Source organism: Nocardiopsis endophytica, from assembly GCF_027706725.1.
In the GTDB taxonomy this organism is placed as follows: Bacteria; Actinomycetota; Actinomycetes; order Streptosporangiales; family Streptosporangiaceae; genus Nocardiopsis_A; species Nocardiopsis_A endophytica.
Genome location: NZ_JAQFWQ010000031.1, coordinates 1 through 55,563 on the forward strand (window position 1 = coordinate 1; position 55,563 = coordinate 55,563).

General features: G+C 74.2%; 52 protein-coding genes and 2 pseudogenes (1 of these 54 only partly in view). 25 read left to right on the top strand and 29 right to left on the bottom strand.

The features are described 5' to 3' along the window. Positions 1 to 4: 4 nt before the first annotated feature. The gene (locus tag O4J56_RS12760; protein ID WP_270685960.1) at positions 5 to 1,444 is read right to left on the bottom strand and encodes a hypothetical protein; all 1,440 of its coding nucleotides are present in this window, start codon (positions 1,442 to 1,444) and stop codon (positions 5 to 7) included. 339 nt (positions 1,445 to 1,783) lie between these two features. On the opposite strand from O4J56_RS12760, the gene O4J56_RS12765 reads away from it, so the two are divergent. After that, the gene (locus tag O4J56_RS12765) at positions 1,784 to 3,097 is read left to right on the top strand and encodes a phosphoribosyltransferase family protein (RefSeq protein WP_270685961.1); all 1,314 of its coding nucleotides are present in this window, start codon (positions 1,784 to 1,786) and stop codon (positions 3,095 to 3,097) included. Positions 3,098 to 3,137: 40 nt separating this feature from the next. Here the strand turns inward: O4J56_RS12765 and O4J56_RS12770 are convergent, their stop codons facing one another. Next, positions 3,138 to 3,716 carry a dihydrofolate reductase family protein gene (locus tag O4J56_RS12770; protein WP_270685962.1) on the bottom strand — a complete coding sequence of 193 codons (579 nt, stop codon included), beginning with the start codon at positions 3,714 to 3,716 and terminating at the stop codon, positions 3,138 to 3,140. Positions 3,717 to 4,112: 396 nt separating this feature from the next. On the opposite strand from O4J56_RS12770, the gene O4J56_RS12775 reads away from it, so the two are divergent. Beyond that, the gene (locus O4J56_RS12775) at positions 4,113 to 4,502 is read left to right on the top strand and encodes a hypothetical protein (RefSeq protein ID WP_270685963.1); all 390 of its coding nucleotides are present in this window, start codon (positions 4,113 to 4,115) and stop codon (positions 4,500 to 4,502) included. On the opposite strand, the gene O4J56_RS12780 is transcribed toward O4J56_RS12775, so the two are convergent. The 4 genes from O4J56_RS12780 to O4J56_RS12795 form a co-directional block, all read right to left on the bottom strand. Next, entirely contained in the window at positions 4,473 to 5,069 is a 597-nt protein-coding gene (locus tag O4J56_RS12780; protein WP_270685964.1) for a DinB family protein, read from the bottom strand. The genes O4J56_RS12775 and O4J56_RS12780 overlap by 30 nt on opposite strands. After that, the gene (locus O4J56_RS12785; RefSeq protein WP_270685965.1) at positions 5,066 to 6,601 is read right to left on the bottom strand and encodes an FAD-dependent monooxygenase; all 1,536 of its coding nucleotides are present in this window, start codon (positions 6,599 to 6,601) and stop codon (positions 5,066 to 5,068) included. The genes O4J56_RS12780 and O4J56_RS12785 overlap by 4 nt, the downstream gene beginning before the upstream one ends. Next, a complete protein-coding gene (locus tag O4J56_RS12790) occupies positions 6,598 to 7,185 on the bottom strand; it encodes a PadR family transcriptional regulator (RefSeq protein ID WP_270685966.1) in 588 nt (195 codons plus the stop codon). Before O4J56_RS12790 ends, O4J56_RS12785 begins: the two co-directional genes overlap by 4 nt. Before the next feature lie 104 nt (positions 7,186 to 7,289). Beyond that, a complete protein-coding gene (locus O4J56_RS12795) occupies positions 7,290 to 8,222 on the bottom strand; it encodes an MFS transporter (protein ID WP_333563796.1) in 933 nt (310 codons plus the stop codon). Between O4J56_RS12795 and O4J56_RS12800 the strand changes: the two are divergent. Next, positions 8,194 to 9,306: pseudogene (locus O4J56_RS12800) on the top strand (RNA-guided endonuclease InsQ/TnpB family protein); the annotation flags it as partial. The gene O4J56_RS12795 and the pseudogene O4J56_RS12800 overlap by 29 nt on opposite strands. Before the next feature lie 158 nt (positions 9,307 to 9,464). Here the strand turns inward: O4J56_RS12800 and O4J56_RS12805 are convergent. The 3 genes and pseudogenes from O4J56_RS12805 to O4J56_RS12815 form a co-directional block, all read right to left on the bottom strand. Further along, a pseudogene (locus tag O4J56_RS12805) lies at positions 9,465 to 9,746 on the bottom strand (galactonate dehydratase); the annotation flags it as partial. Positions 9,747 to 9,794: 48 nt separating this feature from the next. After that, positions 9,795 to 10,409 (bottom strand): 2-dehydro-3-deoxy-6-phosphogalactonate aldolase, encoded by a 615-nt coding sequence (locus tag O4J56_RS12810; RefSeq protein WP_270685968.1) that lies wholly within the window; start codon positions 10,407 to 10,409, stop codon positions 9,795 to 9,797. Further along, the gene (locus O4J56_RS12815) at positions 10,406 to 11,440 is read right to left on the bottom strand and encodes a 2-dehydro-3-deoxygalactonokinase (protein WP_270685969.1); all 1,035 of its coding nucleotides are present in this window, start codon (positions 11,438 to 11,440) and stop codon (positions 10,406 to 10,408) included. The genes O4J56_RS12810 and O4J56_RS12815 overlap by 4 nt, the downstream gene beginning before the upstream one ends. Before the next feature lie 59 nt (positions 11,441 to 11,499). Between O4J56_RS12815 and O4J56_RS12820 the strand changes: the two genes are divergently transcribed. From O4J56_RS12820 to O4J56_RS12830, 3 genes are all read left to right on the top strand, one after another. Further along, positions 11,500 to 12,294 carry an IclR family transcriptional regulator gene (locus O4J56_RS12820; RefSeq protein WP_270685970.1) on the top strand — a complete coding sequence of 265 codons (795 nt, stop codon included), beginning with the start codon at positions 11,500 to 11,502 and terminating at the stop codon, positions 12,292 to 12,294. 71 nt (positions 12,295 to 12,365) lie between these two features. Beyond that, the gene (locus tag O4J56_RS12825) at positions 12,366 to 13,091 is read left to right on the top strand and encodes a MerR family transcriptional regulator (protein ID WP_270685971.1); all 726 of its coding nucleotides are present in this window, start codon (positions 12,366 to 12,368) and stop codon (positions 13,089 to 13,091) included. A 35-nt stretch (positions 13,092 to 13,126) separates the two neighbouring features. After that, on the top strand, positions 13,127 to 14,230 hold the full coding sequence (locus tag O4J56_RS12830; RefSeq protein WP_270685972.1) for a serine hydrolase domain-containing protein: 1,104 nt from the start codon (positions 13,127 to 13,129) through the stop codon (positions 14,228 to 14,230). 31 nt (positions 14,231 to 14,261) lie between these two features. On the opposite strand, the gene O4J56_RS12835 is transcribed toward O4J56_RS12830, so the two are convergent. From O4J56_RS12835 to O4J56_RS12845, 3 genes are read right to left on the bottom strand one after another with little or no spacing between them, the layout of a single operon-like run. Next, positions 14,262 to 14,462, bottom strand: coding sequence for a hypothetical protein (locus O4J56_RS12835; protein ID WP_270685973.1), 201 nt, complete (start codon positions 14,460 to 14,462; stop codon positions 14,262 to 14,264). A gap of 52 nt (positions 14,463 to 14,514) precedes the next feature. Beyond that, positions 14,515 to 15,279, bottom strand: a complete 765-nt coding sequence (locus O4J56_RS12840; RefSeq protein ID WP_270685974.1) for an SDR family NAD(P)-dependent oxidoreductase — start codon at positions 15,277 to 15,279, stop codon at positions 14,515 to 14,517. Further along, positions 15,276 to 16,079, bottom strand: coding sequence for an alpha/beta fold hydrolase (locus O4J56_RS12845; protein WP_270685975.1), 804 nt, complete (start codon positions 16,077 to 16,079; stop codon positions 15,276 to 15,278). Before O4J56_RS12845 ends, O4J56_RS12840 begins: the two co-directional genes overlap by 4 nt. Before the next feature lie 318 nt (positions 16,080 to 16,397). On the opposite strand from O4J56_RS12845, the gene O4J56_RS12850 reads away from it, so the two are divergent. Then, positions 16,398 to 17,747 carry an aminotransferase-like domain-containing protein gene (locus O4J56_RS12850; RefSeq protein WP_270685976.1) on the top strand — a complete coding sequence of 450 codons (1,350 nt, stop codon included), beginning with the start codon at positions 16,398 to 16,400 and terminating at the stop codon, positions 17,745 to 17,747. Here O4J56_RS12850 and O4J56_RS12855 read toward each other — a convergent pair. Continuing rightward, complete coding sequence (locus O4J56_RS12855; protein ID WP_270685977.1) at positions 17,737 to 18,084, bottom strand: hypothetical protein; 348 nt, start codon at positions 18,082 to 18,084, stop codon at positions 17,737 to 17,739. The two genes, O4J56_RS12850 and O4J56_RS12855, sit on opposite strands and share 11 nt — an antisense overlap. On the opposite strand from O4J56_RS12855, the gene O4J56_RS12860 reads away from it, so the two are divergent. The 5 genes from O4J56_RS12860 (at position 18,064) to O4J56_RS12880 (ending at position 21,715) form a co-directional block, all read left to right on the top strand. Beyond that, positions 18,064 to 18,996, top strand: coding sequence for a helix-turn-helix domain-containing protein (locus O4J56_RS12860; RefSeq protein WP_270685978.1), 933 nt, complete (start codon positions 18,064 to 18,066; stop codon positions 18,994 to 18,996). The two genes, O4J56_RS12855 and O4J56_RS12860, sit on opposite strands and share 21 nt — an antisense overlap. Next, a complete protein-coding gene (locus tag O4J56_RS12865; RefSeq protein ID WP_270685979.1) occupies positions 18,993 to 19,181 on the top strand; it encodes a DUF397 domain-containing protein in 189 nt (62 codons plus the stop codon). Before O4J56_RS12860 ends, O4J56_RS12865 begins: the two co-directional genes overlap by 4 nt. Then, positions 19,178 to 19,378 (top strand): DUF397 domain-containing protein, encoded by a 201-nt coding sequence (locus O4J56_RS12870; RefSeq protein ID WP_270685980.1) that lies wholly within the window; start codon positions 19,178 to 19,180, stop codon positions 19,376 to 19,378. The genes O4J56_RS12865 and O4J56_RS12870 overlap by 4 nt, the downstream gene beginning before the upstream one ends. A gap of 31 nt (positions 19,379 to 19,409) precedes the next feature. Continuing rightward, complete coding sequence (locus O4J56_RS12875; protein WP_270685981.1) at positions 19,410 to 20,393, top strand: ABC transporter substrate-binding protein; 984 nt, start codon at positions 19,410 to 19,412, stop codon at positions 20,391 to 20,393. A 128-nt stretch (positions 20,394 to 20,521) separates the two neighbouring features. Then, a complete protein-coding gene (locus tag O4J56_RS12880) occupies positions 20,522 to 21,715 on the top strand; it encodes an FAD-dependent monooxygenase (RefSeq protein WP_270685982.1) in 1,194 nt (397 codons plus the stop codon). A 136-nt stretch (positions 21,716 to 21,851) separates the two neighbouring features. Here the strand turns inward: O4J56_RS12880 and O4J56_RS12885 are convergent, their stop codons facing one another. Next, positions 21,852 to 22,226: a winged helix-turn-helix transcriptional regulator gene (locus O4J56_RS12885; RefSeq protein WP_270685983.1), complete on the bottom strand. Its 375-nt coding sequence runs from the start codon at positions 22,224 to 22,226 to the stop codon at positions 21,852 to 21,854. 133 nt (positions 22,227 to 22,359) lie between these two features. On the opposite strand from O4J56_RS12885, the gene O4J56_RS12890 reads away from it, so the two are divergent. Then, a complete protein-coding gene (locus O4J56_RS12890) occupies positions 22,360 to 23,010 on the top strand; it encodes an NAD(P)-dependent oxidoreductase (RefSeq protein WP_270685984.1) in 651 nt (216 codons plus the stop codon). A gap of 7 nt (positions 23,011 to 23,017) precedes the next feature. On the opposite strand, the gene O4J56_RS12895 is transcribed toward O4J56_RS12890, so the two are convergent. After that, a complete protein-coding gene (locus O4J56_RS12895) occupies positions 23,018 to 23,800 on the bottom strand; it encodes an SDR family NAD(P)-dependent oxidoreductase (protein WP_270685985.1) in 783 nt (260 codons plus the stop codon). Positions 23,801 to 23,912: 112 nt separating this feature from the next. Here O4J56_RS12895 and O4J56_RS12900 point away from each other — a divergent pair, with 112 nt between their 5' ends. From O4J56_RS12900 to O4J56_RS12915, 4 genes are all read left to right on the top strand, one after another. Further along, positions 23,913 to 24,317 carry a MerR family transcriptional regulator gene (locus O4J56_RS12900; RefSeq protein ID WP_270685986.1) on the top strand — a complete coding sequence of 135 codons (405 nt, stop codon included), beginning with the start codon at positions 23,913 to 23,915 and terminating at the stop codon, positions 24,315 to 24,317. 35 nt (positions 24,318 to 24,352) lie between these two features. Next, positions 24,353 to 25,369, top strand: coding sequence for an NADPH:quinone oxidoreductase family protein (locus tag O4J56_RS12905; protein ID WP_270685987.1), 1,017 nt, complete (start codon positions 24,353 to 24,355; stop codon positions 25,367 to 25,369). A gap of 398 nt (positions 25,370 to 25,767) precedes the next feature. Further along, positions 25,768 to 26,766, top strand: coding sequence for an AraC family transcriptional regulator (locus tag O4J56_RS12910; protein WP_270685988.1), 999 nt, complete (start codon positions 25,768 to 25,770; stop codon positions 26,764 to 26,766). A gap of 155 nt (positions 26,767 to 26,921) precedes the next feature. Then, positions 26,922 to 27,518, top strand: coding sequence for a dioxygenase family protein (locus tag O4J56_RS12915; RefSeq protein ID WP_270686020.1), 597 nt, complete (start codon positions 26,922 to 26,924; stop codon positions 27,516 to 27,518). Between the two features lie 260 nt (positions 27,519 to 27,778). On the opposite strand, the gene O4J56_RS12920 is transcribed toward O4J56_RS12915, so the two are convergent. Both O4J56_RS12920 and O4J56_RS12925 read right to left on the bottom strand, forming a co-directional pair. Continuing rightward, the gene (locus O4J56_RS12920) at positions 27,779 to 29,047 is read right to left on the bottom strand and encodes an AGE family epimerase/isomerase (RefSeq protein ID WP_270685989.1); all 1,269 of its coding nucleotides are present in this window, start codon (positions 29,045 to 29,047) and stop codon (positions 27,779 to 27,781) included. Continuing rightward, positions 29,047 to 30,072 (bottom strand): LacI family DNA-binding transcriptional regulator, encoded by a 1,026-nt coding sequence (locus O4J56_RS12925; protein ID WP_270685990.1) that lies wholly within the window; start codon positions 30,070 to 30,072, stop codon positions 29,047 to 29,049. Before O4J56_RS12925 ends, O4J56_RS12920 begins: the two co-directional genes overlap by 1 nt. Before the next feature lie 183 nt (positions 30,073 to 30,255). Between O4J56_RS12925 and O4J56_RS12930 the strand changes: the two genes are divergently transcribed. Genes O4J56_RS12930 through O4J56_RS12960 form a run of 7 tightly spaced genes read left to right on the top strand, consistent with a single transcriptional unit; the run spans position 30,256 to position 40,227 of the window. Beyond that, positions 30,256 to 31,554 carry an ABC transporter substrate-binding protein gene (locus tag O4J56_RS12930; RefSeq protein WP_270685991.1) on the top strand — a complete coding sequence of 433 codons (1,299 nt, stop codon included), beginning with the start codon at positions 30,256 to 30,258 and terminating at the stop codon, positions 31,552 to 31,554. Then, a complete protein-coding gene (locus O4J56_RS12935) occupies positions 31,551 to 32,498 on the top strand; it encodes a carbohydrate ABC transporter permease (protein WP_270685992.1) in 948 nt (315 codons plus the stop codon). The genes O4J56_RS12930 and O4J56_RS12935 overlap by 4 nt, the downstream gene beginning before the upstream one ends. Then, on the top strand, positions 32,495 to 33,319 hold the full coding sequence (locus O4J56_RS12940; protein ID WP_270685993.1) for a carbohydrate ABC transporter permease: 825 nt from the start codon (positions 32,495 to 32,497) through the stop codon (positions 33,317 to 33,319). Before O4J56_RS12935 ends, O4J56_RS12940 begins: the two co-directional genes overlap by 4 nt. After that, positions 33,316 to 34,578 (top strand): glycoside hydrolase 5 family protein, encoded by a 1,263-nt coding sequence (locus tag O4J56_RS12945; protein WP_270685994.1) that lies wholly within the window; start codon positions 33,316 to 33,318, stop codon positions 34,576 to 34,578. Before O4J56_RS12940 ends, O4J56_RS12945 begins: the two co-directional genes overlap by 4 nt. Continuing rightward, a complete protein-coding gene (locus O4J56_RS12950; protein ID WP_270685995.1) occupies positions 34,575 to 36,581 on the top strand; it encodes an endo-beta-N-acetylglucosaminidase in 2,007 nt (668 codons plus the stop codon). The genes O4J56_RS12945 and O4J56_RS12950 overlap by 4 nt, the downstream gene beginning before the upstream one ends. A gap of 55 nt (positions 36,582 to 36,636) precedes the next feature. Beyond that, the gene (locus tag O4J56_RS12955) at positions 36,637 to 39,705 is read left to right on the top strand and encodes an alpha-mannosidase (RefSeq protein WP_270685996.1); all 3,069 of its coding nucleotides are present in this window, start codon (positions 36,637 to 36,639) and stop codon (positions 39,703 to 39,705) included. A 48-nt stretch (positions 39,706 to 39,753) separates the two neighbouring features. Then, positions 39,754 to 40,227 (top strand): hypothetical protein, encoded by a 474-nt coding sequence (locus O4J56_RS12960; protein ID WP_270685997.1) that lies wholly within the window; start codon positions 39,754 to 39,756, stop codon positions 40,225 to 40,227. A 66-nt stretch (positions 40,228 to 40,293) separates the two neighbouring features. Here O4J56_RS12960 and O4J56_RS12965 read toward each other — a convergent pair whose 3' ends face one another. Next, complete coding sequence (locus tag O4J56_RS12965; RefSeq protein ID WP_270685998.1) at positions 40,294 to 40,755, bottom strand: MarR family winged helix-turn-helix transcriptional regulator; 462 nt, start codon at positions 40,753 to 40,755, stop codon at positions 40,294 to 40,296. Positions 40,756 to 40,811: 56 nt separating this feature from the next. Between O4J56_RS12965 and O4J56_RS12970 the strand changes: the two genes are divergently transcribed. After that, positions 40,812 to 41,291, top strand: coding sequence for a nuclear transport factor 2 family protein (locus O4J56_RS12970; RefSeq protein WP_270685999.1), 480 nt, complete (start codon positions 40,812 to 40,814; stop codon positions 41,289 to 41,291). Positions 41,292 to 41,534: 243 nt separating this feature from the next. Here the strand turns inward: O4J56_RS12970 and O4J56_RS12975 are convergent, their stop codons facing one another. The 11 genes from O4J56_RS12975 to pucD form a co-directional block, all read right to left on the bottom strand. After that, positions 41,535 to 43,685 carry a peptidase domain-containing ABC transporter gene (locus O4J56_RS12975; RefSeq protein ID WP_270686000.1) on the bottom strand — a complete coding sequence of 717 codons (2,151 nt, stop codon included), beginning with the start codon at positions 43,683 to 43,685 and terminating at the stop codon, positions 41,535 to 41,537. Next, entirely contained in the window at positions 43,685 to 46,492 is a 2,808-nt protein-coding gene (gene lanM / locus O4J56_RS12980) for a type 2 lanthipeptide synthetase LanM (protein WP_270686001.1), read from the bottom strand. The genes O4J56_RS12975 and lanM overlap by 1 nt, the downstream gene beginning before the upstream one ends. 136 nt (positions 46,493 to 46,628) lie before the next feature. Then, a complete protein-coding gene (locus O4J56_RS12985) occupies positions 46,629 to 46,847 on the bottom strand; it encodes a class II lanthipeptide, LchA2/BrtA2 family (protein WP_270686002.1) in 219 nt (72 codons plus the stop codon). Positions 46,848 to 46,971: 124 nt separating this feature from the next. After that, the gene (locus O4J56_RS12990) at positions 46,972 to 49,962 is read right to left on the bottom strand and encodes a type 2 lanthipeptide synthetase LanM family protein (protein WP_270686003.1); all 2,991 of its coding nucleotides are present in this window, start codon (positions 49,960 to 49,962) and stop codon (positions 46,972 to 46,974) included. A 109-nt stretch (positions 49,963 to 50,071) separates the two neighbouring features. Next, the gene (locus O4J56_RS12995) at positions 50,072 to 50,239 is read right to left on the bottom strand and encodes a hypothetical protein (RefSeq protein WP_270686004.1); all 168 of its coding nucleotides are present in this window, start codon (positions 50,237 to 50,239) and stop codon (positions 50,072 to 50,074) included. Between the two features lie 39 nt (positions 50,240 to 50,278). Continuing rightward, a complete protein-coding gene (locus O4J56_RS13000; RefSeq protein ID WP_270686021.1) occupies positions 50,279 to 50,587 on the bottom strand; it encodes a plantaricin C family lantibiotic in 309 nt (102 codons plus the stop codon). Then, on the bottom strand, positions 50,502 to 50,684 hold the full coding sequence (locus tag O4J56_RS13005) for a plantaricin C family lantibiotic (RefSeq protein ID WP_270686005.1): 183 nt from the start codon (positions 50,682 to 50,684) through the stop codon (positions 50,502 to 50,504). Before O4J56_RS13005 ends, O4J56_RS13000 begins: the two co-directional genes overlap by 86 nt. Positions 50,685 to 50,962: 278 nt before the next feature. Further along, positions 50,963 to 51,883, bottom strand: a complete 921-nt coding sequence (locus O4J56_RS13010; RefSeq protein ID WP_270686006.1) for an LLM class flavin-dependent oxidoreductase — start codon at positions 51,881 to 51,883, stop codon at positions 50,963 to 50,965. A 6-nt stretch (positions 51,884 to 51,889) separates the two neighbouring features. After that, positions 51,890 to 52,195, bottom strand: a complete 306-nt coding sequence (locus O4J56_RS13015; protein ID WP_270686007.1) for a response regulator transcription factor — start codon at positions 52,193 to 52,195, stop codon at positions 51,890 to 51,892. A gap of 660 nt (positions 52,196 to 52,855) precedes the next feature. Continuing rightward, positions 52,856 to 54,304 (bottom strand): NCS2 family permease, encoded by a 1,449-nt coding sequence (locus O4J56_RS13020; protein ID WP_270686008.1) that lies wholly within the window; start codon positions 54,302 to 54,304, stop codon positions 52,856 to 52,858. 270 nt (positions 54,305 to 54,574) lie between these two features. Further along, positions 54,575 to 55,563: the end of a xanthine dehydrogenase subunit D gene (pucD, locus tag O4J56_RS13025; protein ID WP_270686009.1), read on the bottom strand. It continues 1,408 nt past the right edge of the window; only the last 989 of its 2,397 coding nucleotides appear in the window; its start codon lies beyond the right edge, outside the window — the gene reads right to left on this strand; the stop codon is at positions 54,575 to 54,577.

Here is a 55,563-nt window from a genome sequence, read left to right on the forward strand (position 1 = left end):
CCGGTCAGGTGGGCGGGGTGGGTGGGAGGGCCGTGAGGAGGCCGACGATCGTCTCCCGGACCTTCTCGTTCGGTTCCTGTTGTTCTGCGGTGTGCAACCACTCGGCCGCGTCGGCGGGAAGGGCGGCCGGGTCGTGTTCCGACCATGCGGTCAGGGTGCGCAGGGCCATGTTGCGGTTCCAGGGCATGTCGCCGACCAGGGCCGCGCGGACCAGCGCCGTGCCCGCACCGGGGAAGCGGCCCAGCTCCTGCACGATGACACCGAGAATGTCGTCGATGTCGACCTCCCGACCGCCGGAGCCCGTGCCCTCCTCGGGCCCGCCGCCGAGGGGGTTGAGCAGCAGCAGATGCTCGGCGCATGCCACCAGCTCACCGACGTCCTCGGCACTCGCCCACAGCATGGCCCACTGCCAGACGAAGCGGTTGCCGGGATTGTCCTCCAGGTGGTCCAGGACGTGCCCGCGCACCTCTAGGCCCAGCTCGAAGGCGCAGGACAAGGCCTTGTTGAAGGTGTAGTCGTCCTCGGGCTCGGCCAGGTGCGCCAGCGCGATACGGCTCCACACGGGTCGCTCCAACAGCCGGTCGATCCGGGCCACCACCTGCTCACGCGCGCCCTCCGGCCAATCCAGACCCTTCCGGTCGCCGCGGAGCAGCCGGGTGATCTGCGCGAGGTCGCAGAGGCGGCGGAGTGTCGGCTCGGCCTCGCCCACGAGGTCGATGTAGCGGTGCAGGGCGGCGAGCGCGTCGTCGTAGTGCCGGATGTCCTCGGCCGGGCCGCCGACCGCCAGGGAGTGCAGGATTCCCCCGGCCCCGTCCAGCAGTTCGTCGTCGACCGACGGCGCCTGCAGGGCGCCGAGCAGGTCCCCGGTGGTCGCCGCGATCCAGGACAGGTACTCGTCGAGCACGCCGTTGCGGTACCCGCCGCGCAGCAGCCACGCCTTGACCTGCGGGTCGTCGCAGCCCTTGAGGCGTTCGACGGCGTGGATGCGCCCCCACCCCTCGACCCTCCGGGCCAGCCGGTACACCCCGGGGGCGGCCCAGTTCTTCTTCACCGCCACGACCGCGAACAGGGTGAGTTCTTCCAGCGCTCCGAGCCGGAGCAGCAGCTCCAGGTCGGGCTCCTGCGCCGTCTCGCCGAGCAGGGCGATGCCGATCTTGACCGCCTCCCGGCGGGTGCCGTGCTCGCACAGCCACAGGGCCGTGGTCCGCAGGCCCTCCGAGGAGAGGCCTTCGGGTCCGCGGCGGGTGCGGATCATCCGCAGGAGGTCGTCGGCGATCGCGAGGGCCCGCTGCTCGGCGAGCAGGTCGTGCAGCTCGGCCGCGCCCGCCGCGTCGAAGTCGGCGGCGAGGGCGGCGACGCGGTCGGCGATCCGTTCGGCGGCGGCGGGTGTGTCGGGCGCCCGGAAGTGGTGGGTCTGGATCCCGTCCATCACGACGCTCGGCATGGACGGGCCGCCGCGCCCGCGGCGCGGGGGTTCATCGGGGAGCGGGGCGCCGCCGGCGGGCCAGGGGCCGTCGCCGTGCAGCGCGGACAGTGATCGTGCGTGTGCCAGGAGCGTGATCGGCCGTTCGGCGGGGGCCGGCCCCCGCGCGGCGCTCACCGGCAGGGGCGCAGGGCGCCCTTTCCACTGGTTCCGTTCATCATGCGGCCGAGTATGGCAAGCCCTTCCCCGCCCCGCAAGCCGCGTTCCGTCCCTCAACCCGAATCTTCATCGTAAAGGTGGTGAAACCGGGCATTCGCCCCGCGGTGCCGGGCAGGAGTCCAGGTGAAGGGGGATGCGGCCATGGCATTCACGCAGCGCGCCTTCGACGACCGTGACGACGCGGGGCGCCGCCTGGGACGGCGGCTCGCGCGCGGCGGCGAGGCGGACAAGGAGCCCATCGTGCTGGCGCTGCCGCGCGGCGGCGTCCCCGTCGGGCACAGGGTCGCCGAGGAGCTCGGCGCCCCCCTGGACATCATCGCCGTCCGCAAGCTCGGCCTGCCCGGCCACGAGGAACTGGCCATGGGCGCCATCGGCGAGGGCGGCGTGCGCATCCTCAACGACGAGGTGGTGCGCGGGCACGCCGTCGGCGAGGAGGCGCTGCAGGCGGTCGAACGGAGCGAGCGCGCCGAGCTCGAACGGCGGGCGGCGCTGTTCCGCGAAGGGCGTCCGCGCACCTCCCCGGCCGGGCGCACGGCGGTGGTGGTCGACGACGGAGTGGCCACCGGATCCACCGCCCGTGCCGCCTGCCGGGTGGCCCGCGCCCAGGGCGCCGTGCGGGTGGTGCTGGCGGTGCCGGTCGGCGCGCCCACCGCGCTGCGGTCCCTGGCCCGGGACGCGGACGAGGTGGTGTGCCTGACGGCGCCCGAGTGGTTCCAGGCGGTGGGCGAGTGGTACGCCGACTTCGCCCAGACCACCGACGAGGAGGTCATCGGGCTGCTGCGGGAGCACAGCGGCCCCGCCGGGCCGGGCGCGGACGCCGAGGTGGAGGTGGAGGCGGCCGGGGTGCGGCTGGAGGGGCACCTGACCGTGCCCGAGGGGGCGCTCGGAACGGTCGTCTTCGCGCACGGGAGCGGCAGCGGCCGGCACAGCCCGCGCAACGTGCGCGTGGCCGGGGCGCTGAACGGCGCCGGGCTGGGAACGCTCCTGTTCGACCTGCTCACCGAGGAGGAGGGCGATGACCGGGGGCTGGTGTTCGACATCCGCCTGCTGGCCGAGCGGCTGCGCGGCGCCGCCGAGTGGCTGCGCGCCCGCCCCGAGGCGGCGCACCTGCCGACCGGGTACTTCGGCGCGAGCACCGGAGCGGCGGCGGCACTGGTGGCGGCGGCGGACGCGCCGTCGGGGACCGCAGCCGTGGTGTCCCGCGGAGGCCGCCCCGACCTGGCCGGCGCACGGCTGGCGGAGGTGCGGGCGCCGACCCTGCTCATCGTCGGCGGGGCGGACACGGCGGTGCTGGACCTGAACCGGAGGGCGCAGGAGGAGATCGCCTGCGAGTCCGCCCTGGAGGTCGTTCCCGGGTCGGGCCACCTGTTCGAGGAGCCCGGGGCCCTGGACCGGGTGGCGGAGCTCGCGGCGGACTGGTTCGTGCGCCACCTGCGGCCGGGGGCCGAGGCCTGAGGGGAGGGGCACGGCGGGGAGGGCTCCCCCCGCAGGTCCTTCAGCGCACCACGCGGTGGTGGAGGAAGACGACCCCCGAGTCGAAGGTGCGGGTCTCGACGAGTTCGAGGTCCACATGGCGCGCCTGATGGGCGAAGTACGGGATGCCCCCTCCGACGAGGACCGGGCAGACCCGCACGCGGTACTCGTCGATCAGGTCCGCCGCGGCGGCCTCATGGGCGAGGGTCGCGCCGCCGATCGCGATGTCGCCCTCGCCCGGCTCGGCACGCAGCCGCTCGATCTCCTCCGCCACGCTCCCGGAGGCCAGCCGGGCGCTGCCCCGCACCTGTGACAGCGTGGTGGAGAAGACCACCTTCGGCAGGGGGTTCCACACCCCGGCGAATTCGAGCATCGCCGTGTCCCGCGAGCGGTCGCGGTCGGGGGTCCGCCACTCGGCGTCCTCCCAGAACAGCATCGTCTCGTAGAGCCGCCGCCCCAGCAGGTGGACATCGTGTGCGCGCACCTCGTCGGTGGCGAAGCGGAAGAGCTCATCGTCGGGCGGCGCGAAGTCGAAACCGCCCTCCGGGTCGACGATGTAGCCGTCGAGCGAGGCCGTCAGCGAATAGGTCACCTTGCGCATCGAGGGTCCTCCTCGGAGTCGGGGCGTGGCGCACCACCGGAGTCCCGCACGTTACTGGAGCCCTATGACCTTCGAGAGGCCGCCATGCGCACTGGGGGCCACCGACTTTGGAGACGGGGTCCCCGATGCCGCCGTCGACGCGCAGCACCGTTCCGACGGTGGGGTCCAAGGCCCTCTCGCTCGTGTCCGGGGCCGGTTCCGGCACGGAGGAGGCCCAGAACGCGGTCGACGCCCTGACCGACGGCCCGCGGGCGTGGCCCGTCGCTCGGGCCTCCTCTCCGGTGTCGGAGCGCGGCGCAATACTGTGGGACCCCAGACCCACGGGAGGCCGCCATGTGTGGTGAACCGCCGAAGAACACGCCCGCGCCCCGAACGCCCCTTCCCCGGCGGTTCGCGGTGCGGTTCCCCGTGCTCGGGTTCGCCGCGGGGCTGGCGGCGACCGCGGTCGTCGCGGTCGCGGGGACGGCCGCCGTCGCCTCGCTCCCGCTCCTCCTCTTCTTCCGGGCGCCCGTCGAGCGGGCCGTCGGACTGGGGGCCTGGGACCTGTGGGCGGTCCTGGTGGCCGCCGTCGCCGCCACCGCGGCCGCCGCGTTCTGGGTGGTGCGCGCGCACGGGGACGAGGACGAGGACGAGAGCGGCGGGGAGGACGGGCCCGGCGGCCGGGTCGGGCGGTTCGACCGGGTGGTGCACCGCCTCTCCCGGGCCGTGGTCTACGTCCTCCTCCTGGCCGTCATGGTCTTCGACCTGCTCCTGCCCCTATGGGCGTTCTCCACCGGCGCCCTGTGAGGCCTCGGGGCGCTGCCCGGGCCGGTTCAGGTACAGGTGGCGCAGCAGGCCGATCTCGGACACGTTCTTCGTCAGCTCGACGGTGACCCAGCCGGCCGCGTCGCCGAGGGTCATCTCGACCGGCCACGGCAGGGCGGCGGTCCGGTCGGCCGAATCGAGGTCGGCGGCGGTGGCCCCCTCCAGCGCCGTGCGCCAGGCGGCGTGCAGTCCGCGCAGCTCCCCGGCGGCCGCCTGCGCGCTCCCGGGCCAGGTGATGGAGGTGCGCTCGGGCGCTCGGCCGCCGCCGAAGCAGACCTCGTGCACGGTCGACCACCAGTAGCTGATGTGCCACATGGTCCAGGCGATGGTGACGGGCGGCGCCGGGTCGGGTTCGGGGACCTGCCAGTCGGGCGTCCACGCCCCGCCGGGGCCGGGCCGCACGCTCCACGCGCCGGGGGCGGGCTCCCAGAGCGCGGCACGGTCGTCGATGCCCTCCAGGTGGTGCTCGAAGAGCGCCCAGGCGATGTCGAGCTGTCCGAGGAGGAGCGCCACGCGGGGTTCGGTGTCGGGGGTGTCGGTGTCGGTCACGGCCGAAGTCTGGCAGCGGGCTCGGGAACGCCGCCATCGGTTTTGCCGCACCAGCGGGCCACGGCGTCCCCCAGGTCTCCGGTCTCGCGCCCGTCGGCGGTGCGCACCCACGCGGTGTGGCCGTCGGGGCGGAGCAGGAGCGCGGCCGCGCCGTGGGCGGCGGCGCAGTGGGCGCGGACGGTGCGGACCCCGGCCTCCCGCGCCCCCTCGGGTGCGTCGGCGCCGTTGAGGGCGACCAGGAGCGCGCGGCGCCCGGCCACCAGCTCGGACAGGCGGACGCGGCGCCCCTCGGCGACCAGGTCCAGGTCGGGGGCCAGGCGGCCGAGCCAGGGGTGGGCGCCGGGGTCGTCGGCGCCCATGGGGTGGCGGGTGTCCAGGCCGAGGAGGGTCTCGGCGAGCGCGGCCGGCCCTCCGGGGCGGGACACCAGGTGCGTGAGCAGGTCCGCGAGGGGCCGCAGGCCGGGGTCGCCCCCGTTGAGGAGCGCCTGGGCGCGGGTGTGGGCGAGGACGCGCTCGGCGGCGGGGCGGCGTTCGGCCTCGTAGGTGTCGAGCAGGGCGTCCGGGGCGGTGCCCTGGACGGTGCGGGCGAGCTTCCAGCCGAGGTTGTGGGCGTCTTCGAGGGCGACGTTGACGCCGATGGCGCCGGCGGGCGGGTGGATGTGCGCGGCGTCCCCGGCGAGCAGCACGCGGCCGTCGCGGTAGCGGTCGGCGAGGCGGGCGGCGTCGCCGAAGCGGGTGAGCCAGATGTGGTCCGCCAGCGGGACGGGGCGGCCCAGGGCGCCCTCCAGGGCCTCGGCGAAGATGCCGGGCGTGACGGGGGAGCGCGGGTCGTCGGGCGGGGCCGGGTCGGTGAGCATGGCGCGGACGTATCCGGGGCGGGGCAGGACGAAGACGGTGCCGCCGGGGCCGGTGTGCGGGCCGGGCGTGAGGTCGGCCGGGTCGGCGGGGACGACGTCGCCCAGGAGGGTCCAGGTGGTGGCGGGGGTGCCGGGGAAGCCGATCCCGGCCTGCTTGCGGACGGTGCTGCGGCCCCCGTCGCAGCCGACGGCGAAGGCGGCGGTGATCTCGACAGGGCCGTCAGGCTCGTCAGGGCCGTCAGGGTCGGCGGTGACGCGGGCGGTGGTGCCGTCGGCGTCCTGGCGCAGGGCGTCGAGCCGGTGGCCGCGCAGCAGGCGGGCGCCGTGGGCCAGGGCGTGCTCCTCCAGGATCTCCTCGACGCGCAGCTGCGGGATGCCCAGGGTGAAGGGGTGGTCGGTGGCGGCGCCGTCCAGGTCGGCGGTGACGGGCAGGCCGACCGAGGGCGCGTGCGGGGCGGGGTGCCCTTCGGCGAGGAAGGGGGCGGCCAGGCCGCGGCGGGCGAGCAGGTCGAGGCTGCGGGCGTTGAGGGTGAAGCCGCGCGAGCGGCGGGGGCGCCGCGCGTCGCGTTCGACGACGAGGGTGTCCACGCCTTCGGCGGCGAGTTCGACGGCCAGGAGCAGGCCGGCGGGACCGGCGCCGATGATGAGGACGTCTGCGGTCGGGCGGCGGGTCATCGGTGCTCCTCCGGGTGGGGCAGGGCGCCGGAGCGCAGCTCTTCGGCGGTGGCGAGCACCCATTCGCGCTCGGCGGCGATCATGTGCAGCGCGTACTCGACCTCGATCATGAACAGGCGGGGCAGGCCGGATTCGCCGAGCGCGGAGTCCAGGCCGCTGCGCAGCCGCTCGGCGCGCTCGGCGAGCCGGTCCGCGCGCTCGGTGAGGGCTCCGGCGGCGGCTTCGGCGCCCAGGGCGCCGATGTAGGCGACGGCGGAGACGAACTTGGGGTACTCGTCGTCGGCGGGGACGCGGATGAGCGCGTCGAGGCGCTCGGTGAAGGCGGTGCGGCCGGTGTCGGTGAGGGCGTAGACGGTGCGCTGGGGCCGGTTGCCGTCGCTGCCGGTGCCCGCGTCGCGGATCCGGTCGTCGCGGAGCAGGGCGCGGACGGTGTCGTAGAGGGTGCCCGTGCTGAGTTTGAAGGCGGAGTCGAGGCCGCGCTCGCGCAGGGTGGACATCATCTCGTAGGGGTGCATGGGCTTCTCCAGGAGCAGCCCCATGACGGCGAGGGCCAGCGGGTTGTCGGCCGCGCTTCGGGCGGGCATGCGCACCTCCGTATTCGGAATCGACTATTCGGTTCCGAATACTATAGCCGGGAACCGCCCCGCCGGCACGTGCCGGCGGGGCCGCGGTGCCCTCGGGTGCCCCCTCAGGCGGAGGCGGCGTCCGCGCGCCCCGCGTCCTCCTCCGGGTCGGGCTGGCGCTCCACACGCCCCACGAGCAGGGTGTAGGAGAGGATCCCGACGACGGTGACCGCCGTGATGTACACGAACCCCGGCGCGAAGCTGGTCTCGGAGACCAGCAGGCCGATGACGATCGGGGTGGCGATCGAGGACAGGTTGCCGATGAAGTTGAACACCCCGCCGGTGCTGCCGATCAGCCGCCGCGGCGCCAGCGCCGACACCAGCGACCAGGTGATCGAGGCGAACCCGTTGCCGAAGAAGGCGATGCACAGGAAGGCGATGACCCAGGCCGTGCTGTCGGTGAAGTTCGCGCCGATCATGGCGGTGGACAGCAGCAGCCCCACGGTGATCGGCCCCTTGCGGGCCAGGCCCAGCGAGGCGCCGCGGCGGACCAGCGCGTCCGAGGCGAACCCCGACAGCAGGACCCCGGCCACGGCCGCCACGTACGGCAGGGACACCAGCAGCCCGGACTGGATGTAGTCCATCCCCCGGTACTCCACGAGGTAGGTGGGGAACCAGGTGAGGAAGAACCACAGGGTGGAGGTCAGGCAGAACTGGCCGAGGTAGATGCCCCACAGCTTGCGGTTGGCCAGCACCGCGGCGAAGTCGGACCACGAGGGGATCTTGCGCGGCGGGGGCGCGTCCTCCAGGTCGACCAGTCCGCCGCCCCCGCGGATGTGCTCCACCTCGGCCGCGTTGGCCATGCGCATCCGCTTGGGCTCGCGGTAGACCAGCCACCACACCGCGCCCCACACCACGCTGGCCAGCCCGGTGGTGATCCTGACTCTGAAGGCGGCGAACCCCGTCCTTAGGGCGGGGACAGGTCGGCACCGGCCCGCACTGACACGAACGTGCGCTATGGTGTTAAACGTGTCCCAGGCGATCAAGCGGGCGTACAAGTACCGCTTCTACCCCACAGCCGAGCAGGCGGTGCTCCTGCACCGTACGTTCGGCTGCATCCGGGTCGTCTGGAACAAGGCGCTCGCCGAGCGCACCCGCCGCTACAAGGACGAGGGCAAGAACACCTCCTACGCGGAAACGGCCAAGTGGCTCACGAGCTGGAAGCAGGACGAGGAGCTGTCGTTCCTGCGCGAGGTGTCGAACGTCCCACTCCAGCAGGCGCTGCGCGCCCAGCAGGCGGCGCTCAACAACTTCTTCGCCAAGCGGGCCATGTACCCGCGCTTGAAGTCGCGGAAGAAGTCTCGGAAGTCGGCGACGTTCCAGAACAACGCGTTCACCTTCCGGGACGGGGAGTTGAAGCTGGCCAAGACCACGGAGCCGCTGGACATCGTGTGGCACCGTCCGCTCCCGGAGGGCGCCGAGCCGTCCACGGTCACCGTGTCGTGCGATGCGGCGGGCCGCTGGTTCGTCTCCCTGCTGGTGGAGGAGACCGTCACCGCGCACCCGGCCACGGACGAGGCCGTGGGGATCGACGCGGGCCTGGACCACCTGGTCACCCTGTCCACCGGGGAGAAGGTGGCCAACCCGCGCCACGAACGCCGCGACCGGCGCAAGCTGGCCAAGGCGCACAAGGCCCTGTCCCGCAAGGCCAAGGGGTCGAACAACCGGGCCAAGGCCCGGATCAGGGTCGCCCGCGTCCACGCACGCATCGCCGACCGGCGGCGCGACCACCTGCACAAGCTGTCCTCCCGGCTGGTACGCGAAAACCAAGCCCTGGCCATCGAGGACCTGTCCGTACGCAACATGGTCAAGAACCACTCCCTGGCCCGCGCCATCTCGGATGCGGCCTGGTACGGGCTGCGGAACATGCTGGAGTACAAGACCGGCTGGTACGGGCGCCGGCTCCTGCTCGTGGACCGGTGGTTCCCCGGCTCCAAGCTGTGCTCCACGCCGGGGTGCAGCCACATCAACGACAGGATGCCGCTGAACGTGCGGTCGTGGACGTGCCCGCAGTGCGGAACCCTGCACGACCGCGACGTCAACGCGGCCCGCAACATACTCGCCGCCGGGCTGGCGGAGAGCTGAAACGCCTGTGGAGAGCTGGTAAGACCGACCCCGGAGTCCTCCGGGAAGGCACGGCCCGATGAACCAGGAAGCTCGTTCCCGCAAGGGCACGAAGCCCCCGCCTTAAGGCAGGGGAGATGCCACGAAGATCCAGTGTCAGCGCGCGCCTTGTCCTTGATGTCCCACAGGGCCTGGTCGAGCCCGGCCAGGGCGCTCATGTGGATGCCGCCGCCGCGGTAGAACCCGCCGCGGTACATGACGGTCCAGTGGTCCTCGATGAGGCGGGGGTCCTTGCCCACGAGGACGTCGGCCAGCTCCTCCACGGCCGCGGCGACGGTGGCGGCGCGGCCCTCCAGGACCGGCTCGCCCCAGCCGGTGACGCCCTCGTCCGTGGCGACCTTCACGAACAGCCAGCGCGGGGGGACGGTGTAGGTGGTGACGGATGTGATCTTCATCGGGGTGCGGGCCTTTCGGGTGGTGCGTGCGGGCGGTGGGTAGCTGGGCCGTCAGCGGGTGTGCCGGGCCCAGCACGCGGTCAGGGCGTGGGCCCGCTCGGCGACGGCGCCGGGGGCGTCCCCCGGCCGGTACAGGGACGAGCCGATCCCGGCCCCCGCGGCTCCGGCGGCGAGCCAGTCGCCCAGGTTGGCCTCGTCGACGCCGCCCACGGGCAGCAGCGGCGTGCCCGCGGGGAGCACGCTCGACCAGGCCTTCATGCCGGAGACGCCGATGTGGTCGGCGGGGAAGAGCTTGAGCGCCGACGCCCCGGCGGCCACGGCGGTGAAGGCCTCCGTGGGGGTGGCGGCGCCCGGGTAGCAGTCCAGGCCGAGCTCGGCGGCGGCGGAGATGACCGCGGGGTCGGTGTTGGGGGCGACGATCATCCGGGCGCCCGCTTCGGCGGCATCCGCGACCTGCCCGGGGGTGAGCACCGTCCCCGCGCCGACGCGGCAGTCCCCGGGGAGGCGCGCGCGCAGCTCACGGACGGAGTCCAGGGGGTCGGGCGAGTTGAGCGGGACCTCGATCGCGCGCAGGCCGGCGCCGTAGAGGGCGTCCCCGACGGCCGGGGCCTCGGCCGGGGTCAGCCCGCGCAGGATGGCGATCAGGCCGATGGGTGCGGTGGTCATGCCGGTCCTTCCGATGTGCGTGCCGAGGGTCGTGCGGCGGGCGCCCGAAGGAGGCCGAAGGCGCGGGCCAGGGCGGTCAGGCCGTCCAGGGCGGTGTCCTCCAGCAGCCGGGCCCGGACGCCCTGGCGCTCCAGGGCGCGCCGGTAGCGAGGGCCGAGCGCGCCGTCCGCGCACAGCACGACGGCGGCGGCCCGGGTGAGGGCGAGCATGCGCTCGGTCTCGTCGGCGATGAGCAGGCCCGACACGTAGTCGGCGACGTCGTGCGCGCCGATCTCGCCGTCCAGGTGGCGGGTGCGGGCGCTGAACAGGCGCGCGGCGAGCGGCCGTTCGGGGTGGGCCAGGCCGTGGTCGGCCCCGGCGTCGAACGCCGCGCCGGTGGTGTCCGGGTGTGCTCCGCCGTCGGTGGGCACGGCGGCGCGGGCGGGGTCGCCGAGGATGGTGTGCTCCATCAGCGCGGCGTGGATCTCGCCGGTCATGGCGGTGGTGAAGCCGGTGACGGCCCCGCCCGCGACCCGCAGCCACTTGGTGTGGGTGCCGGGCAGGACCAGGGTCGCCTCCTCGGGGCGGCCGAGCCGCTCCAGGGCGCCGAGGACCTGGGTCTCCTCGCCGCGGATGACGTCCGGCGCGCCGGAGGCGCCGGCGGGGGAGGTGCGCAGGCCCGGCACGATCCAGACCGGCGGGTCGGCGCCGGGCACGCGGTGCGGCTCGAAGGACTCGGGGACGGCGGGCAGCGGCGGCCGCAGGTGCGGGACGGGGGACCAGCCGCCGTCGCTGCCGACCATGCCGCACGCCAGCGCGGGCACGCCGTCGGCCCCGAGCCCGGCCGCGACCTCGGCCAGGACGTCGGCGAAGGCCCGGCCGGCGGGGACGCCGCGCTCGGCGGCCAGGGCGGTCACCGGCCGCAGCCCGTGCGGGGAGCGGACGGAGCCCAGGACGGCGCCGTCCGGTGCCAGGGCCCAGGCGCGCAGGGAGGTGGTGCCCCAGTCCGCCGCCACCAGGGCGGGGGCCGGGGTCGTGTGGGGGTGCTGCATGTCACGCACGTTAGAAGCGGGTCCCATAGTGTGCAATCGCGTCCCATATAGTCGGACGCATGGCATCCGATGGTGAGGCGCCCAAGGGCGCGCAGACGCTTCTGAACGGGCTGGCGCTGGTGCGCCTGGTGGCCGACGGCGTGCGGGACGTGCCCACGCTCCAGGAACGGACCGGGCTGCGCCGCAGCACGCTGTACCGCCTGGTGCAGACGCTGCGCGGGGAGGGGTACCTGCGCGACACCCCGCACGGCCTGTCCCTGGGGCCCACCCTGATCGAGCTGGGCTTCGGCGCGCTGTCGTCCAACCCGCTGGCGAGCGTGGCCGGTGCGCACCTGCAGGCGCTGGCCGACGAGGTGCGCGACACCGTGCACCTGGCCGTGGAGGACCACGGGTCGGTCCTGTACCTGGTGAAGATCCCGGGGCAGCGGGGTGCGGAGATGCGGTCGCGCGTGGGGCAGCGCATGCCGCTGACGCGGACCGGGATCGGCAAGGCGCTGCTGCTGGACGCGCGGGAGCGCTGGGTCGAGCGCTGGCGTGCGGAGGGGCCGGCCGACGAGGCGGCGGCGTCCCCGTCGGCGCGCCGGGCGGGCGAGGCGGCCGAGGAGGACTTCGTGGCGCGGATGGAGCACTACCGCGCGGGCGGATACTCCTACGACATGGAGGAGAACGAGCCGGGCATCCGCTGCGTGGCGGCGCCGGTGCGGGACGGGTCGGACGCGATCGTGGGCGCCGTGAGCATCTCGGCGACGGCGCCCTACATGCCGGCCGAGCGCATGCGCGAACTCGTTCCGCGCGTACAGGGCGCCGCCGCGGACATCTCGGCGGAGATGGGCTACCGCGGCAGGCGCCGCTGAGAGACGGGCGAGGGGTATCCTGCGGGCGTCCCCGCCCAGGCCGCCCCACGCCTCTGCCCCCCGGAGGGACCGTGCTCACGATCGGTCAGCTCGCCGCCCACGCCGGGGTGACGGTGCGGGCGGTACGCCACTACCACCAGCGCGGCCTCCTCCCCGAGCCCGCGCCCGACGCGTCCGGCTATCGCAGGTACGACGCGCAGGCCGTCGTCGACCTCATCAGGATCAGGACGCTCGCCGACGCCGGCGTCCCCCTCGCCCGCGTCGAGGAGCTGCTCGGCGCGGGACCCGCGGAGTTCGCCCGGGCGGTCACCGAGATCGACGCGGCCCTGCGGCGCAAGATCGACGAGCTCACCGAGCACCGCCGCCGGATCGCCGGGCTCGCCGCCGGAGACCGGGCCTTCCTGCCCGACGGCGTCATCGGGCTCCTCGACCTGCTCCGCGCCATCGGCATCAGCGAACGGCAGATACGCGTCGAGCGCGACGCCTGGATCCTGCTGTCGGCGCTGTCGCCGCGGTCCGTACCCGAGTGGGCGGCGACGAAGAAGGAGCTCCTGGCCGACCCCGAGTCCCAGGGCGTCTACCTCGCCTTGGACGAGGCCTTCGACTGGCCGCCGAACGACCCCCGGCTTCCAGGGCTCGCCGACCGCATCACCGCCTGGCTCTCCCGGTTCGACCCGGGCGACGACGGGGACCGCCCTGCGGAGCTCGGCCTGGTCGACGCCCTCATCGACAGCTCATCGCCGGGGATACGCAGGCTCTACACGCTCCTCCGGGACCGGCGGGCCGAAAAGGCTTGACCTTGACCCTGCGTCAGGGGTCGAGCATCGGGCCCATGACGAAGACACCTCGCGCATACGACCGATCGACCCTGCAGGCCGACCTGGAGGCCGTCCACGCGAAAGGGGTCCCCGGGCTCCTCGCCGCGGCGCACACCGGCCGGGAGGTGCTCACCGCCCGCTGCGGCTCGGCCGACCGCGCATCGGACACGCCGATCGCCCACGACAGCAGCTTCCGGATGGGCAGCACCGGCAAGACCTTCACCGCCGTGGTCGTCCTCCAGCTGGTGGGGGAAGGGCGGCTCTCCCTCGACGACACGGTCGAGGACCGGCTGCCCGGCGTCGTCCGCGGCAACGGCAACGACGGCACCAGGATCACGGTCAGGCGCCTGCTCCAGCAGACGAGCGGGCTCGCCGAGTACATCTACGACGTTCCGATCTGGAGCACGAAGGACTTCCAGGAGCACCGGTACGACTCCTACACCTCCGAGGAGCTCGTGGCCATGGCCATGCGGCACGAGCCGAAGTGGCTGCCCGAACCGGGTGACCAGCGCTGGAGTTACACGAACACCAACTACGTCCTCGCCGGGATGATCATCGAGAAGGTGACGGGGAACCGGCGAGCGGAGGAGGTGAGGGACCGGATCATCCGGCCCCTCGGCCTGGACGGCACCTTCGCGCCCGGCGACGACCCGCGGCTTCCGGACCCGCACCCGAGGGGCTACACCGAGTTCCCCGACAGCGCCGAACCCGTGGAGACCACGGAGGTGAACCCGACCCCCTTCGACGCCGCGGGCGACCTCATCACCACGGCGCCCGACCTCATGCGGTTCTGGCAGGCGCTCCTGGGGGGCGGGCTCCTGGCGCCGGCGCAGCTCGCCGCGATGAAGCAGACCGTCCCCGCCGCCGAATGGGACTCCGTGTGGCCCGGCGCGCGCTACGGCCTGGGGATCGGCCGGTTCCCCTCCTCATGCGGCGCGTACTGGGGCCACGCCGGGAACACGCCGGGCCACACCGCGCACAGCGGCTTCACCGAGGACGGGAGCCGGGGGATGGTCCTGTTCACCACGCTGTGGGCGCCGAACGAGAACGCGCTCCCGGTCGAGAAGCTGATCAACGACGCGATCGACCGTCTGGTGTGCGACCGGGCCGGGACGTGAGACCGGCGGCCCGGATCCCGAGGGCGGGGCCTCAGCGGCCGTCACGGCCGTAGGGCCAGTCCACACCGGTGCCGGCGTGGAAGGCGCTGCCGCCCTCGCCGGTGCCCATCCCGCGTGAGGCCGAGCGGCCCGACCGCCGGACCGCCGTGACCACCAGCACGAGCACGGTGATCACGGCGGCGACGAAGGCGAGGAGGAGAAGCACACCGATCAGGAGGGTTTTGAGATCCATGGGGGCGGCCTTCCCGGAGCGGCGGCGGGTATGCCCGCGACCCGCGGCCGCCTCAGCCCTCGCGGTGGATGCGCAGTGGGCCCGCGCTCTGGACCACCGGCATCATCTCCACGGTGTTGATGTTCACCCGCGCGGGCCGGGACACCGCCCAGTGCACGGCCTCGGCCACGTCCTCCGGGGTGAGCGGGTCGGTCCCGGCGTACGGCGCGGCCGCGCGCTCGGCGTCGCCGGAGAAGCGCACCTCGGAGAACTCCGTGCCGCCGGTCAGCCCCGGCTCCACACAGGTCACCCGCACCCCCGTGCCGTGCAGGTCGGCGCGCAGGTTGCGGCTGAACTGGCTGACGAACGCCTTGGTCGCCCCGTACACGTTCCCGCCCGGGTAGGGGTGGTGGGCCGCGACCGAGCCGATGTTGACGACGTGGCCGCGCCCCCGGTCGACCATGCCGGGCAGCAGTGCGCGGGTGCAGTTGATCAGCCCCGTGCAGTTCGTGTCGACCATGCGCTGCCACTCGTCCGGGTCGGCCTCCTGCGCCGGCCCCAGCCCCAGGGCCAGGCCCGCGTTGTTGACCAGCACGTCGACGGCGGCGAACCCGGCGGGCAGCGACGCCGCCGCCCGGACGACGGAGTCGCGGTCGCGCACGTCCACGGTGACGGGGTGGAGCAGGGGCGCCAGCTCCTTCTCCAGCGCGGCGAGCCGCTCGGCGCGGCGTGCGGCGGCCACCACCCGGTGGCCCTCCCCGGCGAACATGCGGGCGATGGCGGCGCCGAACCCGGAGCTGGCGCCGGTGACGAAGACGGTGTGCTTGTCGGTGCTCATGGGGTGATTGTCTCCAACAGGGGGTCGAGGGCCCGGCCGAACCCCTCGGGGTCCTCCAGGTTGGGCAGGTGGGCGGTGCCGGGCAGGACTTCGAGGCGGGCGCCGGGGACCAGGTCGCGGATGGTGTGTGCCTCCTCCACCGGGGTGAAGGGGTCCTCGGTGCCGACGACCACCAGGGTCGGCACGGCCGCGCGGGCCAGGGAGGGGCGCGGGTCGGCGCGGCGGGCGCGGCCGCGCAGCCCGGCGACGGCGCCCCGGGGCGGTGCGGCGCGCATCATCTCCAGTACGTACCGGGCCAGGTCCGGGTCGCGCTCGGCGGTGGCGGGGGCGAGCATGCCGGGGAGCAGTTCCCGGGCGTAGGCGTCCATCCCCTCGTCCAGGACACGGTCGGCGGCGGCGTCGCGCCGGTCGCGGCCCTCGGGGGTCTCCGGCGGGGCGGAGGTGGCCGCGAGCAGCAGCCCGCGCACGCGGTCGGGGAAGAGGCGGTGGAACTCCATGGCGATCTGCCCGCCCATGGACAGGCCGCCGACGACGGCCGCGTCCAGGCCGAGGCGGTCGAGCAGGGCGGCGCCGTCGCGGGCGAATGCGTCGAAGGGGGTCGTGGGATCGGTCGCGGGGGCTGCGCCGTAGCCGCGCAGGTCGGGGACGAGGGCGCGGTGGCCTGCGGCGGCCAGGCGCTCGGCCTGGGGGCGCCACATGGAGCGGTCGAAGGGGTGGCCGTGGAAGAGGAGGACGGGTGGGCCGTCCTCGGGGCCGAGGTCGTCGAGGGCGGGCTCGCCCCGTGAAGGCGCGTCGGACATGGGTGGGGACCTCCCGGTGGGGCGGTGGGCGGTGGTGGACGTGTGGGCCGGCGGAGCCGACGCTAGGCCCCCGCTCAACGTCGGAGCAATGATCTGGAATGCTCTCGGAGCAATGCGCAACCGCTCCGAGACCGGGGCGGGCGGAGGCGGCCTTCGACGGTCGGGTGCCGGTCAGAGGCGGAACGGGCTCCGAGCTGAGGCCGGAGTGGTCGCATCGGGCCGGTGGGACGTGTCGGGGCCGGTGGAGTCGGCCGGGTTCGGCGGCGGTGGCTCCCGGTACGGCCGAGGCAGCGAGCGGGGAAGGGGAAGGGGTAGCCGGTGGGTGCGGAGGACTTCAGGGCGGTCGCCGATGCGATCGCCGAGGACATCGCCCGGGGAAGGCTGCGGCCGGGGCAGCGCCTCCCGCCGCAGCGGCGCTTCGCCCGGCAGCGGGGCATCGCCCCCTCCACCGCCGCCCGTGTCTACGGCGAACTCGTGCGGCGCGGCCTGGCCGTGGGCGAGGTCGGGCGCGGCACCTACGTTCGCGCCGGGCCGCCGCCCGCCGACACCGCACTCGCCGAGCCCGGCGGGGCGCTGGTCGACCTGGAGCTGAACTACCTGGTGCTCGACGGGCAGGAGGAGGCGCTCGCCGCCTCGCTCCGGCGGCTCCTGCGCCCCGGGGCGCTCGACGGCGCCCTCCGCCCGCCGCAGGCCGGGGGAGGGCCCGGACTGCGGAGCGCGGTCGCCGACCTGCTCGGGCGCGGCGGCTGGGCCCCGGACCCGGACGGCGTATTGTTCGCGGGCAACGGCCGCCAGGCGATCGCGGCGGCGCTGGCCGGGCTGGTGCCGACGGGGGAGCGGTTCGCGGTGGAGGAGTTCACCTACCCGGTGGTCAAGGGCATCGCGGCGCGGCTGGGCATCGTCCCGGTGCCCGTCGCCATGGACGGGGAGGGGATGGTGCCCGAAGCGCTGCGCGAGGCGCACCGGGCCGCGCCGCTGCGGGCGGTGTACCTGCAGCCGACCCTGCACAACCCGCTGGGGGCGACCATGTCGGGGCGGCGGAAGCGCGGGATCGCCCGGGTCGTGGAGGAGCTGGGCCTGGTGGCGGTGGAGGACACGGTGTACGCGTTCCTCAAGCCGGGACCGGAGCCGCTGGCGGCGCACGCGCCGGAGTGCACCGTGGTGACCGACAGCCTGTCCAAGCGGGTCGCACCCGGGCTGACGCTGGGGTTCGCGTGCGCGCCGCCGCGCCTGCGGGACCGGGTGGCCGGGGCGCTGCGGTCGGGGACGTGGGCGGCGACGGGATTCGCGCTGGAGGCCGCGGCCGGCCTGGTCGCCGACGGGACGGTGGCGGGGCTGGTCGAAGGCAAGCGGCTGGCGGCCGAGCGGCGTCAGGGCATCGCCGCGGCGTGCTTGGAGGGGGAGGCGGTCACGGCCGACCCGGGGGCGTTCCACCTGTGGTGGGAGCTGCCGGAGGGGTGGCGCGCGGAGGCGTTCACGGCGGCCGCGGCCAGGCGGGGGATCGCGGTGACCCCGGCGTCGGCGTTCGCGGTCGGGCGGGGGCGCTCCCCGGCGGCGGTGCGGTTGGCCCTGGTGGCCCCGGGCGAGGGGGAGCTGAGGGCGGCGCTGGAGGTGCTGGCGCGGCTGGCCCGCTCGTCCCCGGAGGAGGCGGAACGGGTCAGCTCGTGATGAGGGTCCCGATGACCCGGTCGACGGCCAGGCCGAGGCGGTCGACGGGGACCCGGCGGGGGAGTCCGTCGGAGTGGCGCCAGGCGTAGTCGCGGCCGTCGACGACCACGACGATGTCGGGCGCGGTGTCCCTGACGGGGAGGGTGAGGTAGGGGTGGGGGCCGTCGTGCCACACGTAGTCGTCGCGGTCGCGGCGGATGGCGTCCTCCCACCCCTGGACCCAGGTGCGGATGCCCCGCCGCTTGAGCGCGGCCTGGAGGTCGCGGAGGTGCCGCCACCGCCGTCGCCGTTCGTCGGCACGGATGGTCCGGTCTTCGTGCTGGATCGCCTCGTTCATGTCACCGATGCTTTCACCTGGGAAAACAAGGTTGAAGGCATTGCACTGGACGGTGCCGGAGGAAAACTCGAAAGTCCTGACGCGTGCGTGGGGACGTGGGAAAATCGGCACATGCCTGAGAATCCTGTGCCGTCATGGGCACAGTTCGGTAAGTACCTTCGAGAAGCCCGACGTGAGGCCGATCTCTCCCTGGACGGCCTGGGTGCCCGGATTCCCTACTCGGCCTCCCTCGTCAGCAAGATCGAACGCGGGGTGCGGGCCCCGAACCAGGACATAGTGCAGGCGCTCGACAGCGTCCTCGGTACGAACGGTGAGCTCCTCCAGGCATGGAAGGACGCCGACCGGGCGAGGAACGAGCCCTTCTGGTTCGAGCAGGCGGCGGAATACGAGAAGCAGGCGACACGCATCTGCTTCTTCCATCCGTTCGTGCTGCCGGGGTTCTTCCAGGAACCCGAATACGCCCGGCTTCTGGTCGCGCACGTCGATCCATCGGACGACACGAGGGTGGCTGACGGCGTCGCGGACGCCCGTCAGGGATGGCGCGAGAAGCTGAGGGGCGCCCGCCTCGAGGTCGTGATCCCTGAGCAGGTGCTCCGGGCGGGTGTCGGCGGCCCCGAGGTGATGCGCCCCCAAATGGAACGACTGGTGCGGGAGGCGGCCGATCCGTCCGCTACCATCCAGGTGCTCCCCGCCGACGTTCCGGACTTCTCCTGGACGGTCGGGGCGTTCCGGTTGATGTACCGGCAGTACACGCCTTTCATGCTCTGCACCGAGCACGCGGGCGGTGAGGCGTTGAGCCGGGACAAGACGCTGATTCGGCAGCTCGAGCGGGCATTCGGCCGACTCCAGGTATGGTCGCGGTCGCCGACCGATTCTGTCGACATGATGGTGCGGATCAAGGAGTCGCTTTGACCGAACTGCGCAACGGCTGGCGCAAGTCGAGCTACAGCCAGGGCAAGACGACCTGCGTCGAGGTGGCCGAATCCTCGTCCCGGGTGCTCGTCCGGGACACCCGGTATAGAGAGCTGGGGTATGTGTCGTTCCCCCGGGTGGAGTGGATGTCCCTGCTCCAAGAGCTCAAGCGCGGGGGGCTATGAGGACGGTGGGCCCTATAGAGGCGTGGTCGTGGGCCAAGTCGGCGCACAGCGGCCGCGAGTCCGGCTGCGTGGAGGTCGCGACGGCGGAGGGAGCCGTCCATGTCAGGGACACGCAGAACCGGGGTCTGGGTCACCTGTCCTTCACACGTGCCGAATGGGTCGCGCTCGTCAGCGATGTGAAGCGTGTGGGGCATTGATGAGGTTAGCCTAACCGAATACCATCATCCCATGCGCGTGTCCCCCGCCGTCGCCGCCCCGTCGGCCGTCCTCCTCCTCGCCCTCGCCGGGTGTACCTCGGGGGCCGATCCGGCTCCGGCGGGGGACACCCGCACCGTCGACTCCGCCGCCGGGCCTGTCGAGGTGCCCGCCGACCCCGAGCGGGTCGCCGTGCTGTGGCGGCCCACCCTCGCCGCCGCCACCCGCCTCGGGGCCGACGTCGTCGGCTCGCTCGGCGATCCCTCCGCCGACGACGGCGGGCTCGCCCCCTTCCTGCCCGACGGCGCCCAGGCCCCTCCCGTCGTCTCCGGCTCGCCCGCCGAAGGCGACGTCGACCTGGAGCGCCTGGCCGAGGCCGAGCCCGACCTCATCATCGGCGTCTCCACCGACCTCGGGGCCCAGGCCGAGACCCTCCCCGAACTGGAGGCCATCGCCCCCACCGTCCTGCTGGAGTGGACCGGCACCGAGTCCTGGCGCGGCCACCTGGCCGAGGTCGCCGACGTCCTCGGGACCCCCGACGAGGCCGACGCCGCCGAGCAGGAGTACCGGCTCGCCGTCGAGCAGGCCCACTCCCGCATCGAGGACGAGGCCGGCGACCCCGCCTCCGTCGAGGTGTCCCTGCTGCGCCTGCAGAGCCCCCAGGAGATCCGCATCGAGACCCCCGCCTCATTCCCCGGCCAGATCGCCGACGACCTGGGGCTGGCCCGCCCCGAGGGCCACGACGAGCCCGACGCCGACCGCGACTTCATCTCCGAGAGCTACGAGAACCTGGAGCGCGCCGACGCCGACGTGCTGTTCGTGCTCTCCGGCAGCGGCTACGAGGACGCTCCCACCTCCTACGGCTCGGGCGTGTGGGCCGACCTCCGCGCGGTGCGCGACGAGCGGGTCTACGCCGCCGACTACGACCACTGGGGCGCCTCCAACCACTACGCCGCGCTGCGCGTGGTGGAGGAGATGACCGACGCGGTCACCGGGGAGGCCGATCCCGCGCTGTGACGGCCCGCGGCGCCGGCCCGGCAGGCCCGGATGCGCATGTCCGCCCGCCCTCAGGGCCCCGTCAGCGCTGTCAGCCGTTCGTAAGCGCCGGGGGCGAGCATGGGGAGAACCCTCCCCTTGGAGCGACCATGGCGACCACCGTCCTCATCTCCGGTTGCGGGGTCGTGGGCCCGACACTGGCCCACTGGCTGCGCCGCAAGGGCTTCGCGCCGACCGTCGTCGAACGCGCCCCCGAACCGCGGTCGGGGGGCCACCGCATCGAGCTGTCCGCCCCGGCGCTCGAGGCGCTGCGGCGGACGGGCGTGCTCGACCGCGTGCGCGAGCTCGGCGCCCCGTCCCCGGAAGTCGAGATCTACCCCTTCGGCGGCGAGCGGCGATACGCGATGGAGGTCCCGCTCGACAGCGCGGGCCTGGCGATCCGGCGCGGCGAGCTGTGCGCGACCCTGCTCGACCGGGCCCGCGACGACGCCGAGTACGTCTACGACGACTCCGTCACCGCCCTGCACCAGGACCCCGGCGGCGTCGACGTCGAGTTCGAGCGCGGCCCGGACCGCCGCTTCGACCTGGTCATCGGCGCCGACGGGCTGCACTCCAACGTGCGCGGCCTGGTCTTCGGCGGGACCACGGCCGACCACTCCCACTACCTGGGCACCCACCTGGTCATCTTCAGCACGCCCAACACGCTCGGCGTCCAGGACACGGTCATGTTCCGGCGTGGGCCCTACCGGGGCTGCGCCATCAGTGCCTTCCCCGGCAACGAGCTGCTCGAGGGGCTCTTCCTGTTCCGCGCGGAGCGCCCGATGGACACCCGCGCGTTCGCTCCCGAGGAGCGGGACGCGTTCGTCGAGCGCCTCTTCGACGGGCTCGGGTGGCGGGTGCCGTGGCTGGTGGAGGCCATGCGGGACGCCAAGGACGTCCACTTCGCGCCGTCGCTGCAGATCCGGATGGACGCGTGGAGCAAGGGGCGGGTGGCCCTCGTGGGCGACGCGGCCTTCTGCCCCGATCCGATGACCGGGCAGGGGAGCGTGCTGGGCCTGGTCGGGGCGATTGTTTTGGCGGGGGAGCTGGCCGCGGCCGACGGCGACCACGCGCGCGCGTTCGCGGCCTACGAGGCGGCGATGCGCGGGTTCGTGAAGAGCTCCCAGGGCGTGGGCGGGTACTCGACCGGCTTCGTGGCGCCGCGCACCGGCCGGGCCGGCATGGCGCTGCGGGACACGTCCATGGTCGCGATGATGAAGGCGGCGGGCCTCGCCTTCCGCCTGGGCGCGCGGCTTCCCGCAGGGGTCGAAAGCGATGTGGACATGGCCCGCTACGACACCTGACCCCGGGGAGGTGATCCCGCCGAGCCGCCATGGACGGGGAAGAAGACCTCCCGCCCGGGTCCGTCATCGATCGTCGAGGCGCCCGTTCCGGCCCAGCGAGGGCTCCGGGGCGGGCGCCTCGCCGGTGTCCGGGGCCCTACTCCGCGCGCTCGTCGTGGGCGGTGCGGGCCTGTTCGACCTCGTCCATGCGGTCTTCCAGGAACTCCACCAGCGTCATCAGGTGCGCGGCGGTGTCCCGGCCCAGGCCCGTCAGAGAGTACTCCACGTGCGGCGGGATCTGGCGGTGCACCTCGCGGTGGACGAAGCCGTCGCGCTCCAGCGTCTGCAGCGTCTGGGACAGCATCTTCTCGCTCACCCCGTCCACGCGCCTGCGCAGCGCACCGAAGCGCGCGGGCCCCTGGGCGAGGGCGCCCAGGATCAGCACCGCCCACTTGCCGGTGATGTGCTCCAGCGCCGAGCGCGACGGGCAGCGCCTCTGGAACACGTCGTAGGCCAGGTCCTCGAAACTCACCTGAGCACGATACCTCCCCATCCCTCCGCATCGCCGTGATCCAGATCGCATGTACTGCACTTTCGTAAGTGCTAACCATTAGTTAGTGTGAGCGGCGGACACCGAACGGAACCACCGTCGAAGGAGAACCGCCATGGCCGACATCGCCGTCATCGGAGCCAACGGCACCATCGGATCGCGCATCGTCGACGAGGCGCTGCGCCGCGGGCACACCGTCACCGCCGTCGTGCGCGACCCCGCCAAGATCGACCGGACCGCCGACGGGCTCACCGTCGCCACCGGCGACGTGCTCGACACCGCCGCGGTCGCCGAGGCCGCCGAGGGCAAGGACGTCCTGGTCAGCGCCGTCGGCGGCGGCGACGGGGCCGGCCACAAGGCGCTCGTCGAGCCCTCCGCCCGCGCGCTGGTCGAGGCCCTGCGCGCGCTCGGCGACCAGGCGCCCCGGCTGATCATGGTCGGCGGCGCGGGCAGCCTGCGCACCCCCGACGGCTCCCAGGTCTGGGACGCCCCCGGCCTGCCCGACTGGCTGCTGGACATCATGCACGCCCACGGCGACGCCCTGGACTTCCTGCGCACCGTGTCCGACGTGCGCTGGACCAGCCTGAGCCCCGCCGCGACCATCGCCCCCGGCGAGCGCACCGGCGCCTACCGCACCGCCACCGAGACCCTGGTGTCCGACGCCGAGGGCGAGAGCCGCATCAGCGCCGAGGACTACGCCGTCGCCCTGATCGACGAGATCGAGACCCCGGCCCACATCGGCGAGCGCTTCACCGTCGGCTACTGAGCGCCCGTCACAGGGCGTGCCCGCCGGCGACCTGGAGGACCTGGCCGGTGATCCACCGGGCCTGGCGGGAGGCGAGGAACACCACCGCGTCGGCGATGTCGTCGGGCGCGCCCACTCGGCCCAACGGGATCACCGGCCGGACCCGCTCCACCAGGTCCGGGTCCATCCACCCGGTCTGCACCGGCCCCGGCGCCACCGCGTTCACCCGGACGCCCGCGGGCCCCAGGTCGATCGCGGCGCTCCGGGTGAACGCCTCCAGCGCCGCCTTCGACGTGCCGTAGCCGGTCTGCCCGGGGAACGCGCGCGCCGCGTCGGTGGAGATGTTCACCGCGCACGGGGGCGGCCCGGGGCGGTCGGCCGCCCGCCGCGCGAGACCGGCCACCAGCAGGGCCGGGGCGAAGGTGTTCACCCGGTAGGTCCGCTCCAGCCCGGCGGCGCTCAGCGCGCCGACGGCATCGGGCGATTCGCAGTGCGCGGCGTTGTTCACCAGCACCCGGAGCGGCCCCACCTCCTCCTCGGCCCGGTCGAGCAGGCGGGCGGGCGCCTCCGGGTCCGACAGGTCCGCCTCCACCGCCGCGCCCCGGAGCTCCTCCGCCAGCGCCTCGGCGGCCTCCCGCCCCGGCGTCACGTGCTCCCAGCCGACCCCGTCCGGCTCACGCGGGTCGGAGCCCAGGTAGTGCAGGGCCACGCGTGCCCCCTGCGCCGCGAAGGCGCGGGCGATCGCCGCCCCGATGTTCCCCGCCGCCCCGGTGACCAGGACGGCCGCACCATCGAGTCCCGTATCGATCATGAGGGCAGCCTCCCTGTGCCGCTCCCGCCGGGGCAACGGGTTTTCCGGTTCCGGGCGGCACGGTCCGGGAAGCGCGGGAAGCATCCCGGCCGGGCGGGCGTTGCCGTGGGACATGAGGATCGGCGAGGCCGCCAAGGTCACCGGTGTCAGCGCCCGCTCGCTGCGCCACTACGAGGACCGGGGGCTGATCGTTCCCGGCCGGTGCGGCAACGGGTTCCGCGACTACTGCGCGTCCACCCTCGACCGGGTGGCCGTCATCCGCTCCCTGCTGGAGTCCGGCCTGCCCGTGCGGCTGATCCGGGAGGTCCTGCCCGATCCGGAGGGCGGGGCCGGCGCCGGAGCGGAGGCCTACCGCGCGGAGTTCCTCCGCGCGGTCCAGGACCACCGCGACCGGCTCGACGCCCGCATCGCCGTCCTCAGCGAGCAGCGCGACGGCCTCGACGCCTACCTGCGGGAGGCCCGTCGGCGGTACCCGCCGCGCGACGGCGGACGCCCCGACCCCGGGCGCCCGGCTTGACCCTGCCGCAAGTGTGAGGCCCCTACGTTCGGCGCATGCGGAACGACGAGCGGCGCCACGCGCCCGAACAGACGATGCGCGCACTGGTCCAGCGGTCCCACCGGGGGCCGGAGGACCTGGTCCTCACCACCGGCCACCCGCGTCCGGCCCCCGGGCCGGGCGAGTACCTGGTCCGCGTCGGCGCGGCTGGGGTCAACTTCGCCGACACCATGCAGACCCGCGGCACCTACGGCGGGGGCCCACACCCTCCCTACACGGCGGGCTTCGAGGCCGCCGGTGAGATCACGGCCGTCGGAGCGGGCGTCGAGCGTCCGCTCCCGGTCGGCGCCCGCGTCGTGGGGACCGGGGCGGGCGCGTTCGCGCAGTACATGACCATGCCGGCCGCGGGGGTGCTGCCCGTTCCCGCCGGCTGGAGCGCGGCCCAGGCCCTCGGGATGGTGCTGAACTGGGCGACCGCCCTGGCGGCGCTGCGCCCGTTGGGGCAGGTGGAGGCCGGGGAGACGGTGCTCGTGCACGCCGCGGCCGGAGGCGTCGGCCAGGCCGCCGTGCGCCTGGCCCGCCACTACGGGGCGCGGGTCGTCGCCACGGCGTCCCCGGCCAAGCACGCGGCCGTCGCCGCGCTCGGCGCCGAGGAGGTCCTGGACCGCCGCCGCCCGGACCTGGCGGCGGAGATCGAGCGCCGGACCGGCGGGGCCGACCTGGTCCTGGAGTCGGTGGGGCGGGACACCTTCGAGGCGAGCCTGTCGGCCGCCCGGCCCGTCACCGGGCGCGTCGTCGTGTTCGGCGCGGCCTCGGGGGATGCCGCCATCAGCACGCACGACCTGGTCTTCACCCACCCGGTGCAGGTCAAGGGCCTGCACATCGGCGCGCTGGCGGAGGCGGCCCCGGCGCTGTACCGGTCGCTGCTCACCGAGCTGGAGGCCCTCATCGCCGACGGCGTGTACCCGCCCGGATCGCCCACCGTCCACCCCCTGGCCGAGGGGCCGGAGGTGCTGCGCAGCCTGGAGAAGGGCCGGACCAGCGGCAAGCACGCCCTCGACCCCTGGCGCTAGGTCCTGTCCGGAGTTCGGCGGCGCCCGCCGAGCGGGCGCCCTCTCGTCGTTGATCTCGGGGAACTCGGGGTTAAACCGGACACGATAAGCCCGACTTCCCCGAGATCAACACCAGTGCGCCCCGCACCGCCGCCCCTCGTTGATCTCGGGAGAAACGACGCTTCCGGGCCGCTTTTAGGGGCGCTTTTCCCGAGATCAACGACGCGGGGGCGGCGCTCGGCGGCGGAGTCGGCGGGGCCGGACCCCTGCGGTGCCGACCTCTCCGAGTCCGGGGCACCTCCCTCGGAGCGGTGTCGTCTCCGTGGCTTACGCGGAGGCGCTTCTTCCCTCCCCGGCCGGTCCGCCCGCGCCGAGTAGACTTCCCCACTCCGCAGCCCCCTCCCCAGGAGGCGCCCCCCATGGCCGTCCACCCCGCCCGCCCCGCGCTGGAGCTGCACCGGCTGGAGGTCCCCTCGCCCCACCTGCTGCCCTTCGCTGTGGGCACCTTCGACAGCATCGGCCCTCTCTCCCGGGCCGACTACCCCCACCGGCACACCTTCCACGAGATCGTGCTCGTCACCTCCGGGACCGGCCTGCACGTCGTGGACACCCGCCCGCTGCCCGTCACCCCGCCCAACCTGGGGGTGCTGGCCGCCGGACAGGTCCACCACTGGCAGGGCGCCCGCGGCCTCGACGGGTACGTGCTGCTGCTGGAGGACGCCTTCCTGCTCGACCGGCCCGACGACCGGGACCTGCTGCGCCGCCTGGCCGCCGAGCGCACCTGGACCGCGCTCGGCCCCCGCGAGCACGCCGAGGCCGCCGCCGTCGTCACCGAGATCGTCCGCGAGTTCGACGAGCGCCGCCCCGGCATGGCCACCGTCGTGCGCGCGCTGCTGCACGTCCTGCTGGTGCGCGCCGCCCGGCCACCCGGGGCCGGAAGAGGGGCCGGGGGCGGCGCCGCGCGGGCGGACGACGGAGCGAATGACGGAGCGGACCTGCGGCAGGACGCACCCGAGTCCGCAACCGGCCTGGCCGGGCGGTACCTGAACGCGCTGGAGGGCCCCGCCGCGCTGGACCCGGGCGCCACCGTCGAGCGCATCGCCGACACCCTCGGCGTCACCCCCGGCCACCTGGGCGAGGCGGTCAAACGCGCCACCGGCCGCACCCCCGGCGCCCTGCTCCGCCAGGCCCGGCTGCTGGAGGCCAAGCGCCTGCTGGCCTGCACCCGGCTCACCGTCGCCGCCGTCGCCCGCGCCTCCGGGTTCACCGACCCCGCCTACTTCTGCCGCTTCTTCCGCCGCGAGACCGGCACCACCCCCGGGGCCTTCCGCGCCGCGGCCCGCATCGACACCGGACCCGCGGCAAGCACAACGCCGCCCGCGGAACATCCATCGCACACGGGAGGTGACGCGGCGTAGTCTCGGGGCTCCCGAGGGGCACCGGCCGGATCCCGCGCCCCCTCTTCCGTCCCCTCCCCACCCCGCAGGAGGAGCCCGCCGTGGCCGACCGCCCTGACAGCAACGACAGCAACCACAGCCCCGACAGCACCGACGGCACTCCCACCCGCAAGACGATGCTCAAGGCCGCCCTGGCCACCGGCGCCGTGCTCGGCGCCGCCGGGGTCGGCTCCGCACCCGCCCTGGCCCGCGACCGGGTCGGCGAGCGGATGCTCGACCCGACCCCGTCCTGCGATGACGGCGACGACCCCACGCCGCCGCAGACCGAGGGCCCCTACTTCAAACCGAACTCGCCCCGCACCGGCGACCTGAGGATCCCCGGCGACCCCGGCATGGCGCTGGCGGTCACCGGCCTCGTCTTCACCCGCGACTGCCGCCCCGTGGCCGGGGCCCTGCTCGACTTCTGGCAGGCCGACTACTACGGCGCCTACGACAACGCCGGCTACCGCTACCGGGGCCACCAGTACACCGGCGCCGACGGCGCGTTCGCGCTGTCCACCATCGTCCCGGGCCTGTACCCGGGCCGCACCCGGCACATCCATGTGAAGGTGCAGGCGCCGTCCCGCCCGGTGCTGACCACACAGCTCTACTTCCCGGGCGAGCCCCGCAACGACACGGACCTCATCTTCGACCCCCGCCTGCTGATGGACGTCCGCGACGACGGGGCGGGCAGGGCCGCCGCCTTCGACTTCGTCCTCGACTTCACGTCCTGAGCGGCGGTGCGCCCCGGCGCCTGTGGCGCCGTTCCGAAGTCCCCGCCCCGACCGCACCGGGGCGGGGACCCGACCGCGCGGAGGGGCGGAGCCGGGGCCGTGCGTACCGGGGACGCGCTCCGGACACCCGCGGTACGCCCGCCGTGCCCATCGGCGGGACTGCGGGCACCGCGTGACGCCGCCGCCGGACTGCCGTCGAACCGCGGCCGCGGCCGCCGAAGGCTCCGCCCCTTCCTCGGACGCCGCCGGGTGCGGGGACGTCAGCCGCCCGCTGGGTCCGCCCCCGCATTCGCCGCCACCGCCCCGGCCACCGAGCCCGACACGGGCAGGCGCGGGATGAGCACCGCCTGGTAGGCGTGGTAGGCGTCCGGCTTGCCCCGCCACACCGTCGACGACGGGGACCCGTCCGGCGCCAGCTCGTGGTGCCACCCGCCGTGCACCTCGTCCAGGTGGCGCTCCCGGATGAAGTCCCACCACTCGCGGTACCGCTCGGCGTACCCCTCCTCGCCGGTGCGGGCCCACAGCACCGCGGCCGCCGCCGTCGCCTCGGCCGCCACCCAGTGCATCCGCTCGCGCACCACCGGCCGGTCCTCCCAGTCCAGGGTGTAGACGAACCCGTCGGAGCCGTCGACCGCCCACCCGTGCCCGCAGGACAGGTCGAACAGGCGCCGGGCGTCCTCCAGCAGCCACTCGGGGGCCTGTTCCCCCAGCGTCGCCTCCAGGTTCACCAGCAGGCGCGCCCACTCCAGCCAGTGGCCCACCGTCGTGCCGAAGGGCCGGAACGGGTCGGCGGGCGCGTCCCGGTTGTAGTCCAGGTCCTGCTCCCAGTCCGGGGTGAAGTGCTCGGGCAGCCGCCACCCGTTCGCGGCGGTCTCGCCCCGGATCAGCCGGTCGGCGATGCCCAGCGCCCGGTCGCGCCACACCCGGTCGCCGGTGGCGTCGGCCGCCGCCAGGAACGCCTCCACCATGTGCATGTTGCTGTTGGCGCCCCGGTAGGCCTCGCACTCCCGCCAGGCCCGGTCCCACCCCTCCACGCACAGGCCCTCGGCGGCGTCGAAGAAGCGGTCCTCGACCACCCCCAGCACCTCGGCCAGCAGCTCCTCCGCGCCGGGACGGCCCGCCTGCGCGGCGCTGGAGGCCGCCAGCACCACGAACGCGTGCTCATAGGCGCCCTTGGCGCCCGCGCCCTCGTCCGAGGAGGCGAACCAGCCGCCGTGCTCGGCGTCGCGCAGCCGCCCGCGCAGCGCCGCCACCCCGTGGTCGGCGAGCGCGGCCGCCCCGTCGTCCCCGCGCAGGTGCGCCAGGGAGAACACGTGCGTCATGCGGCAGGTGATCCAGGTGTGGGCGGTGCCGCCGGGAACGGGCCGCCCGGCCTCGTCCAGCCAGCCGAAGCCCCCCTCGGGCAGGGCCGCCGGGCGGGCGAAGCCGGCCACGCGCCGCTCCTCGGCCGCCAGCCACGCCGGGTCGACGCCGGGGACGGCGGTGCCGCCGGGGACTGCGGGGGCGGTGTGCTCAGGGGTGGGGTCCATCATCCTCCGTTCGGGCGGGGCGGCGCCGTGCTCTCGCGCACCACCAGCTCGGGCAGCTCGAACTCGGTGTCGCCCGCGCCACCGCCGCCGGGCCCGCGCCGGACCAGGTCCAACAGCCGGGCGGCGGCCGCCGCGCCGAAGCGGAAGGGGTCCCGGGACAGCGCGGTCAGCGTCGGGTGGGTCAGGCGGCACAGTGCCGAATCCTCCCACGCCACCACCGACAGGTCGCCGGGCACCGCCAGCCCCGCCTGCCGGGCGGCCGACAGGCCCGCCACCGCCATCACGTCGTTGTCGTAGACGACCGCGGTGGGCCGCGGGCGCCGCCGCAGCAGCCCCCGGGTGGCCACCGCCCCCTCGGCGTCGCTGAAGTCGGTGGCCGCGCGCGCCGCCCGCGGTCCCGCGGCGGCCGTGAACGCCTCGGCGCGGTGGGCGCTGTGCGCCATCCCCGGCGGCCCGGACACGTGCGCCAGGTGCTCGTGCCCCAGCCCGTGCAGGTGCTCCACGACCGCGGTCATCGCCCGCGCGTCGTCGACCCACACCCCGGGCACCGCCCCGGTCGGGTCGGGGCCGCCCGCCAGCACCGCGGGCATGCCGATCTCGCGCAGGACCCGCGGGCGCGGGTCGCCGGTGCGCAGGTCCACCAGCAGCACCCCGTCCACCCGCCGCTCGGCCCACCAGCGGCGGTGGACCGACGCCTCGGCGTGCACGTCCTCGACCAGGTCCAGCAGCAGGGCGTACCCGCGCTCGCTCAGCTCGCCCTGGATCCCGGAGATGAGCTGCATGAAGAACGGTTCGACCCCCAGGGTGCGGGCGGGGCGCGCCACGGCCAGTCCCACCGCCCCGGCCGCGGCCGCCGACAGCGACCGGGCGGCGGTGTTGGGCTGCCAGCCCAGGGCGTCGGCGGCGGCCAGGATGCGGTCCCGGGTGGCCGCCGACACGCCGGGGCGGCCGTTGAGCGCGAAGGAGACCGCGGCCTGGGAGACCCCGGCCCTGCGGGCGATGTCGGCGATGGTGGGGCGTCGCACCCCGCCCTCCTTTCCCGTCCGGGGGAGGACGGGTTTATGAACCGGTTCAGCGACTTCCGGTGATCCTACACTCCCGAACCCGGAAAAAACCGCCGGAGGTGGTATTGACGCGGATCACGCGGTGGGGGACGCTCATCGGCAGCGAGGAACTAAAGCGGTTTATAAAGCCGAGGAGACCGTTCCATGCGCACCCCTGCCACACGCGCGGCGGCGGCCCTGGCCGCCGCAGTGCTCACCGCCTCCGGGTGCGGCCTGGCCGCACCCGGCACCGGCGGCGCCGGAGAGGGCGGCCCGGTCGATGGGCCCGCCGACGGCGCCATCACCTTCCAGACCTGGAACCTCAAGGCCGAGTACGAGGACTTCTTCACCGGCGTCATCGAGGAGTTCGAGCGGGCCAACCCCGGCGCACAGGTCCGCTGGCTGGACCAGCCCGCCGAGGGCTACGCCGACAAGCTCAGCGCCGACGCCGCCGCCGGGACCCTGCCCGACGTCGTCAACGTCGCCCCCGACCTGGTCCACCCCCTGGCCGAGGCCGGCATGGTGCTCGACCTGGACGAGGCCCGCCCCGGCGCGGCCGGGGCCTACACCGCCGACGCCTGGGAGGGGTTCACCGTCCCCGGCCGGGACGGCACCTACGCCTACCCCTGGTACCTGAACACCGGCCCCGTCTTCTACAACCGCGCCCTGTTCGAGGAGGCCGGGCTCGACCCCGACTCCCCGCCCACCACCTACGACGAGCTCTTCGACCAGGCCCTGGAGATGGCCGAGGCCACCGACGGCGGGACCGCCATGCTCGGCCAGACCCCCGGCATCATCGACCTGGGCCTGTACGGCTCGCAGGCCATGAACGAGGACGGCACCCGCTTCACCTTCAACGACGCCGCCGGCGTGGAGATGGTCGAGCGGTACAAGGAGCTCTACGACGCCGGGGCGCTGGTGCCCGAGTCCCTGACCCAGGACTACACCGGGGCCGGGGAGCAGTTCATGAGCGGCGCCATCGCCTGGGCCCCCGGAAGCGCCTACGACCTGGAGAACTTCCGTACCAACGCCCCCGACCTGTACAAGAACGTCGGCATCACCGAGGTCATCACCAACACCGGCCGCGCCCACATGTACCTGCAGGGGCTCGCGGTCTCGGCGAAGAGCGAGGAGCCCGCGACCGCGGCCGCCTTCGCCGAGTTCGTCACCAACGCCGCCAACCAGGAGGCCTTCGCCCACGAGGTGCAGATCTTCCCCAGCACGAAGGGCTCCCTGGACGACCCCTACTTCACCGAGGAGGACGGCACCGACGAGGGCCGGGTCCGGGTGGCCGCCGCCGCGCAGCTGGAGTCGGCCACCAGCTACACCCCGGTCGTCTTCGGCGACCAGATGCAGAACCTCCTGCGCGACGAGATCGCCCTGGCCATGCGCGGCGACAAGAGCCCGCAGCAGGCCCTGGACGACGCGGTGGACCGCTGCAACGCCCTGCTGGAGGAGGGGTGACCGCCCTGGCGCCCGCCGTCCGGCGGCGGGCGCCGCGCATGCAGGGGGCGGCCACCCCGTGGCTGTTCCTGGCGCCCGCGCTCGCCGCCGCCGTCGCCTTCTCCCTCTACCCCTTCGCCAACACCGTCCTGCTGGCCTTCACCGACGCCCGCACCCTGTCCCCGGGCACCTTCACCGGCACCGACAACTTCGTCCGCATGGTCGAGGACCACCGCTTCTGGCTGGCCCTGCGCAACGGCGGCCTGTACGTGCTGGGCGTGGTGCCGCCGCTCGTCCTGCTCCCGCTGCTGCTGGCCCTGCTGGTGCGCGACAAGGGGCCGGGTGTGGGCGTCTTCCGCACCCTCTTCTACACCCCGGTCATCGCCTCGGCGGTGGTGGTCGGGCTGATCTGGACGTGGCTGCTGGACAGCCGCGGCCTGGTCAACGGCACCCTGCAGGCGCTCGGCGCGATCAGCGGGCCGGTCCCCTTCCTCACCGACGAGTACCTGCTGCTGGCCAGCGCCATGCTCGTGACGGTCTGGAAGGGGCTGGGCTATTACATGGTCATCTACCTGGCCACGCTCGACCGGGTGCCCAAGGAGCTGCACGAGGCCGCCCAGGTCGACGGCGCCGGGGCGGTGCGCCGCTTCCTGGTGGTCACCCTCCCGGCCATGCGCACCACGATGGCGCTGATCTCGGTGCTCAGCGCCGTCGCGGCCTTCCGCGTGTTCACCGAGGTGTTCATCCTGTCCGGGGACACCGCCGGGCCGGGCGGGCGCGACATCACCCTGGTCATGCTCATCCGCGAGGTCAGCTCCGGCCTGGACGGGAACGTGGGCTACGCCTCCGCGCTCAGCCTGGTGCTGTTCGCCCTGACGCTGTTCCTGCTGCTGGCGGTGCTGCGGCTGCAGTCGGGCGCGAGCGCCCCCGGGCGCGCGGGCGCGGCCGGAAGGGGGCGCCGGTGAGCCGCCGCACGAAGACCCTGCTCCGCTACACCCTCCTGCTGCTCATCGCCGCGATCAGCATCGGCCCGTTCCTGTGGCAGCTGTCCACCGCCCTCAAGGGCGCGGGCGAGAACATCTACTCCGTCCCGCCGAGCTTCCTGCCCGCCGAACCCACCGGCGGCAACTTCACCCGCGTGGGCGAGGTGCTGCCCGTGTGGGGGTACGTGTGGAACTCGGTGCGGGTCGCCCTGGCCACCGTCGTCCTCAACGTCGTCGGCGCGAGCCTGGCCGGGTACGCCCTGGCCCGGCTGCGGTTCCGCGGCCGCAGGGCCGCCCTGTCGGTGTTCGTGCTGGCGCTGCTGGTGCCCGGGGAGGCCGTCATGGTCGCCCTGTTCCTGATGATGCGCTCGGTGAACCTGCACGACACCCTCGTCGCCGTCGTCCTGCCCGGCATGGTCGGCGCCCTGAACGTGCTGCTGATGTACAACGCGTTCGGCGCCCAGCCGCGCGAGCTGGACGAGGCCGCCATGATCGACGGCGCCGACGCCTGGCAGCGCTTCACCCGCGTCGCCCTGCCCTCGGTCAAGGGCACCGTGGCCGTGGTGGCGATCTTCGCGTTCATGGGTGCCTGGGACGACTTCCTGTGGCCGCTGATCGTCCTCAGCGACCCCGCCAACTACACCCTCACCGTCGGTCTGGAGTACCTGCGCGGGACCTTCGTGGGGGACCAGCGGCTCATCGCCGCCGGGACGATCATCGCCGTCGCGCCGCTGATCGCCCTCTTCTTCTCCCTGCAGCGCTACTTCTTCCGAGGCGTCAACGAAGGGGCCGTCAAAGGATGACCCGACTCAGGTTCGGAGCCAACTACACCCCCACCCGCGGCTGGTTCCACCACTGGCTCGACTTCGACGAGGACCAGGTCCGCGCCGACCTGGAGTCCGTCGCCGCCCTGGGCCTGGACCACGTGCGCGTGTTCGCCCTGTGGCCGCTCTTCCAGCCCAACCGGGCGCTGATCCGCCCGCGCGCCGTCGAACAGCTCGTGCGCCTGGCCGAGATCGCCGGGGAGTGCGGGCTGGACGTGGCCGCCGACGCGCTGCAGGGCCACCTGTCCAGCTTCGACTTCCTGCCCGCCTGGACGCGCACCTGGCACCGCCGCAACCTGTTCACCGACCCCGAGGTGGCCGAGGGCACCGAGGCCTACCTGCGCACCCTGGCCGCCGCCCTGCACGAGCGCCCCAACTTCCTGGGCATGACCCTGGGCAACGAGTTCGACCAGTTCTCCGGCGACCCGCACCCCGACCCCGACCGGGTCGACCCGGCGGGCGCCGGCGCCTGGATCGAGCGCCTGCTCAAGGCCTGCGAGGACGCCGCCCCCGGGCGCATGCACCTGCACTCCGAGTACGACGCCGCCTGGTACCGCGACCACCACCCCTTCACCCCCGCCCACGCGGTCGGCCTGGGCCCGGCCACCACCGTGCACTCGTGGGTGTTCAACGGCACCGCACAGCGGCACGGCCCGGAGGGGGCGGCCACCGGGCACCACGCCGAGTACATGGTGGAGCTGGCCACCGCCTGGGCCGCCGACCCGCGCCGCCCGGTGTGGGTGCAGGAGGTCGGGGCGCCCGCCCCGTACGTGCCCGCCGACCGGGCGCCCGGCTTCGCCGAGGCCACCGTGCGCAACGCCGTGGCGTCCGCCGCGACGTGGGGCCTCACCTGGTGGTGCTCGCACGACGTGGACCGCTCCCTGGCCGACTTCCCCGAGCACGAGTACGGCCTAGGGCTGATGACCGCCGACCGCGCCCCCAAGCCGCTCGGGCGCCGCCTGGCCCGGGTGGTCGGCGAGCTGCGCGAGCACCCGCCCGAGCCGCCCGCACGCCGCACGGCCGTGCGCTTCGACCCGGGCCCCGACCCGCAGGACGCGCCGCGCCGGGCGCAGTTCGCTCCCGGCGGGAGCGTGTTCGAGGCCTGGGCCCACTTGGCGGGGGAGGGGGTGCGGGCGGCGCTGGTGCGCGAGGACCGCGCCGACGACGCTGCCTACCTGCGTGAACGCGGCATCACCGAGGTCGTCGGCCCCGACGAGGTCCGTGGAGGAACCCCGTGACCCCTCGACACCGCCCCTTCCCTCCCTCCCGCCGCGCGGTGTTGGCGGGCGTACCGGCGGCCGCCCTGGCGGCCGCCGTCCCCGGCCGCGCCGCGTCGGCGGCGCCCGTGCCGACCAGGGCGATCGAGCCGACCAGGGCGATCGAGCCGACCGGGCGCACCGACGCGTTCGGCCCGCATGCGGCCTACTGGTTCCCCGAGTCGGTCCCTGACGGCGAGCCCGACCCGGGCGTGGTCTGGCGGAGCCTGCTGGACTACGTCCCCGAGGACGACCCCGACCTGCCCTACAACACCGCGACCGTCCCCCTGGCCGACCGGCCGCCGTCCACCGGCGCGCGCGTGCAGTCGCTCGTCTCGTTCGCCCCGACCTCGGGCAACCCCAGCCAGGGCGCGCCCGACGCGAGCTCCTACGCCTTCACCGACTGGGCCCTGGTGGAGGAACTGGTGTTCTGGGGCGGCTCCTCGTTCGAGGGGCTGATCCTGGCTCCCAACGCCCCCGTCGTCGACGCGGCCCACCGCAACGGCGTGCCCGTGCTGGGCACGGTCTTCCTCCCGCCCGCCGCCTACGGCGGCGACCTGCGCTGGACCAGGGAACTGGTCCAGCGCGACGGCACCGGCGGTTACCCGGTCGCCGACAAGCTCGCCCAGGTCGCCACCGCCTACGGATTCGACGGGTGGTTCATCAACGCCGAGACCGGCGGGGGCGACCGCGCGCTGGCCGAGGACATGCGCGGGTTCCTCAAGCACCTGCGGGCGGCCGCGCCGCTGCGCATCACCTGGTACGACTCCATGACGGTCGACGGCGGCATCGACTGGCGCAACCGTCTGGACGACCGCAACGAGCCGTTCTTCCACGACGCGGACGGCCCCGTCGCCCACTCGATGTTCCTCAACTTCGACTGGACCGCCCAGGGCCTGGCCGACTCCGCCGAGCGCGCGCGGGGACTCGGGCGCGACCCCTACGAGCTGTGGGCCGGGGTGGACCTGGAGGCGAACGGCACCGGCACCCGCGTCGACTGGGACGCGCTGTTCGGGGCCGCCCGGGAAGGCACGGTCTCCATCGGCTTCTATCGGCCCGAGTGGACGCACACCTCCCTGCCCGAGGACGCCGGACCGGAGGAGTTCCACCGCCGCGAACAGCGGATGTGGCACACGGGGGAGGGGGACTGGCCGGGCGTCGCCGCGCACGTCGAGGGGCGGGCGCCCGCGGTCGCGCCGCCGTTCGCCACCGCCTTCAACACCGGCCACGGACTGCGCTACGCCGTCGAAGGGAGCGTGCTGTCCGAAGGGGAGTGGAGCCACCTGGGCGTGCAGGACGTACTCCCTCCCCGGCGCTGGACGATCCGCGGAGGCCGGGCGCATGTGGCGTTCGACTTCGCCGAGCCCTACCACGGCGGTTCATGCCTCAAGGTGAGCGGAATCGGCGCCGAGCCGACCGAGGTCGAGTTCTACCCGCTGGCGCTCGCCGACGCGGGTCCGGTGACGGTGGAGCTGGTCCACCGGGGCGCGGGCGTCGGCGCCGAAGTCGGCGTCGGCGGGCGGTGGCTCGCCGCCCGGGACGCCGGGGAGGCGCGCGGGGACTGGCGGCGCACCCGGGCCCTCGTTCCCGCAGGCACCGAGCCGGGCACCCTCACCGTCCGCCTGAGCGCCGACGATCCGGGAGACGGCGGTGCGGTGTGGCGGCTGGGCCTGCTGCGCGTCACCAAAGACGGCACCGCCCCTCCGCCCCCGCCCTCCGGAGCACGCGTGGAGGACTCCCGGCCGACCGGCGAGGACACGGCCGAGCTGCGGCTGCGCTGGAACCCCGCGCGCGGCGCCCGCCACTACGAGCTCGTCGACGCCGCCCCGGACGGCCCCGTGCTGCTCGGCGCCACCGCCACCCCCGCCTTCCACGTCCGTGAGCTGCGGCGGCGCGGTAATGAGCCGCACGCGCGGCTGGAGATCACCGCCGTCGGGCATGACTACGGGCGGTCGGCCGCCGCGGTGCTCCGCCACCGGTGGTGACCGGCGCACCCGCCACGCCCCCGACCGACCCCCTGGCCCGGAGAGAGAGGCAGGAATGCACGACGACCGGAAACTGGTGGAGGACCGCGTCTCGCGCGTCCTCGAAGAGCGCATCCGCCCCGCCGTCTACCCGGAGCGGGCGCCCATGGAGGTCGCCCGCTGGGACGCCCCCGGCGAGCCCGTCCCCGTGGCCGAGGGCCTGGCCGCCGACTACCGCCCCGCCCAGACGGGCGAGCCGTGGGGCCCGCCGTGGGCGACCACCTGGTTCCGGCTGCGCGGCCGGGTGCCCGAGCAGTGGGCGGGGCGCACCGTGGAGGCCGTGGTCGACCTCGGGTTCGACGAGCGCATGCCCGGCTTCCAGTGCGAAGGCCTGGCCTACACCGCCGACGGCGCGGTGGTGAAGGGGCTCAGCCCGCGCAACCGGTGGCTGCGCGTCGCCTCCTCGGCCCAGGCGGGGCAGCCGGTGGAGTTCTACGTGGAGGCCGCCGCCAACCCCGTGGTGCTGGGGGTGCCCCCCTTCCAGCCCACGGAGCTGGGCGACCGGCTCACCGCCCACGGCCGCCCCCTGTACCGCGTCGAATCGGTCGACCTGGCCGTCCTGGACCACGACGTGTGGCACCTGGTGCACGACATCGAGGTGCTGGACCAGATGATGCGCGAGCTGCCCGAGGGGGCGCCGCGCCGCTGGGAGGTGCTCCGCGCCCTGGAGCGCGCGCTCGACGCGGTCGACCTGCAGGACGTGCCCGGCACCGCGGAGGAGGCGCGCCGCGTGCTCGCCCCGGTGCTGGCCTCCCCGGCCGAGGCGGGGGCGCACCGCATCTCCGCCGTCGGGCACGCCCACATCGACTCGGCGTGGCTGTGGCCGCTGCGCGAGACCGTGCGCAAGGTGGCGCGCACCGCCGCCAACGTCACCGCGCTCATGGACGACCACCCGGGCCTGGTGTTCGCCATGTCGCAGGCCCAGCAGCTCGCCTGGATCAAGGAGCACCGGCCCGAGGTGTACTCCAGGGTCAAGGAGAAGGCGGCCGAGGGCCGGTTCGTCCCGGTGGGCGGCATGTGGGTGGAGGCCGACACCAACATGCCCGGCGGGGAGGCCATGGCCCGCCAGTTCGTGTTCGGCAAGCGGTTCTTCGCCGAGGAGTTCGGGGTGGACACCAAGGAGGTGTGGCTGCCCGACTCCTTCGGCTACTCGGCGGCGCTGCCGCAGATCGTGCGGCTGGCCGGGGCCGAGTGGTTCCTGACCCAGAAGATCTCCTGGAACCGCACCAATCCCTTCCCGCACCACACCTTCCAGTGGGAGGGCATCGACGGGACCCGGGTGTTCACCCACTTCCCGCCGGCGGACACCTACAACTCCGAGCTGTCGGGGCGGGAGCTGGCGCACGCGGTGCGCAACTTCCGCGACAAGGGGGCGGCGAACCGGTCGCTGGTGCCGTTCGGCTGGGGCGACGGCGGGGGCGGGCCGACCCGCGAGATGCTGGGGCGCGCGGACCGGCTGGCCGACCTGGAGGGCTCGCCGCGGGTGCGCCTGGAGCGGCCCGACGCGTTCTTCGCGGCCGCCCGCGAGGACTACCCCGACCCGCCGGTGTGGCTGGGGGAGCTGTACCTGGAGCTGCACCGGGCCACCTACACCAGCCAGGCCCGCACCAAGCAGGGCAACCGGCGCAGCGAGCACCTGCTGCGCGAGGCCGAGCTGTGGGCGGCCACGGCGGCGGTGCGCGCGGGGGCGGCCTACCCCTACGAGCGGCTGGAGGGGATCTGGAAGCGGGTGCTGCTGCACCAGTTCCACGACATCCTGCCGGGCACCTCCATCGCCTGGGTGCACCGGGAGGCGGCCGAGACCTACGAGGGCATCGCCCGCGAGCTGGAGGAGGTCATCGGCGGCGCCCAGGCGGCCCTGCTCGACGCCGCCCCCGGCCCCGAGGGCCCCGGCGCCCCCGCGGTGTTCAACGCCTGCCCGCACGAGCGCGACGGCGTCCCCGCCCTGGGGGCCGGCCCCCCGGCCCGGGCCGGGGACGCTGGCGGGGCCGTGGGCCACACCCTTGACGGGGACGCGCACGTGCTCGACAACGGCCTGGTGCGGGTCGTCGTCGGCCCGGACGGGCTACTGCGGTCGGTTCTGGACCTGCGGGCGGACGGCGGACGGGGGCGCGAGGCCCTGGCACCGGGCGGGCGCGGCAACCTGCTGCAGATCCACCCCGACTTCCCGAACATGTGGGACGCCTGGGACGTGGACGCCTTCTACCGCAACACCGTCACCGACCTGGACGGCGCCGACGAGGTGTCCGCCGAGCCGCTGGAGGGCGGGGCGTGGGCGGTCACCGCACGGCGGAGCTTCGGCTCGTCGGCGGTGGTGCAGCGCACCGTGCTCCGCCCGGGGGCGGCACGGGTGGACATGGAGGCGGAGGTGGACTGGCGCGAGACCGAGAAGTTCCTCAAGGCGGCCTTCCCGCTGGACGTGCGCGCCGACGAGGCGGCCTCGGAGATCCAGTTCGGGCACGTGCGCCGCCCCGCGCACACCAACACCTCCTGGGACGCGGCCCGGTTCGAGACCTGCGCGCACCGGTGGATCCGGGTGGCCGAGCCCGGCTACGGGCACGCGCTGGTCAACGACTCCACCTACGGCCACGACGTGACGCGGGACGTGCGCGGCGACGGCGGCACCACGACGGCGGTGCGGCTGTCGCTGCTGCGGGCGCCGCGCTTCCCCGACCCGGACACCGACCACGGCCTCCACCGGTTCGGCTACGCGCTGGTCCCCGGCGCGGCGGTGGCCGACGCGGTCCGCGAGGGCTACCGCATCAACCTGCCCGAGCGCACCGCCGACCGGGGCGGGGCGGTGGAGCCGCTGGTGCGCGTGGAGGAGGAGGGCGTGGTGGTGGAGGCGGTCAAGCTCGCCGACGACCGCTCCGGCGACGTGGTGGTGCGCCTGTACGAGACCCTGGGGGCGCGGGCGTCCACGAGGGTCGGGTTCGGCTTCGACGCGGGCGCGCCGACCCGGGTCGACCTGCTCGAACGCCCGCTCTCCGGTGCGGCCGGGCCGGTGCCCGACGGCGACGGGTGGCACCTGTCGCTGCGCCCCTTCGAGATCGCCACCCTGCGCGTGCCGCGTAATACCCTGTGACACCCCCATCCCACCGCAGTGACCGCACGCGCGTCGGGAGGAGACGAGATGAAGGGTCATGGGGCGGCCGTCCTCGCAGGAGCCGGGGCCCTGGTGGCGGCCGCCGCAGGGTGCGGCGCCGCTCAGGGGGCCCAGGGCACCTCGGGAGCCCAAGGGGACGGCGCCGACCTGCCGTCACGGGTGGTGTGCGAGGTGAGCTACCGGGCCGACGACAGCGGCGCCGGGCAGCGGGACGCCACCCTGGAGGCCGAACGCACCGACGGCATGGCCGGCGCCGAGGACTCCGCCGGGTTCGACGAGATGAGCGTCGCGCTGACCTACATCGGCGAGGCGCCCGAGGGCCGCGTGGTCTCCGTGGACGTCACCGACGCCGCCGGGGACCGCATCGCGCGCGACCTGTACCAGCTGGGGACCCCGGCCGTGCAGGACATCGAGTTCTCCGGCGGCCACGGCTTCACCGGCCTGTCCTACGTCCACAGCGGTGAGGCCACCCTGCAGTACTGGTGCACCGCCGAGGAGTGAGGGCCGCGCGTGCCCCCGCCCCAGGCGGGCCGGGGCACGCGCCCCCGGGCACCTCCCGAGGGGGAGTCATCCCGTTCCGGCGTGTTCGGCGTGGTGCCGGTTCACCCGTTCCAGCAGATCGGCCAGTACGGCCCGCTCGTCCGGGGTGAGCGGCGCGAACGCGCGCTCCTGGACCTCCTGCACGCGCACGTCCAGCTCATGCAGGGCCCATTCACCGTCGCCGGTGAGCACGACCGTGTTGCGGCGCCGGTCGGCGGGGTCGGGGGCGCGGCGCACCAGCCCCCGCGCGGCCAGGTCGTCCAGGGCCGCCGCGACGTCGCTGCGGTCCATCCCGCAGGCCTGGCCCAGCGCGGCCTGGCTGGCCGGACCGAGCTCGGCCGCGGCGGCCATCAGCGCGTAGTGGTGGGTGCGGTACTCCCCGAGGCCTTCGGCCACCAGGCGCTGGACCTGGGCGGCCGTCCGGGTGAGCAGGCGGCTGGGCAGGCGGCGCAGCCGTTCGGGCGGCTGCGCGGCGGGACGGGCGGTCATGCGGGCAGTCTAGCCAACCGTTGGCCTCACCAACGAATTGGTGTACGGTCGCCGCCATGAACGTTGGTGAGACCAATGAAAAGGGCGGCGGGGGCGCCGCCGGGGACACCGCGGCCCGCCTCGCGGACCGCGCCGAGATCACCGACCTGCTCGCGCGGCACGGCCGGTGGCTGGACGACGGGCGCTTCGACGACGTGCGGAGCGTCTTCACCGAGGACGCCGTGGTCGTCGTCGGATCCGGGGAGGTGCAGGGGGCCGACCGGGTCGCCGAACTCGCCCGCCGCAGCCACGGCCCGTTCGCGCGCACCCACCATCTGACCACCAATCCGCTGGTGGAGGTGGGCGGCGACCGCGCCGTGCTCGGCGCCCAGCAGATCGCGGTCTTCTGCCGTGAGGGGGAGACCCCCGAGTTCACCGTCGGCGAGGAGTACCGGATGGAGGCGGTCCGCACCCCCGACGGCTGGCGCCTGTCCCGCGTGGAGGGCGACCGCCTCTGGCGCCTCGACCACGCGACCGGAGGCCAAGGACAGGGCTGACGGGCGGTCCGGCCGCCTCTCCTCGGCACCGGGGGCGACCGGAGCCGATGGCGTCCCGCCGAGTGGTGTGACCTTCGTCGGCCGTGACCGCCTTCGGCGGGCGGCCGGAGGCCGACCCCGCCGAAGGCGGGTCAGCGGTCAAGGCCCCGAAGGTGCGTCGGCCCGCGCCAGGTCCGTCACCGGCGGGCCGACCCGGGCGGACGGAAATGACACCACTCCACGGGACACGACCCTGCCCGTGCCTCAAACGCCCCCCAGTACCTCCTGGGAGTGCACCAGGTCGGCGTACTTGCCGGAGGAGGCCATCAGCTCCTCATGGGCGCCGATCTGGACGACCCGCCCCTTGTCCAGGACCACGACGAGGTCGGCGGCGGCGATGGTGGACAGGCGGTGCGCGATGATGATGCGGGTACAGCGCAGGGCGTCGAGCGTGGACGCGATCCGCGACTCGGTCACGGTGTCCAGCGCGTTGGTCGCCTCGTCCAGCACCAGCACCTTCGGGTCGCGGGCCAGCGCCCTGGCGATCGCGATCCGCTGGCGCTGCCCGCCCGAGAGCGTGTTCCCCATCTCGCGGACCTGGGTGTGGTACCCCAGCGGCATCGCCTGGACGTCCTCGTCGAGGTCGGCCCGGACGGCCGCCGCCCGGACCGCCTCCAGGGACAGGTCCGGCAGCCCGAAGCGGATGTTGTCGGCGATGCTGCGGTTGCTCAGCACGATCTCCTGGGGCACGTAGGCCACGGCCCGGTAGAACGAGTCCGCGGAGATCGCGCCGACCCGCACCCCGTCGAACGCGATCTCGCCGCCCTGGGCCGGATACAGCCCCATCAGGAGCTTGCCGAGGGTGCTCTTGCCCGACCCGGTCCCGCCGACGACGGCCACGCACGAGCCCACGGGGGCGTCGAACGACACTCCCTCCAGCACCGGGGCGCGACCGCCCGGGTAGGTGAACCGCAGGTCCCGGACCGACACGTTCCCGCGGATCTCGTGCGGCCGGTCCCCGAACACCGCCTCGCCGTCGGGCTGGTGAACGATGTCGCCGATCCGCGACACCTGGGCGTTGGCCGTGATGAGCTGGTTGAACACCGAGGTCAGCGACATCACCGTGGCCAGCCCGGTGGCGGTCAGGCTCTGCACGGCCACGGCCGAGCCGATGTCCAGGCGCCCGCCCGCCACCAGCCACAGCCCGAGCCCCAGCACCAGGAGCGGCCCGAAGGTCTGGAGGGCCGCGTAGCCGCTGGTCGCCGTCCCCTGCAGCACGATCCGGCGCCAGGTGTGGCGCATCGCCCCGGCGTACACCCTGCGCCAGTCGGCGAAGAAGGAGTCGGTCATGCCCGAGACCTTCAGCGTCTCGATCGCCGCCATCGCCTCCATCTGGATCGCGCTGGACTCGGCCGTCGCGCCGATCTCGCGGTCGGTCGTGGAGCGGACCGGACGGTAGGCGGCCACGGCGATGGCGGCCATCATGCCCATCACCGCCACCACCACCGCGCCCAGCAGCGGCGACCGCAGAAAGATGTAGGTCAGGGCCACGGCGAGGCTGCCGATGTCCAGGAGCGTCGCCGCCACCTGGTTGGAGATCATGTCCCGTACCGCTGCGATGCTCGACAGCCGGTACACCAGCTCGCCCTGGGAGCGGCTGGAGAAGTACTTGTAGGGCAGGCTCAACAGCTTGCGGAAGGTCTGCCCCATCATCGCCTCGCCCAGGCGGCGGATGACCGAGGCCAGGCACAGCGCCCGCACCGCCGAGAGCGCGAAGTGCAGCGCCATCGGCACCAGGAAGGCCACCGCGAGCAGGGCCGCCGGGGTCTGTTCGATGAAGGCACCGCGGCTGTTGATGGCGAACTGCACGGCGACGGGCACGGCCAGGGTGAACGCGTACAGCACCAGCGAGACCGCGAACGCGCCGGCCAGCAGCCACTTGGCGCCCGCGGCGGCGCGCAGGAACGTCCACCACATGCTCGGCTCGCGGTGGCGGACCGGGGTGTAGTCCTGCGCGGGAACCGCCTCCAGCACCACACCGCTGTAGTGCTCGTCGAACTCCTCGAAGGCGTAGCGGCGCCTGCCGCCGGCGGGATCGACCACGGTGATGCCGCGCCGCCCGATGCGCTCGATGACGACCAGGTGGCTGTCGTCCCAGTAGGCGATCAGCGGCAGGGCCAGCTCGGGCATCCGGTCCCTGCCCGCCCGGAACGTGCGCACCCGCATCTTGTAGCCGCGCAGGATGTCCACGACGTCGTGCATGGACAGCCCGTCGCGGCCGGTCTCATAGGCGCGCCGCAGGGCCGCCACCGTACCGTGCGAGCCGTGCGCCGAGAGCACCATGGCGATACAGCACAGGCCGCACTCGGTCTGGGCGAACTGCTGGACCTCCCGGACCCGGCGAGCGCGCCCCATCAGCGCCCTCCCAGGCAGCGCGGCAGCCGGACGGCCGGGTCCTGCAGCATCAGCCGGGCGTGGTGCCAGCCGGAAAGGCCCGCCATGAACGAGGGCAGGGCCGTGGTGGCCCCGGCGCCGCAGCGCCATCCGCCGTCGGCGTGGCGGTCGAGGAACCGCGATTCCAGCTCCTTGGCCCAGGTGCGGGCCTCGGGCCAGTCCAGGCGGTCGGCGAGCCAGACCAGCACGGCGATCCGCCCGGCCGCTCCGTGGCACATGCTGATGTCGCCGGTGATGGGCCCGTGGGCCGCGCGCCCGGCCTCCTCGCCGATGGCGTTGCGGATCCGGCGCGGCGTGAGTCCGAGCACCGACAGGGCCTTGGCCAGGGCGAAGGCGATACCGGTGTAGCCCTTGCACCACCCGGCGGCGTCGTCGGGGGTGTCCAGCACGTCGTCGCGCCACCGGTACCGCAGGTAGGCGCCGGTGAGCGCCTCAAGGTGCTCCCGCGCGCGCCCGTCGGGGTCTGCGCCGGCGGCGATGCCCGCGCTCAGCGCCGCCACCCGCCCGAACCGGCCGTGCGCCAGGCCCAGCTCCCCGTGGTGCTCGCCGGGCGGGCCGTCCACCTCGACCAGGCGCCGGACGAGCGCTTCGGGGTCGGCGCCGGGGGGCCTCGGGGCACCCGGGTCGTCGTACTCGGCGAGGTGGACGAGGTACCCGCCGAGGCCGTTGAGGTAGTCCAGGTCGTCGACGGTGAGCCGGTCGGGGGCGGTGGCGGTCTCCGCCTCCGGGGAGACCTCCGGCGCGGCGTCCCCGGTCCCGCCGAGGTCCAGGGCCACCGCCCGCATGGACAGGGCGCCCGTGAACGGGGACAGGCCCAGAGGCGCCGTGACAGGAGGGAGCTCCCGGGGCAGGGCCGTGCGCAGCGCGGCCGCGGGGTCGACGCCGCCGGGCGCATCGACACCCCCCGAGTCGTGCAGCCGGGCCAGGGTGAGCAGGAGTCCGCCGCCCTCGTAGAGGGACGGGTAGAGGACGTCGAGGCGCAGGTGGTTGCCCTGCAGGCGCGGCATCAGCCAGGTCGGGCGCTCCGGGGGGCCGAGGGAGAGGTCGCCGATGGTGCGCACCAGCTCCCCGGGATCGGTCAGCGGCGACGGCCGTGCCGCGGCGTGTCCTGCCGCGGGCGCCTTGGCAGGGCGGTCGGTCCAGGCGTCGTCGGTCGATGTGGCCAGGCCGAAGCGGATGTAGCTCGGGTCCCGCCGCTCCGGGCGGGCGAAGAACGCCTCGATGTTGTCGAGGGCGGCCTCCCGCGGCGTGCGCACCACGGCGTCGGGCACCTCCTCGCCACCGTTGCACAGCAGCGCTGTGGAGTCGCACTCCACCTCGAAGAAGGGGGTGTCCAGGCCGAGCATGGCGTGGGCCTCCTCGGAGCAGACCTCTTCGGCGACACTGCGCCGCAGGCCGCGGTGCCGCCGGGGCAGCCGGTCGAGCAGGTCCAGTCGGGCGGCGCGCCCGGCCAGGTGGGCGGGGTGGGTCGAGGCCTCCAGGAACCGGTAGTAGACGAAGGTCGGCCGGACGAGCTGGCGCACCGACCAGCCGTCCGTGCCGCGCACCGCCTCCACGGCCGTCTCCCGGACCGTGCGCAGCCGGGTGCGTCCCTCCTCGAACCCGGTGACCAGCTCGTCCTCCCAGAGGCGGGGGTCGAGCTGTTCTCCGCCGACGCGGGCCACGTTTTCGCCGCGCACCGCGGTGACCGGGGCCGTGTCGAATCTGATGGCGTCGGTTCCCGCGTCGACGACCGCGAACGATTCCAGCCGCTCCGAATGGTCGGTGCGCACGCTGCCGAGGGCGGAGTAGTCGATGTCGAGCAGCTCGGCGGTGTAGCGAACCGGGAACATCAGTGTGTTGAGGACGGAGGACTCGATGTCGGCGCCTTGGGGAGCCCCTTCCGTGCCTGCGGCGGCCGTGGCCGGGTTCGGAAGGCCGACCAGGGTCTCCAGGTCGATGACGACCGGCCCGTCGGCGGTGGCGATGACGTTCTCGTGGTGCAGGTCCCCGGTGCCGAACATGCTCAGCAGTGCGGCGCAGCGGCCGAACCTGCGGAAGTACAGGGCCGCCCGCCCTTCATCGGCGGGTTCGGAGGAGAGGACCCGCGCCTGCCACAGGTGGTCGTCCCGTTCCAGGGTGTCCGGGCACAGCGGCCCGAAGAAGCCCCCGCTCGGGTCGGCGGCCCCGCGCACGGCCTGCAGGATGCGCAGTGCGGTGCGCGCCTGCGGCTTGTACACCAGTGTGGTGCCGTTCTCCCACGTCACGAAGCACACCGTGGCGCCGCCGCGGTGGCTGTCTCCCGCGCCCGGCTCCACCGCGACCACCGGGCCGGCGGTGCCGAAGCGTTCGCGCAGCAGGCCGCCGTCCTCGTCGGCGGCGGCCAGCACGGCCTCCGCCAGGTCCATCCGCCTGCGGGCGAACAGCCCCAGGAGCCGCTCCAGCTCGGGGAAGGCGTCCAGGATGCGGCGGCGCCCCTCGTCGCTGCCGACCCGGTCGTGGAACGCGGCGTAGCCGGGCGGCGCCTCCTCCTCGGCGCGGGCCGCGCGGAAGGCGGTGACCAGCGAGCGGATGCCGATCCAGTGCAGCCCGTCCAGCACGCTTCCCAGGATGGAACGGACGAGGCGGACGCGGCCGTCGGCGGCCGCCCGGCGCAGCGCGGGCCGCTCCGCGCACGCGTCGAGGACGGGCCGGTGGAAACGGCCGAACACGCCGCTCTTGGCGGCGATGAGCTCATCGATGACGCGCTCCGTATCGGCCGGCGCGGACCGCACGGCGGCATCGGACATGCTGACCTCCAGGGGACGTGGTTCGCGGCCGCGCCGGTGGGAGGCGCGGCGCGGCCGGGGCGCCCGCCGGGCCGGACGGAGGCACGGTGGGCGCCCCGGCGCGGATGCGCCGGGGCGCGGGGGCGTGCCGAGCGGGTCAGGTGCCCGCGCAGCGGCTCGTGCAGGCGGTGCTGGGGCAGTTGTCGCCCGCCGCCTGGCTGATGACGGACACCGCGGTCACGCTGGCGATGGCGCAGGCGAGGGTGCTCTGGACCTGGGCGTCACCACCGGCGAAGCCCGCCGGGGGCTCGGCGAGTTCGACCAGCTCGTCCACGGAGACGTATCCGGTGGACTTGTCCATGGGCAGGTTGCTCATGGCCGTATCCCTTCTCTATCCATGTGGAGGCGACCGGCGGTTGCCGGTGCCCGATCGTGGGCGGCGCACCGCACCAGAGGGCCCAAGGCCCCTCGGCAGGGGGGCGGGTGCGCCGATGCGGCGGTCAGTCCAGCCGCAGGAGGGAGGGGAACGCCTCCGGTTCGAGGCGGCGCAGAATGGACCAGGCCGTCCCGGGGCGGCCGAGCATCAGGCTGCGGCTGTAGGTGTAGCGCGTGTCCCACCGGCTCGGATAGCGCTCCAGCACCGCGTCGAACAGATGCTCATAGAGCCCGTCGGCGGTCCCCGCCGGGAACAGGTCCGGCCGCTCCCGTGCGGCGAAGAGGACGGTCTCGGCGCTGCCCAGGTCCCCGTGGCAGTAGCTGGGGTTGTTGCCGAACCCGCGGGTGAGCGTCAGCTCCGCCATGCGGGCGATCCGGTCCTCGGGGATCGCGTCCGGCGCGTGGCGGCCCACCTGCAGTGCCCCGAGCAGCAGACCGGGCGCGCCGTGGCACCAGGCGTAGGAGCGCTCGTCCCCGCCCCATTCGCGGGGCCAGTCGCGGTCGTCCGGGTCCTGGGCGGCGGCGATGCCGTGAGCGAGGAGGAGGCCCGTCTCGCGGGCGCGCTCATCGCCGAAGACCGCCGCGTACTCCAGCAGGTAAGGGGCGATCCCGATGGTGCCGTGGGCGTACCCGGTGTGCCCGGTGGCGCGTCCGTCCGGGCCGGTATCGGCGAGCAGGCGCAGCTCGGTGTCGGCGGCCCGGCGGGCGGCACGGGCGATGCGTTTCCGCTCGCGGGCGTCCGCGCAGTTCCGGTGCAACGACAGGAGGACGGCCAGTGCCCCGGCGGCGCCGCCGACGAGGTCGGGCTCGGTGCACCCGTCGAGCGTCCGCGCGATGGCCTCGGCCAGGTCACCGGAGCCCGCGCCGGAGTCGTCGCCCAGCAGGCGTCTGGCCGTGGCCAGTGCGTAGGCCACTCCGGCGATCCCGCCGTAGGCGCCGGGCGGGGAGGGAAGGCCGCCGGGGCCGTCGTCGGCGAACCCCCGCTCCAGAGGGTCCAGCACGGCCAGTGCGGTGTCCCGGAAGTCCCGACGGCCGGTCGCATGCGCCAGCCCGGCCAGGACGAGTGCCGCCCCGCTGCTCCCGCTGTACAGGTCGGGCCCCAGCACGCCGGGGCTCCACTGCAGATCGTCGAGGGTGGCGATCTGCGGTGCGATCCACGTGGCGGGCGAGTCCGCGTCATCGCCGTGGATGACCGAGGCCACCAGGTCGTCGCCGATGCGAACGGCCTCGGCCAGCAGTCGAGAGCGGCCCACAGGCGCGGCGGGCGCGCGGCGGCCGGACGCCGCCGGGGCGAACCCGGTGGTCTCCTTGTCCAAGGGCAGCCGCGCGACGAACGCCAGGTCGACCATGTGCAGCTGGTGCTCGATCTCCTTCTCGTCCAACGCGAGGATCCGGTCGCGGACCGTGGCGGCCGGGGGCTCCTCGAAGGCGTCGGCGCGCACCACCGCCCCGTCCGCCTCCAGGGCGGTCGAACGCCCGGTGTAGGAGAAGTAGGGCACGTCGCCCGCGGCGAGCTGGGCGGCCTCGGCGCGGGTCAGGTCGTCGACGGCCCCCTTGGTCAGCGCCACCCGGTGCAGCAGGGCCGCGCGGACGAGGGGGTCGGCCACGGCCTCGGGGTGGCGTGCCATGCGCAGCAGCTGCGCGTAGAAGGCCGTGGGCTCGGCGACGTAGCGGAACCGGGCGTCGGCCAGGTGCTCCTCGACGGCGTCCGCAACCTCGGAGCGGTGGCGGGCCGCGAACTCCAGCACCCGCCGCAGTTCGCGCTTGATGGTGTCGCGCTGGGCCGCCGGGGACGGCTCGTCGACGCCTTCGGCGGTGTCCCCGCCGGGGCCGGACGCGGTGGCGGTGGCGAGCTCGGTGTGCATGTCGTCGCGCCCGCGGTTGCGCACCCGCAGGGCGCGGTACGGAGCCTGCTGCCCGGCCTCGTAGCCGACGACACCGACGTGCATGCCGCTGTCGGCGCCCGGCCGGCGCATCACCATCGGCAGTAGGCCGGTGCAGGCCACCGACTCGTTGAGGCGGCGCCCGGCGGACATCCAGGCGGAATCGGCGGTCTCGGGTATGCGCCAGCGCGGGGCGAAGAGGGTCTCGGCGTCGATGACGGTCGGACCCGCGGGGGAGGAGAGGAGGTTCTCGAAGTGGATGTCGACCCCCTTGACCAGGTAGAGCACGCCCGCGAGGCGTCCGAGGGCCCCGTAGTACTCCTCGGCGGTCCCGGAGAACGGGCCCGTGGCGACGAACGCGCTGAAACCCCCGGCGTCGGCGGGCAGGTACCGCACGGTCGGCAGGGCGGCGCCCATGCGCCGGTTCAGCCAGTCCACGAAGGCGTTGTAGCCGCGTTCGGCCTGCACCGGCCGCGGCTTGTAGAGGATCCGGCCACCGTCGTCGAACCCGATCTCGGCCACCGACAGGCCGCCGTTGTGGGTGTCGCCCCTCCCGAGCCGGACCGAGGTGATCCTGCTGCCCTCCCGCACACCGGGCATGCCGCGGTCGAGGGCCGCGCGATTGCGCTCCACCTCGCCGATGATGGCGAGCAGGTGGTCCGCGGCCGCCTGCACCTGGGCGCGGCACGAGCGGAACAGGTGGGGGTAGCGGCCGAGCAGGTGGCGGTGGCCGTCCGGGCTGTTCGTCCAGTGGCGGAAACTCCGGTAGCGCTCCTCAGCGGTCGCCCCGTCCAGGCCGCCGCTGCTGCGCAGCCGGTACAGCTCTTCGAGCAGGACGCGGACCATCGCGGCGCCCGTCCGCTCGGTCTGGTCGGCGATGAATCCGGCGGCGATGCCGGCGCCGGGGGCGACCTGCGGGGAGGCGGCGATCCGGGCCGCGAGGCCGTCGGACCAGGCCCGGGTCCAGTGGGCGTAGTAGTCCCGCATCCCGCCTTCGCCGTCCGCGCCGGGGTCGTAGTCGGGCGGCGGAGGGAACTCGCCTTCGTCGGCGGGGATATCGGCCGGTACCGCGACGAGATGCTCGACGAGGGCCTCGCGCACATCCTCGGAATCGAGTTCGGGCAGGTACTTGTCGATGACGACGCGCGCGTCGTCCGCCCCATGACCGTCCACCGTGGCTACTCCAGATTCGGATCGTCCCGCCCGGTGCGGCCGGGCGGTGGGTCGTGCTGCGGGCCCTGCCGGGCACGGCACGGCCCGCAGCGGTCTGCAGTGGTCTGCTCTAGGGGCAGATCCCCACGTCCTCCGTGAAGGTGACGCAGATGGGGAAGGTGAAGGAATCCTCGCAAGTGAAGCTGAGGGTGTTCGGGTGGGCGTCGGCGCCGAAGGCGATGCCCCGGAGGTTCTGGTCGTCGATCTCGACCAGGATTCCGGCGTTGGGGTTCGTCATGGAATGCTCCTCGTCGTGTTCAACGGGGCCGGAGCGGCCTCAGCAGCCGTCCTGGCATTCGACGGTGAGTGTGCAGACGCGTCCTTCGTTGCCGATGACCGCGCTGATGACGATGGTGCAGCCGTTGCTGATGGTGTTGGGGGCGGCGTCGGCGCCGAAGGCGATGCCCCGGAGGTTCTGGTCGTCGATCTCGGCCAGGATTCCGATATTCGGGTTCGGCATGGAACTCTCCTCGTCGTTTTCGGTCGAAGAAGGGGCGTTCTCAGCAGCCGTCCTGGCATTCGACGGTGAGCGTGCAGATCTTCCCCGGGTTGCCGAGGATGATGCTCGGCGTCGCGCACGAGGGATTGGTGATGGGATTCGGGTGCGCGTCGGCGCCGAAGGCGATCTGCGCCAGGCCCTGCTCGCCGATCTCCTCAAGGATTCCCGCATTCGGGTTCGTCATGGTATGGCCCTCCGGTCTCTCGGCGTATTCGCATCGAATGGCGGAGCGCGGGGGCGGCGGTTCCGCTCCGGAGAAGAGGGCCCGACGGTCGTTCGGGCCCCGCCGCCCTCGGGATGGCGGCTCCGGTGCGGACCGGGCCTTTTGTTCCCGGTTCCGACAGGAGAGATCCTGTCGGAACCGGAATGCGGGTTCCAGTGGACTTTAGGGGCCTGTACTTTCGGGAGGTGTACTTCAGGGAGAGGGGATCCCGGCGCGGGTGACAGGGCGTCCGTGGAGTATTACCGTTGGTCGTGGAATTCGGCGAGGATTTCGGCCGCGTCTTCGGCTCCTGAGCGGACGTTCTCGGTGGCCGTGGCACCGGCGGGATTGATGACGACCTCGTCGGCGCCTGCGGCGGCGTAGCCTTTCAATCCCTCGGCCACCTCCGCGGCGGAGCCGTAGAGGAAGACGCCGCCGTCGACGAGCCGCCCGGCCCCCTCCCACGGGTCGGCGGCACTGACGCGTAGGCCCGCCCGGTTCAGCATGTCGACGTAGTGTCCGGCGGACAGGTGCCCCTGCGCCGCCTCGAAGGCCAGCGCACGTGCGTCGCGGCCCGGTCTCCGGACGGCCGCGTGCACCACGGTCACCAGCCGGGGCGGCCGATCCGTGCCGCCGCCCAACGCCGGGACGACGGCATCGCGAAGGTACTCCGGCGGGGTCATCCACGTCACGGCCGCGTCGGCGACGCCGGCCGCGGCCCGCGCCATGCCGGGCCGCAGGACCCCCGCGGCCAGCTCGACGCGCGGGTGGTCGGTCTTCGCGAGGAGCGCGTCGCCGCCGTCCAGGTACCTGCGGACCTCGGCGAGGTAGTCGCGCACCGCCGCGGCCGGGCGCTCATAGGGGCGGCCCAGGAGGTGGGCGATGACCTCGGGGGTGCCCGCACCGAACCCCGCCACCACCGGGCGGCCGGTCAGCAGGGACAGTGCCCGGGCGTCGGCCGCCGCCTGGAAGGGGTGGCGCAACGGCGTGAGCTGTACCGATGTCCCTACGGGGACGCGGTACCCCGCTCCGGCGAGGTAGGCCAGCGCCGGCAGGGGGTCGCCCTGCGGCGAGGTCCCCATCCAGAGCCGGTGGGCGTCGCGGAGGCGGACCAGGTCGGCGAAGGGGCGGACCTCGTCGGCGTCCAGCGGGGTGTGGGGGAAGAGGAGGGACACGCGCATCGGGGATCAGGCCTCCCGTACCGTGTCGGCCGCGGCCCGGTCGTGGGAGAACCGGGCGGAGCACGCCGGGCACCTGCTCACGATGAAGGTCAGGGCGGCCTGGACGCGCGACTCCACGTCGAGCTTCTCGAATATCCGGGTGATGTGGGCTTTGACCGTCCGCTCGGTCACGGTCATCCTCCTGCTGATCTCCCGGTTGGAGCACCCGGAGGCGACCAGCAGCAGGACTTGGAGCTCGCGCCGGGTCAGGTCCTCGACCGCTTCGGGGTGGAGCGGGGGTCCTGCGAAGGGCGAGCGTGGTGGGGTCTGCACTCGTGTGTCCCTGTCCGTTTCTGTTGTGCGGCGGTCCGCACGCCCCGGTCCGATCGCGCCTCTCGGGGCGGGCCGAGCGGGGAGACCGCGCCGTGGGGACGAGGGCACGAATGGGAGCGTTCCCATGCATGGGGGAAGGGGGGCGGAGCGTCCTGGCGGGGGATGGGCCTCGATTCACGGTTGAGACGGTCCGCGGAATCCCGGTCGGGACCGGGGAAGGACAAGGGCTCGCGGCGCCTGCGGCTGCACAGCGGGGTGGCGCCTACCGCCCTGTCCCGCGCTCCCGGGGGCCGGTTCCGTCGCACCCGTCGATGCGGGGACCCATCAGAGGAGGCGCGAACGGGGCCGGGGTTCGCAGTCGTGGGGATACCGTGCGTGGTGGGCGTTGGTCGTTCTCTTGTCGGTGGTGCCCGATCCCTCGGTCGACGGCGGGCGGGAGGACACCCGCCGTTCCGGCCGAGATACCGGAAGGCGAACGGCACGGTAGTTACGTGTCTCGCTCTGAAGCAAACTCTTTCGATCCAGGGTGAAAATCCGAGGTCGGATCGGCCCCGGCCGGTGTCGGGGCCGGGCGTGGGCCCCGAACGACGGGCGGCGCCCGTGGCCGGAGGGGACTCCGGGCACGGGCGCCGCATGGGGGGTGGGGGAGAGGGCCGGGGGCTACAGGCCCAGAAGGTGCTCGATTCCCGCCATGGCGAAGTCGGCGGCGAACACCGCGGTCAGGATCCACATCAGCCAGCCCACCTCGCGGTACTTGCCGACGGCGGTCTTGATGATGGTGTAGGCGACGATGCCCGCCCCGATGCCGGTGGCGATGTCGTAGGTGAACGGCATCAGGGCGATGGTCAGGAACGCCGGGATCGCGATGGAGATGTCGCTCCAGTCGATGGCGCCCACGCCCATCATCATCATGGCCCCCACCAGCACCAGGGCGCACGAGGCCGCCTGGCCCGGGACCATCCCGAACACCGGGGAGAACAGGATCGCCAGCAGGAACAGCCCGCCGGTGACCAGGCTCGCCAGGCCGGTCCGGGCGCCCTCGCTGACGCCCGCCGTGGACTCCACGAACACCAGGGTGGCCGAGGAGCTGGTCAGCCCGCCCACCACGGCGCCGGCGCCGTCGGTGCCCAGGATCTGGTTGGTGCGCGGCATCTGCCCGTTCTCGTCGGTCAGCCCCGCCTTGTTGCCCACCGCCAGCACGGTGCCCAGCGCGTCGAAGAACCCGGCCAGGATCAGCGTGAACAGGATGACCGCCGCGCTGGCCGGACCCGCCTGGGTCCATGCCCCGAACAGGTCGACCTGGAAGAACAGGCTGAAGTCGGGTGCGGTGAACAGCGTCTCGGGCAGCCGCGGCGCCGAGCCGCCCCAGGTCTCGTCGCCGAGCCGGAACACGTAGGTGACGGCCACGGCGATGGCGGTGGCGGTGACGATCCCGTAGAAGATCGCCCCGGGCACGTTGCGGGCCAGCAGGACCGCCGAGACCAGCAGCCCGATGATGAACACCACCACGGGCCACCCGGCCAGGTGTCCGGTGGTGCCCAGCTGCAGCAGGCTGCCCTCGCCCGCGCTGACGAACCCGGCGTTGGCCAGCCCGATCAGCGCGACGAACATGCCGATGCCCACCCCGATGGCGAGCTTGAGGTTGTGCGGCAGCGCGTTCATCACCGCGGTGCGCACCCCGGTGACCACCATCAGGATGATGGCGATGCCCTGCCAGACCACCAGGCCCATCGCCTGCGGCCAGGTCATCTGGGGGACCGCCTGGTAGGCCACCACCGCCATGACGCCCAGGGCGGCGGCCAGCGCGATGGGCGCCCGGCCCAGCACGCCCATCAGGATGGTGACGATGCCCGCAGACAGCGCGGTCATCGTGGTGAGCTGCTCGAAGGTGGGAGCGTATCCGTTGACGTCCTGCGCCCCGCTGAGCACGATCGGGTTCAGGACGATGATGTAGGCCATGGCCATGAAGGTGGTCAGGCCTCCGCGGATCTCGCGCCCGTAGGTGGAGCCGCGTTCGGTCACGAAGAAGAACCGGTCGAGCCAGGATCGATCGGTCCTGGAGGCCGTCGCCGGGTCGGGCGTGGGCCCCTTCGCGTCGAGTCGAGTCATGTCCCCTCCTGGAGGGAGTCGGGTCCGGGCCTGCCCTGCCCGGTACCGCGTGCGGGGGGTCGGTTACTTTCTGTGACCACCTGTGGGTGCGCCCGGACGAGGCGCGTGCACAGGGGGCCGGTGCGGGGCCCCGCGCCCGCGGGCGGCCACGTTACCGCCGCGTGGGCCCAGGCCCCGTGTTCTCCTCTTCTCGCGTGCCTCCTGGGTCCGGAGGCTGCCCGTCCCGGCACCGAGGGCGCCGGCGGACCGGGACGGGCAGGATCGGGGGCGCTACAGCTCGATGCCCACGATGTCCTCAGGGCGCACCGGGGCGTGCGTCAGCGCGCGCCCGGTGGCGTCCCGCACCGCCGCCACGATCGCCGGTGTCGACGACAGCGTCGGCGGCTCGCCCGCGCCGCGCAGCCCGTAGGGCGCGTTGGGGTCGGCGTGCTCCAGCACGTCGATCCGCATCGGCGGGGTGTCCAGAATGGTGGGGATCAGGTAGTCGGTGAAGGACGGGTTGCGGATCTGGCTGTCCTTGACCTGGATCTCCTCCATGAGCGCCAGGCCCAGCCCCTGGGTGGAGCCGCCCTGGATCTGCCCGGCCAGCTGCTGGGGGTGCATGACCTTGCCGACGTCCTGCACCGCGTCCAGCGCCACCACCTTGACCAGGCCCAGCTCCACGTCCACGTCGACCACGGCGCGGTGCACGCACATCCCGAACTGGGTGTGCGAGTCGCCCTGGCCGAACGTGGGGTCGAGCATGTGCGTGGGCCGGTGGTGGAACTCGCGGGTCTCCTCGACCGGGCCGCCCTCCAGCACGTCGGCCAGCGGCGCCAGCACCCCGTCGGTCTCCGAGACGAGCTTGCCGCCCTGCAGCGACAGCACCGCGTCCGGGTGGCCGGGGGAGACCAGCCCGCGCTCGCGGGCGATCTCGAAGACGCGGGCCCGCACCGCCTCGCAGGCCGTCTTGACGGCGCCGCCGGTCATGTAGGACTGGCGGGAGGCCGAGGACGACCCGGCCGAGCCGACCTGGGTGTCGGAGGGGTGGATGGTCACCCGCTCCACGCCCAGCTCGGTGCGGGCGATCTGGCCCTTGACGGTGACCAGGCCCTGCCCGACCTCGGCCGCGGCGGTGTGCACCAGCGCGACCGGCTCGCCGCCGATCAGCTCCAGGCGCACCCGGGCGGTGGAGTAGTCGTCGAACCCCTCCGAGAAGCACAGGTTCTTCAGCCCCACCCCGTAGCCGACGCCGCGCACCACGCCCTCACCGTGGGTGG

Bases quoted from the DNA above. Each gene is read 5' to 3' on its own strand.
- O4J56_RS12855 (WP_270685977.1), bottom strand. From the start codon at position 18,084: ATGAACGAGGCGATCCAGCACGAAGACCGGACCATCCGTGCCGACGAA.
- O4J56_RS12770 (WP_270685962.1), bottom strand. From the start codon at position 3,716: ATGCGCAAGGTGACCTATTCGCTGACGGCCTCGCTCGACGGCTACATC.
- O4J56_RS12960 (WP_270685997.1), top strand. From the start codon at position 39,754: ATGAAGGGTCATGGGGCGGCCGTCCTCGCAGGAGCCGGGGCCCTGGTG.
- O4J56_RS12785 (WP_270685965.1), bottom strand. From the start codon at position 6,601: ATGACCCGCCGCCCGACCGCAGACGTCCTCATCATCGGCGCCGGTCCC.
- O4J56_RS12955 (WP_270685996.1), top strand. From the start codon at position 36,637: ATGCACGACGACCGGAAACTGGTGGAGGACCGCGTCTCGCGCGTCCTC.
- O4J56_RS12810 (WP_270685968.1), bottom strand. From the start codon at position 10,409: ATGACCACCGCACCCATCGGCCTGATCGCCATCCTGCGCGGGCTGACC.
- O4J56_RS12915 (WP_270686020.1), top strand. From the start codon at position 26,922: ATGCTCAAGGCCGCCCTGGCCACCGGCGCCGTGCTCGGCGCCGCCGGG.
- O4J56_RS12905 (WP_270685987.1), top strand. From the start codon at position 24,353: ATGCGGAACGACGAGCGGCGCCACGCGCCCGAACAGACGATGCGCGCA.
- O4J56_RS12985 (WP_270686002.1), bottom strand. From the start codon at position 46,847: ATGAGCAACCTGCCCATGGACAAGTCCACCGGATACGTCTCCGTGGAC.
- O4J56_RS12970 (WP_270685999.1), top strand. From the start codon at position 40,812: ATGAACGTTGGTGAGACCAATGAAAAGGGCGGCGGGGGCGCCGCCGGG.
- O4J56_RS12995 (WP_270686004.1), bottom strand. From the start codon at position 50,239: ATGACGAACCCCAACGCCGGAATCCTGGTCGAGATCGACGACCAGAAC.
- O4J56_RS12880 (WP_270685982.1), top strand. From the start codon at position 20,522: ATGGCGACCACCGTCCTCATCTCCGGTTGCGGGGTCGTGGGCCCGACA.
- O4J56_RS12900 (WP_270685986.1), top strand. From the start codon at position 23,913: ATGAGGATCGGCGAGGCCGCCAAGGTCACCGGTGTCAGCGCCCGCTCG.
- O4J56_RS12975 (WP_270686000.1), bottom strand. From the start codon at position 43,685: ATGGGGCGCGCTCGCCGGGTCCGGGAGGTCCAGCAGTTCGCCCAGACC.
- O4J56_RS13010 (WP_270686006.1), bottom strand. From the start codon at position 51,883: ATGCGCGTGTCCCTCCTCTTCCCCCACACCCCGCTGGACGCCGACGAG.
- O4J56_RS12845 (WP_270685975.1), bottom strand. From the start codon at position 16,079: ATGTCCGACGCGCCTTCACGGGGCGAGCCCGCCCTCGACGACCTCGGC.
- O4J56_RS12815 (WP_270685969.1), bottom strand. From the start codon at position 11,440: ATGCAGCACCCCCACACGACCCCGGCCCCCGCCCTGGTGGCGGCGGAC.
- O4J56_RS12760 (WP_270685960.1), bottom strand. From the start codon at position 1,444: ATGCCGAGCGTCGTGATGGACGGGATCCAGACCCACCACTTCCGGGCG.
- lanM (WP_270686001.1), bottom strand. From the start codon at position 46,492: ATGTCCGATGCCGCCGTGCGGTCCGCGCCGGCCGATACGGAGCGCGTC.
- O4J56_RS12945 (WP_270685994.1), top strand. From the start codon at position 33,316: ATGACCCGACTCAGGTTCGGAGCCAACTACACCCCCACCCGCGGCTGG.
- O4J56_RS12820 (WP_270685970.1), top strand. From the start codon at position 11,500: ATGGCATCCGATGGTGAGGCGCCCAAGGGCGCGCAGACGCTTCTGAAC.
- O4J56_RS12930 (WP_270685991.1), top strand. From the start codon at position 30,256: ATGCGCACCCCTGCCACACGCGCGGCGGCGGCCCTGGCCGCCGCAGTG.
- O4J56_RS12895 (WP_270685985.1), bottom strand. From the start codon at position 23,800: ATGATCGATACGGGACTCGATGGTGCGGCCGTCCTGGTCACCGGGGCG.
- O4J56_RS12765 (WP_270685961.1), top strand. From the start codon at position 1,784: ATGGCATTCACGCAGCGCGCCTTCGACGACCGTGACGACGCGGGGCGC.
- O4J56_RS12920 (WP_270685989.1), bottom strand. From the start codon at position 29,047: ATGGACCCCACCCCTGAGCACACCGCCCCCGCAGTCCCCGGCGGCACC.
- O4J56_RS12840 (WP_270685974.1), bottom strand. From the start codon at position 15,279: ATGAGCACCGACAAGCACACCGTCTTCGTCACCGGCGCCAGCTCCGGG.
- O4J56_RS13005 (WP_270686005.1), bottom strand. From the start codon at position 50,684: ATGACGAACCCGAATGCGGGAATCCTTGAGGAGATCGGCGAGCAGGGC.
- O4J56_RS12875 (WP_270685981.1), top strand. From the start codon at position 19,410: ATGCGCGTGTCCCCCGCCGTCGCCGCCCCGTCGGCCGTCCTCCTCCTC.
- O4J56_RS12835 (WP_270685973.1), bottom strand. From the start codon at position 14,462: ATGGATCTCAAAACCCTCCTGATCGGTGTGCTTCTCCTCCTCGCCTTC.
- O4J56_RS12790 (WP_270685966.1), bottom strand. From the start codon at position 7,185: ATGCCCGCCCGAAGCGCGGCCGACAACCCGCTGGCCCTCGCCGTCATG.
- O4J56_RS12870 (WP_270685980.1), top strand. From the start codon at position 19,178: ATGAGGACGGTGGGCCCTATAGAGGCGTGGTCGTGGGCCAAGTCGGCG.
- O4J56_RS12830 (WP_270685972.1), top strand. From the start codon at position 13,127: ATGACGAAGACACCTCGCGCATACGACCGATCGACCCTGCAGGCCGAC.
- O4J56_RS12965 (WP_270685998.1), bottom strand. From the start codon at position 40,755: ATGACCGCCCGTCCCGCCGCGCAGCCGCCCGAACGGCTGCGCCGCCTG.
- O4J56_RS13020 (WP_270686008.1), bottom strand. From the start codon at position 54,304: ATGACTCGACTCGACGCGAAGGGGCCCACGCCCGACCCGGCGACGGCC.
- O4J56_RS12890 (WP_270685984.1), top strand. From the start codon at position 22,360: ATGGCCGACATCGCCGTCATCGGAGCCAACGGCACCATCGGATCGCGC.
- O4J56_RS12910 (WP_270685988.1), top strand. From the start codon at position 25,768: ATGGCCGTCCACCCCGCCCGCCCCGCGCTGGAGCTGCACCGGCTGGAG.